We start from the raw sequence: 57,671 nt of genomic DNA, 5'->3' as shown, positions 1-57,671 counted from the left end.
GGCTATATTTATAAGGATGGAAATGGAGAGGGCAAAGGACCATACTCGTTTTTCGTCAAGCATTGGGATCACTCTTTTTCAGGAGGTCTGGTGGCTATGGCCATTTTTTGAGCGCCAGCTCTTTTGAGGATGTCCATAACCTGCACTACTCTACCGTGTAACACATTTTTATCCGCTTCAATAACTACAGTAGCACCTGGTTCCTTGCGTAACTCTACCACAAGGAGATTAGGAAAGTCTTCCCAGGTTACAAACGAACCATTAATGAAAAGACGATTATCTTCAGTAATGGTTACGGTGAGAGTTTTTGCCTCTCCGAGTTGTGAAAATTCAGCAGTGGGAAGATTGACCTGTGCCCCGGTTTCGATGCTTATAAAGGTAGTGGTTACCATGAAGAAAATTACCAGCTGGAGGATTACGTCCACCAGCGGTGTCATATTAACTTCTGGTTTCGATTTTTTCTTCATTCGTCGAAACTGAAACATTGTGATCCTCTTTTTGAAGTTTTTCTCTGGAAGAAACTGTTCCAGGGAGCAGTCCGGCTTCTTCCTCAATTATTTCTAAGATTTCACCGCTGACTCTTTCAATTTCGTTCATTAAGCTTTCCGCAGTGTTGGAAAGATAATGATGGGCTATGATGGTTGGTATAGCTACCGATAGACCAGCGGCAGTTGTAATTAAGGCTTCAGAGATACCACTGGCCATTTCAGCGGGTCTGCCCACGCCTACAGCTGAAATGATGTTGAAAGTTTTAATCATACCGGTTACTGTGCCGAGCAACCCCAGAAGAGGGGAAATGTTGGCAATAGTCACCAGGGTATTCAATCGTTTTTCCAGGTAAGGGAGTTCCTGTAAGGCTGCTGTTTCCATGGCTTCCCTCGCTTCTCGAGGATAGCCGGCAAAATATCTTTTGAGGCCTGAAAGGATAATTTTGGATGCAATACATGGATTTTTCTGACTCAAGTCCACCAGCGAGGATAGGTCACGCTGAATCAGGGATTTTCTTATTGATTTAAAAAATCTCCGGTGCTTTTCACGGGTACTGCGTAAAACGTACCATCGCTCTATGGTAACCGCAAGAAAAATTACCGAGCAGACAAGTATAGGATACATTATGTAGCCACCCTTGGTGACTATCGAGAAAATCTGCATATCTCAAACCTCCTGAAAATTTCGCTTATTTTTCTTCCAGAACGGCTATCCGCTGGTTTGCTTTTTCTCTCCATTGCTCACTTTGCGCTTTTTGAGCAAGCTCGTAGTATACTTCTCTTGCTCTTACAGGATCCCCCTTTAGCTCTAAAGCTACACCCAGGAGATATACTGTTTTTTCCCAGAGCTCTAAATTTGCAGATTCTTCCGGGCGAAGCTCGAGGACTGAATTTAAAAAATTGATTGCCTTTTCTGGATGGTCCATTTTAAGATATATACTGCCCAAACGGTAATAAATATAAAGCTTTTCCTCTGAAGAAACAGCTCTTTGCACCAATTCTTCGAGAATTGGTATTGCTTGCTGATAATTTTCCTGAAGTATGTAGATATCAGCAAGTAGTGAGTTAAGTTCCTGGTAATATTTTCCTTCAGGGAAAAGATCTCGATATTCTTTGATTAGCTCTTCGACCTGTTTTTCGTCGCCAAGGTAGTATGCAGACCATACGCTGAAGTAAAGTACTTTCTCGCGCTCAAGACTTTGTGGAAAGCGCTGAGTAAAAGAAAACGCTTCCTGCAAGAAACGGGCGTACTCTTTTTGCATGTAGAGCTCTTCAAGATGCATGAGGTAGGCTTTTTCAGCATACTCAGGTATGTTCTTGAGCTTTTGAAGCAATTCCTGATTTTTCTGGTAGTCCCCTTTTTGGTGGTAGAGATTGGCCAGGTTCCACTGATAAAGGGGGTCCTGACTGATTGAACAAAGCCTGTGATAGTTTTCGATAGCTTTCTCAAGCTTTCCTTGCTGGTGGTTGATTTCTCCCAAGAAGAGCAAGATTTCTTCCTGAAATTCCCGAGGGAGAAGTTCCAGAGCGGCTTCGAGAGCGAATCTTGCAGTTTCAAGATCTCCAGTGAAGTACGAGGCCTTGCCTTTTAAAAGGAAAAAAAAGCCTTTCCGGGAATTGGAAAGATTGTCAGGTGACACTTCGCTTAGGACTTCAAGTGCTTCCGAATATTTTTGCTGGTCGATCAAAACAGATGCTTTTTCCAGGGCTTCTTTCTCCGGGTCTTTCAGGATCTGTTCGGGGTCTTCTCCAGCGAGCGCAACGAGTTCTCTTGCTTTATCTTCAAGTCCAAGATGGTAATAGGCCCAAGCAATTATTAAAAGGTATTCTTTTTGGTTTTCGGGTTTCCTTTCTCGGTGTAAGAGTTTTTCTCCTGCTACAGTTACCTTTTCCCAGTTTTTCAGCTGAGCATACAGTTTTATCTGGGTTTTGTAGAACTCTTCGGGAAAAGTGTTTTCGAAGGTGGTAGCTTTTTCTTCGAGGAGCTTCCGGGCTTGGTCAAGTTCTCCCATTTCAAGTGAGGAAACAGCAATTTTGAACTGGGCTTCTACTGACAATTCGCTGTTTGGATAATGATTCAGGAATTCTTCGAAATATTCTATGGCCTTTTTCCAATCTTTTTGCTGATAGAAGGCATTGGCCTGATAAAAAGCACCTTTCTCGCCACCTATCTCTTTGAATATACTCAAAGCTTTTTCAGTGTTTTTATTTTCCTGATAGCACAGCCCCAGCATTTCCATTACTTGCAGACGAAAGGTGCTTTCAGGAAATTTCTGTAACAGATCTTCATATATCTGGATGCACTCGCTGTATTTTTTTTGCTTGAAGAATGCATAACCATACCAGAAAGCTGCCTGATCCAGGTATTTACTCTGTGGAAAGCGAAGCTGGAATTGACGATAATGCTCGGTAAGCTCCGACAGTTTCAAGGTCCTCGCTTCTGCTTCCAGTCTCAGCAGTTCTGCTTCCTCTATGAAGGTTGCGTAAGGGAATTTATTTATGAGTTCATTCAGTTCTTTAAGGCTTTCTTCCCACTGCTCGAGTTTGCTCAGGCAAAAGGCTCTGCCCCACAATGCCTCTTCCTGGAGCTTTACATCAGAGTCATCTTTGGCTTGAGTATAAAAATCTATTGCTCTTTTCCACTCTCCTTTTTGAGCCAAAAGGTTGCCTATCAAAAGGGATGCCTGATGAAGCTCTGGATTTTCTTGCAACGCTTTTTGGGCAATCATCAAAGCCTGGTCGACGTCACCCCACCCCAGGATTTCCATACTCAAGTCGTATAGTTGGCGAGATTTTTCTTTAGGGTCGCTTAACAGTTCTATGCTCTTTAGTCTTTTTTCAAGGTAACTTTTTTCTTCACCAAGGTAATAGTAGCAGCGGGCTGCATATTCGTGGGCTTTCTGGAAACTCGGATTTTTGGCAATTGCTTCTTCAAAAAAAGCAAGGGCCGCACGGTATTCTGCTTTCTGGTAGAGTTCTAAACCTCGATTGAAGCTCTGAAGTGTTTCGCGACCATAGGTTTTTTCCTGGATGGTTTTGTCCAAAAACCTCTGGGCTTGGGCATGAAAAGGGTCTAATGCCAAGAGTTTTCTCCAAACCTTTTCGGCTTCGTCTAATTCACCAAGGTCATAAAGAGTTCTCCCTAAAAAGTAATAGGCTTCTTTCATTTCGGGATTAATTTCTGTTGCTTTGCTAAGCAGGGTTCTGGCTTTAAATAGATCTCCTGCAGCATAACTTTTATAACCTTCTACATAAAGGGAATAAGCTTGCTTACCAAACTTTTCCGCTTTGGAGTAAAAATCCAGTAAATAGCGAGCTTCGTCATGTTGAGGGTTTTCGTTAAGAATTTTTCTGAGTGAAGCTATTGCTTCTTGAATCCTGTCTTCTTCATAAAGGATTTTGGCTTTTAGGAGTAAGATTTGCGAAGACTCAACTTTAAGCTCTTCTGTTTTTTTGAGAGTCTGCAAGGCAAGGTCGTGTTTTTTCTGAAAGAGATACAAATTCGCCAGTCGCAGATAGGTAGCAAGCAGGTTTTTGGTGACTGAAGTGCTGGCCTTCTCTTGCTCCAGTAAATGCAAATATGTTTCCCAGGCTTCGGCTTCTTTAGCAAACCATCCTGTCTGGTGATACATCAGAGCAAGATAGAGATAGCTTTCCCGGTATTCAGGCGCATTCTGGGTGGCTTGGGTAGCCAGTGCAAAGGCTTCCTGCCAGAGAGGTTTATCCGGAAATTGCGATTCTCGGTTGTAAGTTTTTAAGGCTTCTTTCATTTTTGTGATTGCTTTATAAAGTGGTAGGATTTGCTTTTCTTGGAAGCTGGGATATTCTATCTGGATTACTGCATTGGGAAATAGTGTTCGGATTAGTTCTTCCGTGAAGTGCTTGCCAAGTAGAGAAAGATTCTCCATCTGGAAGACCTGGCTGGCTAAGTTTATTGCTTCGCCATTTGCTTTTACAAACAGCCGGGGACTTACTATAAGATTCCGCTGGTTATTGACCTCTCTATAAAGAACTGAACCTGTGAGCAGATAGTCACACTGGAGCTTATTGCTGATTTGCTTCAGAAAGCTGGTGGTGAGAAAAGCGTTGGAAGAACTGTCTATTCCTTCAAGAAACGTTTCGATTTCAAAAGAATTTATTACCTCAAAATATCCACTTTGCTCCAGGCCCATTTTAAGCACATCCCTTACCAGATAACCGAGCGCGTATTCGTTGTTTTCTCTTTCTACGAAAGGTAGACAGGCAATTTTAGGGGGATTTTGGGAGAAAACGGGAAAAACAAACAAAAAAAGCAGGCTTAGCAGCAAAATTACGCCTGTAAACAACGCTTTTTTTCGTTGAATTTTTAGAAAGAAAAACAAAATCAAAGCTTTGCGCTCCTTATCCGAAACGTCCGGTCAGGTAATCTTCAGTTTCTTTTTTCTGAGGGTTGGTGAAAATTTGGTGAGTTGGCCCAAATTCAACCAGTTTACCCATAAGCAGGAATGCTGTATAGTCCGAAGTTCTCGCTGCTTCCTGCATGTTATGGGTTACCAGAACAATGGTATATTGGTCCTTCAACGTTTTTATGAGCTCTTCGATACGGGCAGTAGCAATTGGATCCAGAGCTGAAGCTGGTTCGTCCATAAGCAATACTTCCGGTTCCACAGCTATGGCTCTTGCAATGCAGAGTCTCTGCTGTTGACCTCCTGAAAGTAGGAGTGCCGATCCATGAAGGCGATCTTTTACTTCATCCCAGAGCGCTGCTGCTTTCAGGCTTTCTTCTACTCTTTGAGCGATAGCCTTTTTATCTCTCCATCCCTGGATTTTCAAGCCATACGCCACGTTTTCAAAAATGCTTTTTGGAAAAGGATTGGGTTTTTGGAAGACCATTCCTATTCTCTGCCGCAACTTTACGGGATCCACACCGTTTCCATATATGTTCTGGTTTTCAAAGATTATCTCGCCTTGGATCCTCATATTTTCAAAGAAATCGTTCATTCTGTTGATACTTCTCAGCAAAGTCGATTTACCACATCCAGAAGGTCCGATTATCGCTGTAACTTTGTTTTCAGGTATGTCCAGATTGATGTCAAACAACACCTGTTTTTCTCCAAAAAAAACGCTAAAATTTTTTATAGAAATTTTTCCAGCAGGCATCTGACCACCCTTAGTTTTATTTCTCTTGGACAGCTTAAATTTAAGCAGTTTTCGCTTCAGAAATCAACTTGTCTTTTCTTTTTCCAATAACTTCTTAATTTTGTTTTTTCCAATCTGAAAGGCCTCATGGACCAGGGTTACTATTTCCCGGTCGGACAACCCTTTACTTTGCAGTAAGGCAACCATCCGCCCAATGCTTTCAATGCTGGTTTCCAATTCCACTTTTTCTTTCCCTTTCAGGACCAGGGTTATTTCCCCTTTTATCTGTTCATTTGAACCAATAGACCTCAGGATTTCATCCGTTTTTCCATACAGAACTTCCTGATGGTATTTGGTTAATTCTCGACAAAGAGCCGTATCTCTGTTTTCGATTTGGAGTATTTCTTGGAGGGTGTTGATAAGCCGGTGAGGGGCTTCATAGATGATTACCGTGTAGGGCGAGTTAAGCGCGTTTTTCAGCAAGTTTGCTCTCTCTTTCCTGTTTCTGGGCAAAAACCCCAAAAACAAAAATTTCTGGTCGGAAAAACCAGAGTAAACCAGGGCAAGTATCAATGCCGAAGGCCCCGGGAGCACCTCAAAGGCTATTTCTTCCTGGATTAATAGCTTAATTAGTTCTGCACCGGGATCCTGAATGCCAGGAGTACCTGCATCTGATACTACGGCGATGCTTCTTCCCTCTTTTGTGAGGGCTATGATTTTTTGTGAAGCATTCTTGAAATTGTGTTTGTGATAACTGAATAAAGGTTTTTTTATCTGATAGTAGTTCAGTAGTTTCAGAGTAACTCTGGTGTCTTCGCAAGCTACAAAATCAACTGTTTGTAAAGTTTCTAAGGTTCTTAGGGTTATGTCTTTGAGATTGCCAAGCGGGGTGGGGCAAAAGTAAACTTTGCCCCACCCCGCTCTATCTTGCAGACGCTTCATCCCTGTTTTTGTACTCTTTTTTACCGGTTTTCCTCGGCTCGGACCGGTACAAAGTAGGTTCTTCCTCCCCGATCAATCAGAAGCAACGCAACGTCCTGGGGCTTGATAGTAGCAGTAGCCTGGTACCAGTCTTCAAGGGAGGTAATGCGCTGACGGTTAACCTCTAATATGACGTCACCAGGTCTGAGTCCAGCTTCATCAGCTGGTCCGTTGGGTTCTACTGACACGATTACCACTCCTTCATTCCTGCGCAGAGAAAAGCGCTGGATGAGTTCAGGGTTGATTTCACTGACTTCCATCCCAAAGTATGCTCTGGGTGATACAGTAGGTATGCCCTCTTCCTTGAGTTCGCCAAGTGTAACCTGAAGCTGGATAATTTCTTTGTTGCGCCAGATTTCCAGGGTTACTTTATCGCCTGGTTTATGGGAACGTATGGTTTGTTGTAGCTTAGCCACGTTATCGATTTCTTGGTCATCAACTTTGAGGATTATGTCTCCTCTTAAAATACCACTTTTTTCAGCTGGACTATCCGGTGATATGTCAGCTACAAGTGCTCCTTTAGCTTCACTTAGGCCAAAAGTTTGTGCTATTTCTTCAGTAACATCCTGAATGTAAATACCGAGCCAGGCCCTTACCACTCTACCTTTTTCAATGAGATCGTCCAGAATTTCTTTAGCCATGTTGATGGGTACTGCAAAGCCTATACCCTGAGCATAGGGTAAAATGGCTGTATTGATACCTATAACTTCTCCCTTCAGGTTGAGCAAAGGTCCTCCACTGTTTCCTGGATTAATGGCGGCGTCAGTCTGCAGGAAATTTTCGTATTCTCTTCCTGAGTCTCCAGACTGGATGGGTCGCCCTTTGGCACTGAGGACTCCCACAGTAACCGTGTGAGAAAGTCCGTAGGGATTGCCTATAGCAATAACCCATTCTCCTACTCGGGCCTTGTCTGAGTCTCCGAGGGGAATGACCGGGAGATCGCTGGCATTTATTTTTACCACAGCGAGGTCAGTGAGTGGGTCAGCACCAACAACTTTTCCAGTGAATTCTTTGCCATCGATGAAAGTGACTTTGATTTCGTCAGCTCCTTCAACCACGTGATTGTTGGTAAGGATATATCCGTCGGAACGGAATACAAAACCCGTTCCTAACCCCCGTACCGGCACTTTCCGTTCATACTGGGGTGTGTCTCCAAAGAAGTATCTAAAGAACGGATCTTCAAAGAAGGGAGCGAAAGGAGAACGGTAGGTAGCCACCTTCAGAGTGTTGATATTTACCACTGCAGGACTGACTTTTTCCACCACGTCAGCAACCACATTTCCTTCACGCAGGGGCTGGGTAACTTGCGAGAAGACAGGCTGCACAAAAGAAAGAATTAAAATTACCAACGCCAAGCTTGAGACAACGAGTTTTCTTCTCAATTTCAACAACCTCCTTATCGAGATTTTAAAGAAGAGAAAAGCTGTAACACGTTTTTAAGAAATTCTTCCTGAAAAGGACCACTGATCAGAAAGTAGTGTCCTTTCTCTTCTTTGACCAGGGTAGTGGTGCCTTTTTTGAGGTATCTGGATACCGAGTTCAAGAAAAATAGTCGCTTTTCAACCAGAAATGGAAAAGGATTGTAGAACACCGAAACAAAATAGAGTCCATCAGTGTATACCAGATAGTGCCATATGCGACCGTTTTCGACTATCTTGTAAACTTTTTTTAGTTTAAAACCTGGCGGGAAAAAAAGAGGATACTTTTCTTTACGGTCTTTTTCTCCTGGTTCTTCAGGATACGGGTTTTTTACAGACCAGGTGTTTAATTGAGCAAGCTGGTTTGTATCCGGACTAAAGTCAATATATACGAGCTGGGCGATGCTTAGTGCCTCTCCTTGAGGAGAAAAATTGAAGACTCCCTTAACATTGTGTTCTTTATCCAGGAGAAGGACTTTCTGCACTTTTTGAGTTTCGCGAGAAACAAAAGCAATTGAGCCAGATTGCATTTCTATCAGATAGTTATCCAGAAGGGCGTCCAGATTATCGGGGTCAAGGAATTCAAAGGGGCACACGGCGGGATACGTTGCTATTTCTCGGTTCTCTTTGAGATTTATGACATGACGCCAGCCTTCAGAATCTATAAAAAGAAGATTTTCTTCTCCCAGGTTTCTCCACAGAATCCCTTTTTCTTTTATAAAAGCCACTTCATAGAAGGAGGCTTCTTTAGTAACAAGATTTTCCACCTTCCAAAAGCTCCAGAAGCTCTGCATGTGTTGTTTTTGATGGATTTCTTCCAGAAAAAGCTTCGCTTCTTCTGGGCTAAGTATTTTTGCCCAGGAGCTTGCAGACGAGGCAAGTATGAACAAACCAACAAAGAATGCTATTGTAGTAAATTTTTTTAATCTGAAGGTTTGCATTGTAGTTTAGTATCCTTCAGAAACTAACTTGATTTCCTGAACAATCAAGCGCCCGGTTCCTTGTGTAGACTGGGGGACGCTGAACTCAGCCCTTTCGGTGCTTAGTCCAAAGTGGATTTCAGTGAGAGACTGGGCAAGCTGTGCGTTAAAGTTTTCTTGTTGGAAATAGCTAAATATGCTCAGAACGACCAAAGAGGTCACAATGATTGCTGCAATCCATACCAGATTTTGCAAGGTGTTTGTCTTGCGAGCTCGTTTGATAATCTCTTCCGCGACAAAATGAGCTCTTAAAGGGGGTATGGCATTTATTTCAAAAGCATCTCTGAGTGCTCTCTTCATCCTCTGCACTTTCAGCATTTCACTGGTACATAGCGAACACTGTTTAAGATGGGTTTTAATCGCCTGGTATTCGTCGATTGGCAGTTCTTGGTCTAAAAAGGCAGAAAGTTTATTCTGCACTTCTGGGCAGTTCACGGTTAATCACCCCAGAAGAGAAAAACATCTTCTCCGTAAGCATTCTCAATCGCTTTTTTAACTTTTTTACGCGCTCTATGTAGTCGGGAACGGATGGTTCCGATTGGGCATTTAACAATGTTACTGGCTTCCTCATAAGAGTATCCCATCAGGTCACAGAGTATAATCACTTCTTTCATTCCTGAGGGAAGTTTTGCTATGATTTTTTTGATTTCTCCAAGCACCAGCTTACGCATGGTTTCTTTTTCAGGATCTGCAATGTTTTCCCTTTGGGGACTTGCTATATCCCAGGTTTCTTGTTGCTGGTCTTCCAGGCCTTCGTTGGGTGTCAGGAATTTCAACAACTTTTCCTTTCGAAGCTGCTGGCGATAGACGTTTAAAAGAATGCTGTTTACCCAGGTTTCAAAAGGATAGTCGGCATTGTAGCTTTTACGATATTTGAAAGCTCTTAAAAAAGCTTCTTGAGCTAAATCCTGTGCTTTATCGAAGTTGCCAACCAGATAGTAAGCAAAACCCAGTACTTTTTGCTGGGATTCCTGGATCTTTTTTTCAAACCACAGCTTTTCCGCTGTAGCCAGCTCACAGCTTTTGGCCGTGCTATCAGTTGTTTTTGCAAGGGGAATCATAAAAAATCACCATTTAGTAATGTTATTCTGTAACTATAATATCTACTTTCTCGATAAAAGTTCCTATAGAAAAAAGCGATTATAATCCTCTTCCCGAATTTTGACTTTTTTGCCATCCTCAAGTTCAAGGTGAATGGCACTGTGGATTACATCTACTTCTATTACTTTGGCTTCACCAAGAGGAGTAATTATTTTGCTCCCCTTGCGGGGCAACTGGTGGAGCAGTTTTTTGTAGAGGTAATACTCGAAATTGAGGCAGCACATTAGCCGCCCACAAAGCCCCGATATTTTGGCCGAGTTGAGGACCAAATTTTGCTCTTTGGCCATCTTAATCGATACTGGCTCAAAGTTGGATAAGAAACGACTGCAACATACTTCTCTACCACAGATTCCGCACCCACCCACAATTCTCGCTTCATCTCTTACCCCAAGCTGTCTCATTTCGATACGAGTGTGGAAGATAGAGGCTAAGTCTTTTACAAGCTGTCTGAAGTCTATTCTTCCTTCAGCGCCGAAATAAAAAATCAATCTACTTCGGTCGAGCGTGTAGTGAGCTTTCAGAAGTTTCATTTGTAGTTTGTATTCTTGTATTTTTTGCTGAGCAATTACGAAAGCCTCTCTTTCTTTAACCGTGTTTAACTCATATTGTCTGAGGTCGGTTGGTGTTGCGACTCTTATAACGGGCTTCAGATTTTCTGCTTGGTCAGCAGGCATGAGATGAGTTACGGCTTCCCCGATTTCCATGCCCAGTATGGTTTCGACGACGCATTTTTCCCCAGGATTGATGGGTAAGTTTCTTGCGTCAAAATGATAGATTTTCGTATTTCCGTAGAACTTTATTCCTATTTTATATCGCACCCTGGATTACCTCCTTAAGCTCGAGCAAAAAGTGTATCAATGCTACATCCTGGTTGACGTTGCTGTTAATATCTCGGTTTAGCTGTTCGATGTTTTCTATGAGATTATAAACGGTTTTCTCGTCAAATTCTTTTCCTTCTATGGTTTTCAGGATTTTTTCCTCCAGTTCGGTAAAGTAAAGTAGCTCTTTTTCCCTGAATCTCGAGTACATGAGCAGGTCTCTCAAGTAAAGCTCGAGAAGAGATAAGGTCTCTTGTAAGTTGGTTTTGGAAGCAAGCAACTTGCTGCCCATAGATAGCAAGGAGCTGATACTGGAAAGCCCGTCGAAAAAGTTTTCGATGAGCCGATACGGCTCTTCCTCCTTTTCCAGGATTTGCAAGGCTTTTCCTATGCTTCCCTGGGCTTTTTGGGCAACAGAGAAAGCCTTTTGAGAAGCTATACTCCGATTTTTGACCAGGAAAGACTCGATTGTTCTTGCTGGCAAAGGTGCAAAATACAGCACGTTGCAACGAGAAAGCAAGGTACGGGGCAAGTTTCTCATATCAGAACTTGTAAGGAGGATGATGCTTTTCGGAGGCGGTTCTTCCAGAGTTTTCAGAATGCAGTTTGCAGCTTCTTCGGTCATGGAGGTAATGTTTTCGATTATCCCGGCACGGTATCTGGCTTCTAAGGGTTTATAGTGGATCCATTTGTTGAATTCCCGTATCTGGTCGATTTTCAGAGTTTCACCTTCAGGAGTTAGTTTTAGAAGATCAGGATGAACACCTTTGTCAATCGAGACGCAACTTTTGCACTGGTCGCAGGACCCATTTTCACCAGGAGAAAAACAATTTAGAAGCTTTGCAAACTCCAGAGCACAGAGTTTCTTTCCTATACCCTCTTTTCCCACAAATAAATAAGCATGGGATATTTTTCCCGAAGCGACGGTCTTTTGAAGATATTCTTTTTGGAATTTATGTCCTACGATGTTTTCCCAGCTCAATTTCCTTTAAAACCTTTCGTAGTATTGGATGGGTATTTCTAAAAGGATTCCCCCTCCTCTCTCCACCTTTACTTTTTGGGGCAGATACGGTCCAAGCGGTTCGTTGACGGGTAACGTGGACTCGATGGTTTCTTCCCGTCGGGCACAGGTAGTACGGACCAGCTGTTTGACCTTTTCTTTAGTTTTTTCGTCGGTAGCTATCAAAAAAGTGGTGTTTCCTTCTCGTAAGAAACCTCCGGTGGAAGCAAGCTTGGTGAAGGAAATGTTTTCTTCTCTAAGCACTTCCGCCAGCCTTAAGGCATCTTGGTCTCGGACTACGCATATGAAGAGCGAAGTTAGTTTCATCTCGAGTCACTCACTTTTTGCTTTAGGAGGCTTTCAACCTCTTTTCTTATGTCCTCGAAAACTTTCTCTTTCGGTCTGCAGGAATTTATAACTTTTATTCGATGAGGGTTTTTCCTGGCCAGCTCCAAAAAACCCTCTCTAATTTCGTGCAGGAGATTTTCTTTCTTTTCAAACTCTTTTTCAAAACGTATTTCCTCGCGAGGCGTATGCGCAAAAGCCCTGCGGAGACCAACCTCTGGTGTCACATCAAGGAGAAAGGTAAGGTCAGGTTGCAAGTTTTCTGTAACCAGTTTATTCAGGTAATTTATAGTATCCAGTGGAATTTTTCTGCCATACCCCTGGTATGCCAATGTAGAATCGCTAAAACGCACGCAAATCACTATTTCACCCTTTTTTAAGGCTGGGTGGATAATTTTAGTTATGTGTTCTCTTCTCGAAGCTTCGAAAAGCAGGACTTCGGTAAATGCATCTATATCTCCACTTTCCGGATTCAAGAGAATAGATCTTATTTTTTCTCCCAAAGGAGTGCCCCCTGGTTCCTGGGTAAAAATGCAAGGGTAGCCCCTACTCCTCAGGTGTTCAAAGAGTTTCCTGGCATGAGTAGATTTGCCACTTCCCTCGATACCTTCAAAAGTTATAAAAACCCCTTTATCTACTTTTTGCATTGGTTTCAGTTTGTGTTTTGCTCGTTCAGACTGCGTGGATATATAATTACTCTGCGAAAAGGTTCTTCTCCTATGCTTTGTGAAAATAAATTGTATTTTTCGGCGATGCGGTGCTGCAGTCTGCGAACATAAGCATTAGACGGAGGAAGCTCGGCTGGTTCTCCCTGTTTCAGGACTCGATGAACAGCTTTTTCAGCTTCTAAAACTCCAGCATTGTCGGACATGGGTTCTTCGTAACCGAAAAGTTCCCTCACAAACTTTTGTACCTGGACGTAAGTGTTGCTTCTTATGACGTGAATGGGTATACCACGTTTTTCCGCTTCTTTGATTTTGCTGGTGCCTTTTCGGTAACGGCTTTTTAAAGTCAAAAGGATGTCGGCTGAATTCAAGTCTTCCACTACTTCAAGAGGAATTTTTAACTGGTTGATGGCTCTCTGTACATAATTTTTACTAACCGCAAACAAGTAAACTCTCAGAAACTTTGTTTTTGTCAACTCTGGGGATAAAACCTCTTCCACTGCCTGTGCTGCGAATACTTCTTGCTCCGAAGTTTCTTCTTGCTTCAAGACCTCTATAGTGCCCTTTTCGGTTTTCACTCGTATTTCCGGTTTAGGATCATACCCTCGTAACAAAAGGTCTACGGCCTGGGCTGTGTTGTGATAGATTCCCAGCGTGTCACGGTCACGAAGCTCAATTACCACATCAAAAGTAGGGATAGCTTTGCGCTCCAGTATGGCTTTTTGGGTACCTCTTCTTTTGGCTTCTTCGTCGCTCAGAATGACAGATTGCACACCACCTACCAGGTCGCTCAGTGTGGGGTTCAGTAGAAGGTTTTTCAAAGTGTTACCATGGGCAGTGGCAATGAGTTGCACTCCCCGCTCGGCAATGGTTCTGCACGCTCTGGCTTCTTCCTCTCTGCCAATTTCATCCACGATGATAATCTCTGGCATATGGTTTTCTACTGCTTCAATCATGACATCGTGTTGTCTCTCTGGCGAAGAGACCTGCATTCGCCTTGCTCTTCCTATAGCGGGATGAGGAATATCTCCATCTCCAGCTATCTCGTTTGAAGTATCTACTATCACCACTCTTTTTTGAAATTCATCGCTCAACACCCGAGCTATTTCTCTTAGTTTGGTGGTTTTTCCAACACCTGGTGGGCCAAGAAGCAAAATGTTCTTGCCTGATACAACCACATCGCGAATAATATCTATAGTCCCATACACTGCTCTTCCAACTCGTAAAGTGAGGCCAATAATATCTCCCAAACGGTTTCTGATGCAGGATATCCGGTGCAATGTCCTTTCAATTCCTGCCCGATTATCTTTGGTAAAAGAGCCTACCCTCTGTACTACGTAGTCGAGGTCTTCTCGAGTGGTCACATAGTCTTGGAAAACAACGAACCCCTTACTGAACCTGGCCTCTAAGGGTCTACCCAGGTCCATAATTATTTCTATCAGGTCATCGCAATTTTCCTGTTCTTCAATTACCGAGCGGATATGACCCGGTAAAACTTCAAACAATTTGGAGAGATTATCAACTACTCCGTATTCTCCTTTCATAATTTCTGTTTTTCCTCCCATTTAACTAATGAAAATTTAGTCCAATTCGGAATCCTGGGATGCGATTTACAGGATTTGCCAAAAATAAAAACACGTAATGCGTGGATTTTATTTCTCTCCCACCATATGTTTTAGCCATCCGCGGACGATTATATGTCAATTTTCAAAAAATTGGAATTCCCGCTTATTTTTAATAAAATAAATCTCATGGATACTCGTGGTTCCTTAAGAGTGCTGGCTGTTAGTGATAGAGTGGATCCTCGCATTTATAGCGTTTCTCTTCGTGAGCGCTTCAGTGACATTGATTGTGTGATTTCTTGTGGGGATTTGCCAGAATATTATCTTGATTTTATAGTTTCCTCTTTGAATGTCCCGCTGTTTTTTGTACATGGTAATCACGACCCTTCTGGCGGCAAACGATCCCTGGCGGGAGGTGTTAATCTGGACGAGCAGACCGTAATCTATCGTGGTTGTATATTTGCTGGTTTGGAAGGGTCTCCCTGGTATAATGGTAACTTGCATCAATATTCGGAGAGAGACATGTATTTTAAGTATCTGCGCTTGCTGCCAAAATTGTTCTGGAACAGGGTACGTTTTGGTCGCTACCTTGACGTTTTGGTAACCCATGCACCCCCTCGGGGCATGCATGAAGGACAGGATGCTGTACACAAAGGTTTTTCGATTTTTACCCATATTATAAGGAAATATCGCCCTAAATACCATCTGCATGGTCATGTGCACCTTTACGATCGTAGGCAAAGCCTGCAAGACCTTTTTTATGAAACTTTGGTGATTAACTGCTACAATTATCGGGTTTTGGAAATAGAAATACCCTCTGCAACTGGTGGTTGAAATTTTTCGGTGCTAAGTCGCTTTTAGAATTACCTGAGTTGCTAATTTGTGCTCCTATTTCAGGCTCTTTTTCTTGTGTTACAATGAAAAAGTGAACTAATGAAGCAGTAGTTGTTTTTTTTGGTACGGTGAGGAAAGAAGATTTGCTGGCAGAAATCCGTGAAGAAGTCAAAAGATGTTTCCGGTGTCCACTGGCTGAGCAACGCACTCAAACCGTTTTTGGAGAAGGCAACCCGGACGCCTTGCTGATGTTTATTGGAGAAGCTCCTGGAGAGGAAGAAGACCGTACTGGTCGTCCTTTTGTGGGCAAGGCTGGCCAGTTGTTGACCAGGATAATTCAATCAGTGAATCTTACCAGAGAAGAAGTGTATATTGCTAATATGGTTAAGTGCAGGCCGCCTGGGAATCGCAATCCTACCCTTCAGGAGATAGAGGCTTGCTTTCCTTTTCTTGAAGCCCAGATTGCGATTATAAACCCCTCAATCATAGTTGCTCTGGGTAGTGTTGCTGCTTCTTATTTGCTTGATACGAAGTTGCCCATCAGTAAATTGCGTGGTCAGTGGTATGACTGGAGGGGTGGCAAGAAGGTTTTCCCTATGTTTCACCCCAGTTTCCTTCTGCGGTATAATTCACGAGCACCTGGTTCTCCAAGATACCTGACCTGGTTGGATATCAAAGAAGTGAAGAAGATGTACGATTTGTTACGCCAGGCTTCTTAACTTGACCACCCACGGGGGGTCTATGGTATAATAGCCTGGATATTTGCGGGAGGTGGTTTTATATATGAGTTATTTTGATTCTATTAAGGCTTTTACCACAGAACAGGTGGTAAAACTAATAGTCAACTCTTTGCGTAATGTTTCAGATGAGACCATAATTAAACTCACTTATCTTGCTGAAAAATTGACGCCCATTCCCTATTACCGGGATCAAATTGCAGGGCTTCGCCGCATGTTTGAGGAAAAAAGACCTCAAATAGTTCTTGCCAGAAGGGTGCTTCAAGAAACCCATCCCAATGTTCGGGAAAAGCTAATGGTTAACCTTATAGTTAAAAGCATCCTGCTTGGTGTGCCTAAACGTCAGAAACTGGAAAAAGAACTGGGTTGTCAGGTTCCGTTCTTTTTCGTGGTTAGCCCCACCATGCGTTGTAATTTGAACTGTTATGGTTGCTATGCAGGCGAGTACCGCAAGGAAAGCGATATGCCCGTAGAGCTTTTGGATCGTATTTTTACCGAAGCCAAAGAAATGGGCATGCATTTCCTGACTATCTCTGGTGGAGAGCCGTTTATAAGGAAAGAGCATCTGGATCTTTTTGAAAAACACAACGATATATCGTTCCAGATTTATACCAATGGAACTCTAATTGACCGTGCCATGGCTAAAAAGCTGGCTCAAATGGGGAATGTCTATCCAGCAATCAGTGTAGAGGGGTACGAGGAAGAAACCGATGCGCGTAGAGGAAAGGGAACTTTCAAAAAGATTATGCAAGCTATGGAAGCGCTCAGGGACGAAGGAGTTATTTTTGGTTTCTCCATTACTGCAACGCGTCACAACACCGAACTGGTTTCCAGCGATGAATTCATGGATTTCCTCATCGATAAGGGGTGTTCTTTTGGTTGGTATTTCACGTATGTGCCAGTTGGTAAGAAGCCGGATGTTTCTCTTATGCCTACTCCGGAGCAAAGACTTCACCTCAGAAAGCAGGTACATAAGTTGCGCTATGAGAAACCAATATTTATTGGGGATTTCTGGAATGATGGTCCCTATGTTGGTGGCTGCATAGCTGGAGGTAGAAGATACTTTCATATTAACAACTCTGGTGATGTGGAGCCTTGTGTCTTTTGCCATTTCACCGTTGACAACATTAAGGATAAATCTCTTAAGGAAGTCATATCTTCTCCATTTTTCCGGGCTATTCAGGAAAGACAACCTTATGATAATAATTTGATGCGTCCTTGCATGCTAATTGATGTTCCTGAAGTTTTACGTGAAGTGGTAGAAAAATACGGTGCGCGTCCCAGCCACGAAGGTGCGGAGAGCTTAATTACTACTCTGAAAGATGACGTAGATGCTTATGCTCAAGCCTTCAAGAAACTGGCTGACGAAATATGGGAGACTGAATACAAAGGAACCATTTATTACAAAGATTACAAGACTGAGCGGCAGGAATATTTGCGCAAGCTTCAAGAAGAAGCCATGAAAGAAAAAGAAAAGAAGGAAAAAGTAAGAGTCTGAGTTAATAGGTTAATTTTGCTGAGGCGGAGCTTCTCAATAAAAAAGCGGGGGTTAACCCCCGCTTTTTTATTGAGTTACGGTTTTCTTGAGTGCTCTCCACCCAATATCTTTTCGATAATACATATCTTCAAAATGGATTCTTTTGACTGCTTGATAGGCTTTGAGAGCAGCTTCTTCCATTGTTTTGCCTCGACCACAAACGTTAAGCACTCTCCCACCCGAGGTAAGGAAGAGACTGTCTTTTTTGGTGGTCCCAGCGTGGAAGACAAGCACATCGTCTTCAGGCAGATTTTGAAAGGCCTCGAGCCCACTGATGATTTTTCCAGTCTCGTAATTTCCAGGATAACCTTTGCTGGCCAGAACCACACAGAGTGCTGCTCTTTTATCTTCTTTGATTTTTAAATGGTGCAACTTTTGGTCGATAATTGCGGTTTGTATTTCTATCCAGTCATTGGCAATGCGGGGCAGAACTACCTGGGTTTCTGGGTCTCCCAGCCGTACATTAAACTCGAGCACAAAAGGCCTTTTTCTGGCGTCTATCAGCAAACCCGCATAGATGATTCCTCGGTAATCAAGTTTTTCTTTCTGGATGCCTTCTACCAGGGGCTGGAAAATTTCTCGCTCTATTTGTTGAAGCAGAGTTTCTTCCACGCTGGGTACAGGCGAGTAAGCACCCATGCCCCCAGTGTTAGGTCCCGTTTCCCCTTCTCCCACTTTTTTATGATCTTGAGAAATTGGAAGGCGGAGATATGTTTTGCCGTCGTAAACAGCCATTACCGTAACTTCTTCTCCTTCCAGAAAATCTTCAACAACTACCCTTGTCCCGGCGTCCCCAAATTTTTTCTGAATCATCAGTTCCCAGAGCGTGTTTTTAGCTTCACCAAAGTCATTGACGATGCTGACGCCCTTTCCCGAGGCAAGGCCGTCGGCCTTGATAACCGCGGGATAGTTATGAAGGTACTGAAAATATTCTATTGCCTGTTGGTAATTATCAAAAACTCGGAAAGGTGCAGTGGGTATGGAATATTTTTCCATAAAGTTTTTGGCAAAAACCTTACTGGATTCAAGCATTGCTGCTTTTTGGGTGGGACCAACAATTTTGATGCCGCTTCCACGAAAAAAGTCCACTATGCCCTGTGCCAGAGGTGCTTCTGGCCCCACTAAGACCAGGTCTATTTCCTGCTCTTTTGCAAAAGCAAGCATATCGTCAAACGAAGAAAGGGTCGCACATTCGCCTATTTCACTCATTCCACCATTGCCAGGTACGCAAAAAATTCTGTCAACATCTTTGTTTTGCTTTACTTTCCAGGCTATGCAGTGCTCTCTTCCTCCACTACCTATAATCATTACCTTCAAGGTCATTTTCACCTCTTTCGGAGAACTTTTCTGCCCTTGACCTCTAATCTTCCTTCCAGGAAAAGCTTTACTGCTTCTTTGTAAATGCGATGTTCATGCTGGAGAATTCTTTCTGCAAGGCTTTCTGGTGTATCGTAGTCTTCGACTGGACAGCATTCCTGAAGAATTATCGGTCCCGTGTCCATTCCTTCATCAACAAAGTGTACTGTGCAACCACTGACTTTGACTCCATATTCTACAGCCTGCTTCTGGGCTTCTAAGCCCGGGAAAGCCGGCAAGAGAGAAGGATGGATGTTCATGATTTTGTGCGGAAAGCTTTTAATTATTTCTTTGCCAAGAATCCTCATATAACCTGCAAGACAGATAAGGTCTGGGTTTTCTTCTTGCAAAACGGCAAGCAGCTTCTTTTCGTATTCTTTCTTGGATGGAAATGACGCATAGTCGAGAACCACGGTTGGAATACCGGCAAGCCGGGCTCTCTCCAGAGCGTAGGCTCTGGGATTATCGCTGATTACCAGAGAGATGTATCCGTTAAAATAGTTTTCTTTTGAAGCATCGATAAGAGCCTGTAGATTAGTGCCTCGACCCGAAGCGAGAACTACTATTTTTCCAAGGTTATCTGTCAACTAAAATCACCTTCCCGTTCCCAGGTATTATTTCTCCTATCAAATAAGCTTTTTCGCCTCGAGTAGAGAGAATTTCCAAAGCTTCATCTATCCGCGTTTTATCGAAGATCATAACCATGCCTATGCCCATATTAAAGACTCTCCACATTTCTTTTTCAGGGACGTTTCCCAGTTTTTGGAGGAAGGAGAAAATAGGCATCTCAGGGTATGCTGCTTTCTCGATTCGGGCGTCGCAGTCAGGAGGTAGGATGCGGGGTAAATTTTCTAAGATGCCTCCTCCTGTTATGTGGGCAATGCCTTTGGGGGGACAATTTTCAAGGAGTGGTAAAATCAGGGACACATAGATACGGGTAGGTTCCAAAAGGAGCGAACTCAAGGTTTTGCCTTCCCATTCCTGGTTGTAGTCTATGTGATTTTCTTTCAGAATTTTACGAACCAAGGAAAAACCGTTGCTATGCAAGCCTGAAGAAGCAAGGCCAATTACTATATCCCCTGGTTCAATTAGCTTCCCATTTATAATTTTTTTCTCTGCCACTTCCCCTATAGCGAAACCGGCCAGATCGTACTCTCCTTCCCGGTACATATCAGGCATTTCGGCTGTTTCTCCACCCAGAAGAGCACAGTGCGCGCTTTTGCAGCCTTCCACTATACCTTCGATGACTTCTTCCAGGACTTCTATTTCAAGCTTTCCGCAGGCAAGGTAGTCCATAAAAAAAAGAGGTTTTGCACCTACACAAAGAAGGTCGTTAACACACATTGCTACCAGGTCTATGCCTACCGTACTGTTTTTTCGAGTTTTCTGGGCTATTTCCAGTTTGGTACCTACCCCGTCACAAGTGGCGGCTATGCACATCTGGTTGGGGTGGTCGGGTATGCGGAAGACACCAGCAAATCCACCTATGCCTTCCACTACCTGTTCTGATTTTATCAAAATCTGGGCGCGATGAGCTATTTTTTTGACAAATTTGTCAGCAAGCTCAATGTCCACGCCTGCCTTTTTGTAGTTCCACTGGCTCATTTTTATTCCTCCAGACCTACTCTTTTGAATATATAATCCACATGTTTTATGAAGTGGTCATAGCTAAACATTTTTTTCAAATCTTCTTGCGAGAAGTGTTTTTGAATGACGGGTTCTTCCTGGAGCGCTTCCTGAAAACTCAAATTTTCGTTTTCCCAGGTTCGCATTGCTGCTTTCTGCACCACTTCGTAAGCCTGTTCCCGAGTTAATCCTCTTTTAACAAGTTCGAGCAATATTCTTTCTGAGAAGACCAGACCCCTGCTTTTTTCAAGGTTTTTTTTCATATTTTGAGGGTAAACTACCAGGTTATTAAGGAGCCTTGCAAAGGTGTTCAGCAGGTAATCAGCGAGTATGAAAGAGTCAGGGAGAATGATTCTTTCTGCTGAAGAGTGAGAAATATCTCTTTCGTGCCATAAGGGGATGTTTTCAAGGCTGGTTACCAAGTTACCTCGCAGTACTCTACTTAGCCCACATATCTGTTCTCCTGTAATAGGATTTTTTTTGTGAGGCATAGCTGAAGAGCCTTTTTGTCCTGCTCCAAAGCCTTCTTCCACTTCTCTTATTTCGGTTCTCTGGAGATTGCGTAATTCAGTAGCGAATTTTTCAAGGCTGGTGGCAACCATTGCTAAGGACCAGATTACTTCAGCGTATCGATCGCGTTGGATTATCTGGCTGGATACGGGAGCAGGAGTAAGTCCCAGTTTTTCACATACGTACTTTTCAACTCGAGGATCGATATGAGCATAATTACCGACAGCTCCGGATATTTTTCCTACACTTATGGTTTCTTTAGCTTGCTGTACTCTGGTTCGGTTTCTTTGCATTTCTGCATACCAAAGAGCCATTTTGAGACCAAAAGTGGTTGGTTCGGCATGAACCCCGTGGGTTCTTCCTATCATGAGAGTGTAGCGATAGGTAAGAGCTTTATCTTTAATGGCTTCCAATACAGTGTCTATGTCTTTGAGAATGAGTTCACAGGATTCTTTCATCAAGTAAGCGTTGGCGGTGTCCAACATATCGGAGGAGGTCATACCGAAGTGCAGGAAACGGGCTTCCGGGCCTATGCTTTCTGAAAGAGTGGTCAGGAAAGCGATAACATCATGTCGGGTCCTGGCTTCAATTTCTTCCATGCGAGAGGAAGAAAATGATATTTGGTTGCGCACTTTTTCAAGTATTTCTCTGGGGAAAAGACCCAGCTCGCACCACGCTTCAAGGGCAAGCATTTCGACCTTCATCCACACTTCAAAGCGGTGTTCATCGCTCCAGATTCGGCCCATCTGGGGAAGGGTATAGCGTTTGATCAAAGGCTGTTCCTCCTCTCGGGGTTCTCTTTTTGAGGAGTCCCACAATAGGGACAATAAGACATCTCCGGACTTATATTTTGCCCACATGATGTGCAAAAGATTTTTTCTCTTTTGAAGCTAAGCAACTTCTCCTTGATTTCTTCTATTTCTTCTTCCAGAGAAAGCACTTTTTGGTAGTATTCCTTGAACTTTTCTGTGTCAAGCTCATTTTTGCGGTAAAGTTCGTAAACCTTTGCTCCCAGCTCTTCAATGCTTTTACGACGTTCTCTGTATAAAGACCGTAACTTTAAAAACATACTCAGTATCTGCCACCATTTCCTGGGAGAGTCATTTTTAACCATTGGCTAATCAACTCCAAAATTTTAGCAGCTATCAGTCTACCATATTATTATAGCTTCTGCATCGTGATTTACCCTTCATTCAGAAACCTTTTGTAGGTTCTTTCTTTGTTTTAATGATTGTTTTAAGGCCCTCAAGAGAGAACGACGGTTGGTGGAAAAAATTTTTCCACCCTTTGACTTTTAGAGTGGTCGCTTGTATAATGAAATCGAGGCATTGAAGCCTTGAAAGATGTTTTGCCACATGGTGTGGCGTAGAAGCCCTCAGCGTGGGGACGTAGCAGTCCCGGCTGGGGGTTTTTTATTTACCTTCTCTCAATGGCGAGCTCTAACCAGCGGCGGGTTTCCTCTGAATCCTTAAAGAAAGGAGCTGGTTTCCCTTGTTCCGAGCTCGTTGGTTGTTTTCGATAGTTTTGGTTTCAGGTGTTCTTTTGGTTAGTGCTTTTAGCATGGCTTTTGCGGTGGATGCGACAGGACAGGTTACTCTTGAAAACGACCCTGCTCTTCCCGTTGACTATGTGTGGGTTTTAATCTGTGGATTCCTGGTATTCTTCATGCAGGCGGGCTTTGCCATGGTTGAATCAGGTTTCTGCAGGGCAAAAAATGCCACCAATCTTTTGAGTAAGAACTTGATTGATTTCGTAGTTGCTTCGCTCACCTTTTTTGCTATAGGATACGGTTTTCTTAAGGGCAACGATGTGGGTGGATTTATTGGTTCTGGTTTCTGGTTTCTTCGTGGAGGTGCTTACGATGTGGGTACTTACCTTGACTTTTTCTGGCAACTTGTTTTTTGCGGTACAGCGGCTACCATTGTCTCAGGAGCAGTTGCGGAACGTTTAAAGTTTTCGGCATACCTTGTTTATACTTTCTTTGTCAGCCTTTTCATATATCCGGTTTATGCGCACTGGGTATGGGGAGGAGGTTGGTTGTCCCAGTTGCCGTTAGGTTTGGGACACATTGACTTTGCCGGCTCAGGAGTAGTACACGCTTTGGGAGGCATGGTAGGTTTGGCTGGGGCCATAGTGCTTGGTCCACGTTTTGGTAAGTATGGAAAAGATGGCAAACCCCGGGCTATTCCTGGACACAGCATAACCCTGGCTGCACTGGGTACTTTTATCCTCTGGTTTGGCTGGTTTGGGTTCAATCCCGGAAGCACCTTTAGTGCCCACCATCTGAGGATTGCAGTGGTTGCAGTTAACACCAACCTTGCTGCTGCAGCAGGTGCTATGAGCACTCTGCTTATTATGTATTTAAAAACTCGCAGGTGGGATCTGGGTATGGCACTCAATGGAGCCTTAGGGGGTTTGGTTGCCGTTACTGCACCATGTGCCTGGATTGAAGGCTGGGCAGCAGTAGTGATTGGAGCGGTGGCCGGTCTTATCGTGGTTGGTGGCGTTTACTTTCTCGAGTCGCGAGGTGTGGATGATCCGGTTGGAGCAGTAAGCGTCCATGGATTTAACGGTCTGTGGGGTTTGCTCAGTATAGGATTGTTTGCAGACGGTACTTATGGTCTTTATTCGCTGGAGGCTCCATACGTTACCGGCCTTCTGTACGGTGGTGGAATAGGACAGTTCCTTGCCCAGCTTATAGGAGCAGTAGTTTTGGCTGCCTGGAGTTTTGGGTTAGGGTTTCTTCTTTTCAAATTAATGGATCTCGCCTTTGGCATTCGCGTTTCTCCCGAAGAAGAACTTCAGGGATTGGACATCAAGGAACATGGTACTCCTGCCTATCCCGAGTTTACGCATCGTCAGACCTTTATAATCAGGTGAGGGGGAATCTAAAATGATAAAACTGGAAATTCTGATACGGGAGGAAAAGGCCCAGGAAGTGGTTGGGGTCCTGGAGCAGATGGGTTATCCTGGTGTTACCATTTACCAAGTTGAAGGGCGAGGTTCTCAGAGAGGATTGGTGGAACAGTTTCGAGGACGGGCGTACGAGATACTATTTCTTCCTAAGGTAAAGATTGAAGCAATTGTGCGTGATGCTGATAAGGAAAAATTAATTGAAGCCATCACTAAGGTGGCGCGTACTGGAGAAATTGGCGATGGGAAGATCTTTGTTTCTCCAGTTATGGATATAGTACGTATCCGCACCGGGGAAAGTGGGGAACAGGCCCTTTAAGTAAGGAGAATTTGGAACCAGGACATAAGAGGGAAGCCCGGGTTTCCCTCTTATGTCCTGAAAGGCGTTAATTCCCTCTTCTGGAAGCTGGCTAAAACTTCTATCGGTCTCACTCATTAGTTATATTGACGCTTTACCACGCGGAAAAGATTGGTTTTTTACATTCTTTTACACACAGAAAATTGAAATCAGCTTTTACATATGCTATCCTTAAAACATCCTATCAAATAGTTTCAAGGGGGGAGGATTGTGAAAATTTCCTGCAAAGCTTTGCTCGCTGTGGTGTTGGTCCTGCTTGTTTTTTCGGTAGCCTGGGCTGCAGAAAAGACCTGGCAGTCTCAAGAAGGTGAATTTAAGGGCAAAACCATTACGGTCTTAATTACTGATCCTCATACAGCAGTAGTTGAGGCCTGGAAACCCGAATGGGAAGCTCTGACAGGAGCAAAAGTTGAAATAATCGTTGTACCCTACGCATCCTTGTTCGACAAAATGATGACCGATTTCATTACCGGTACCGGGGCTTATGACCTCATTTGCTGGCCTTCCACCTGGGCCGGGGATGTTATGGGCGGAGGATGGGTGATTCCGCTTGATGATTATATGAAGGAATATGGCTACCCAGGCTGGGACGATGTGATGCCGGCCATTAAAGTGGTAGTGTCCTGGGCTAACAAAGTTTATGCTTTTCCATACGATGGAGATTGTCATATGTTTTACTACCGCAAAGACGCACTGGAGAACCCCGATTATCAGGCGCAATTTGAGGAAAAATATGGGTACCGCTATAACGTTCCTCCCAAGACTTGGGAAGAAGTAATGGATATTGCCGAGTTTTTCAACGGATGGGACTGGGATAACGACGGTGAAACAGAGTATGGTTTTGCGTTTATCGCCAAACGTAAAACCCAGGCTATGTGGTCCTATCTCGACTTTGTGATGCAGTATGCAGCACAGCCGGGAGTTGCTCCTTTCTTTGACCCAGACACCATGGATCCTCTGGTTGCAAATCCTGGCTGGATTGAGGCTATGAAAATGATCCAGAAGGCTACTCAGTTTGCCCCTCCGGGCCTTTTGAGCTATGGGTATAGTGAGCTTCGACAAGCTTTTGTTTCAGGTAACTCTGCAATGGCTATTGATTGGGGAGATATTGGTATTATGGAACAGTCTCCCGAAGAGTATGGCAGCAAGGTAAAAGGATTGCTTGGTTATGGTCCACTTCCCGGAGCCAAGAAAACCTATGATTTCAAAGAAGGTAAATGGGTTGAAGGTTACAACCAGGTGAACTTCTTGAACTTTGGTGGTTGGGTGTTCTCCATTTCCAAATATTCTAAAAATCCTTTAGCTGCTTACAAGTTTGCTACCTACTTTACTGCTCCAGAACGAAGCATTCTCGATGTTTGCGGAATCCATGGTTATACTGGTGCTAATCCCTGGCGTCTCTCCCATTTCGAAGATTTGGATAAATGGGTTGAGGGAGGTTGGAGCAAAGAATCGGCAGAAAAGTATCTCAACACTATTCGTACCATCCTTTCTGATCCCAAAGCGGTTACTGATTTGAGGATTCCTGGAGCTGCGGAGTACTACGATTATCTGGATTTGCATCTTGCCGAGGTTCTTTCAGGACAAACTGAAGCGGAGGCAGCCTGTAAGGCAATATATGAAGACTGGGTAAAAATTACTGAAAACTATGGTAAAGAAGCGCAGCGCAAGCTTTATCGAGAATCGCTGGGCCTTGATTGAAATCAAAAAGGCCGGGCTTGAGCCCGGCCTTTTTGGTAAATAGCCCTTTTCAGGCCACACTGGAGGTGGTTCGGTTTGCGCTCTTTTTCCAGAAGTCCAGTTAAGTTTCTTTTCTTACTACCTGGCTTAGGTTACTTAGCAGCTATGGCTGTTTTTCCAATGATATGGTCTTTGACGTTGAGCTTTCAACGCTGGAAGGCAGCAACCGCTGCCCCCCGAGTCTTTATAGGTTTTCAAAACTTTTATAATATCCTTTTTCGAGATGCTCGTTTCTGGAACAGTCTACGCTTTACGGTTTTTTATGTAGCTCTGGTTGTGGTTTTGGAACTTTTTCTGGGTTTACTCCTTGCCTATATTCTTAACGAACGCATCCGTTTTCGTAATTTTTTCAGAGTGCTTTTTCTTTTGCCAATGGCCTCTCCACCTATCGCCGTGGCGTTCATATGGAGAATGCTCCTTAATCCTGATGCTGGCATTGTGAAGGTGATTCTGGGCGGTTTGGGAATAAACGTGGTGGACTGGCTTACCAATGCCCGACTTACCCCCTTCGTTTTGATTGCTGTGGATGTCTGGGAATGGACGCCTTTTATGTTCCTGGGTTTGTTGGCGGCGTTTCAATCCTTGCCTGTGGAACTATACGATGCAGTCTCTGTAGACGGTGCCTCCCGTTTTCAGGCTTTCAGGTATGTTACTTTCCCTCTGCTCTCCCCCATTATGGTTACCTTGGTTCTTTTGAGAGCGATTGATGCCTTTAAACTTTTTGAACTGGTTTTCGGTATCACTGGTGGAGGGCCTGGAAGTAGTACGGAATCTCTTTCCTACTATACCTATACGGTAGGTTTCCAATATTTTGATCTGGGTTATGCCTGTAGTCTTTCCTGGATCTTTTTGGTTATCGTTCTGGTGATTTCTTCTTTCCTCTTGCAGAGATTGCGTAAGGAGGTCTGACATGGGGAGGAAAAGGGTCTCCGGTTTTTATATTTTTGCCTGGATAGTACTGATTCTTTTCTCGGTGTGGACTGTTTTTCCATTTTTTTGGTCTGTGATCACTTCCTTCAAGTCTCCTGGGGAGCAATATTCTTCAGCTTTTCTCCCCTTTTTGCAATTTAAGCCCTCTACTTATGCCTGGAAAGTTGTGCTTGGTGAGGCAGAAGGAGAACGTACTTTAAGAGGATTAAAGAATAGTGTTTTGATTTCCTCAATAAGCTCACTCATTGTTCTTTTTCTGGGCGCGTTTGCTGGTTATTCTCTATCCAGGTTTCGTTTCAGACGCTGGAAAAACAAGGATATTGCAGTATGGATTCTTTCCAATCGTATGTTCCCACCTATCGCCGTAGCTATTCCCTTCTTTCTGATCATGCGTACTTTGCGATTACTGGACACTCTTCCAGCTATTATTATGGCCCACACGGTTTACAATTTACCTCTTGCAATATGGTTGATGATGGACTTTTTTAGAGAGTTGCCTGAGGAGGTTGAGGAAGCAGCTCTTATTGATGGTTGCTCAGCTCTTCAGGCGTTTTTAAGGGTTGCTCTTCCTTTAGCCCTACCTGGCATAGTTGCTGTGTATATACTGTGCTTTATATTTTCCTGGAATGAGTTCCTGTTTGTAGTGACTCTCTCTTATAGAAATACTATGACCATGCCAGTCGTCATTGCAGGAACTTTGACTGTTCGTGGGCTGGACTTCTGGAAAGTTTCTGCGCTTTCTTTGCTCTCTATAACCCCGCCGGTTATTCTGGCGGCACTGACTTCTCGTTACCTCATAAGAGGACTCACTCTTGGTGCGGTTAAGGAATGAGTTGGACTTTTCGAACGGAGCAAGGTCGAATTGGCTATGAAAAAGGTGCTTTCTCCTTGTAGTTTTGTTAAACTATTTAAAACTCCAATGGAATGGAGGGAAATGCGTTGGAACTCAAGCATCTTATGGTACCTACGGATTTTTCCAAGTTTTCAGACTTGGCAATTCGCTACGCTTCTTTTTTAGCAAAATCGTTTAATGCCAGATTGACTCTTCTTCACGTTTTGACTGTTAGTGAAGTTAACGCTTTGACTTCGCAACCGGGCAATCCCTGGGAAAACGTGGTGGAGGAATTTAATAATCGCATGTATGAAGAATTTCTGGATAACACTATTGATAAAGAAGCAATCACGGTTAATTTTGAAGTTGCGGTTGGAGACCCTGCAGAAGAGATAGCAAAATTTGCTGAAAACAACGATGTGGATATGCTGGTCATGGGAACTCACGGACGCACTGGATTAGCCAGTATATTTCTGGGTAGTGTTACAGTAGGCGTTATCAAGAGGACCTGCGTACCGGTTACGGTTGTCAAGTGTTTTGAGGCACTCAAAGAATAAATAGGGAGAGGGGCGTTTTACTGCCCCTCCCGTGTCGGATTGCCTGATTATTTTATGGCTTCCAGTTCTTGCTCAAGAATTTCTGCAGCGTTTTCTCTGGGTTTTCGATAAACAAGATTTTCCTTTTGAAACGGCAGTTTCTCCTGGAAAACAGGTTTCTGTTCTTTGTAAAAGATGCCAAGGGGTATCTTATCTCCCCATTCCAGGGCTTTGCTGAAGGCTTCCTTTTTGTTGCCACAATCAAAGTTTTTGGGTAAATAGTACACTCTCTTTTTATACCAGTCATAGGTATTGATTTTGTTGAAGGTTACACAGGGCTGCAAGACATCAACGATGGCGAGTCCCCTCCAAGTAATTGCTTCTTTCAGGATTTTGGCGAGCTTGTCTGGATCTCCAGCGAAGCCGCGCGCTACAAAACTTGCTCCCTGCGATATCGCCAGGCTTAGCGGATTAAGGGGCTGAGCAAGGCTTCCAAAGGGCTGGGTTTTGGAAGGAAAGCCTTCTGGAGATGTGGGTGATGCCTGCCCTTTGGTGAGTCCATAGACCTGGTTATTATGAATAATAACTGTAATATCCGGATTCCTTCGGATTGCATGGAGAAAATGGTTACCTCCTTCGCCATACATGCATCCGTCTCCAGATTCTGCAATGACCACCAAGCCGGGATTAACAGTTTTAATTGCCAGAGCTGCAGGAATACTCCTTCCATGAAGACCGTTAAAGACGTTAACTTTAAGGTAATGTGGTATCTTGGCGGCCTGGCCGATTCCTGAGGAAATAACCACCTGTTCGGGTTTGAGCCCAAGCTCGAGAAGTGCTTTCTTAAGGGACCGAAGGATGCCAAAATTTCCACATCCTGGACACCAAGCAATGGGCACTTGATTGTCAAATACATTTTCGTTCATGATAGTTCCTCCTTTATTTTCGCCAGGAGTTCCTCCACGAAAAAGGGTTTTCCGTTAAATTTGTTTATCCTCTTTCTGAAGGGGGTAAGTGTTTTTCGCTCTAAAAGATTTGCCAGTTGGCCACGATAATTGTTCTCTATCACCACGGGGTCAGGCAATTCAGAGAGCGTTTTAAAGGTGTCTTCCGAGAGAGGATGAAGTTCTGAAAAATGGAGGTGGCCTATGTCCAGACCTTCTTTTCGAAGTGCCTGGCAGGCTTCTTCAACTACTCCAAAAGTGGATCCAAAGCTAATAAGCGTTGCTTGCTTTCCCGGCAGGTAGTGGGGTTGAGACAACTCTTTGGCCATCAATGGTTCTTTTTTCATCCTTTTCCGGTGCATTTTAACTCGTATATCAAGGTCTTCAGTGAGGTGACCCTCCTCGTCGTGTTCATCGCTATCGGCTATCACGGTTTCTTCTCCAAAGCCAGGTATGGCTCTTTGCGATACGCCGCTTTCAGTCAGTAGGTAGCGTTTATAACCCCTTTTTGCTTCAACCCAGTAGGGTCCGGTGGGATGTTCTCTAAGTTCTATCTTGGAATACGTGAACTTGGAATCAGCAAGATACTGGTCAGTCAATATGATTGTTGGAACCTGGTATTTGTCAGCCAGCTCAAAAGCCTTGATGGTCAGGTTAATCGCTTCTTCAGGAGTAGAAGGAGCAAATACAAAGCGGGGAAACTCATCGTGTGAGGCATTTAATACAAAATCCAGGTCTCCTTGAGAAGTTCTGGTGGGTAGACCAGTGCTTGGTCCAGGACGCTGGGCATCAACTATAACGATTGGGGTTTCGGTCATTGCTGCGAGTCCCAAGCCTTCACACATCAAACAGAAACCACCTCCGGATGTACCTGTCATGGCTCTTGCTCCAGCAAAGGAAGCCCCCACTGCCATATTGATGGCACTGATTTCATCTTCAGCCTGTTCTACAACTATCCCGTATTTGGCGCTTTGTGCAGCCAGAAAGTTCATTATGCCTGTTGAAGGGGTCATTGGATATGCGGCGTAGAATGAACAACCAGCGATTATTGCTCCTAAAGCTATGGCTTGATTTCCGTTCAGGATAAATCTGGCTTTTTCTTCTGGGTCGATTGAACCGAGGTTTTTTCTAAAGTGGAAGCTTTGTCCTATTTTAGAGCCTTTTTGCAAAGCCTGTTGGTTTTTGATTATTACTTCTGGTCCTTTTTTTGCAAATCGTTTCTCGAGGTAGGGAAAAGCAATTTCTGGCTCGAATCCCAGCATAGAGAGCAATGTTCCCACTGCAATCATGTTGGCGAATACTTTGGAACCTATTTCCTGAGCTAACGCTTCAAAGTCGAGCTTGAAGAAATTAGTAGAGTTTAGGTGTGAATCCGGTATTTTGCCTATACCAATACCTTCTTCACCCAATTCCTGGTGGTGGAGAAAAAAGCTTTCTTCGTTTAAAGCAATCAGAATATCTACTTTCTGTGTCATCGCTTTTAACGGCTGGTTGGAGATTCGTATCTGTGTAAAGTTGTGTCCCCCTCGTATCCTCGACTGGTAATCCTCAGTGGAAAATATATACCAGCCTTTTTCTAACAGGGTTTTGCTCAGTACTTCACTGACCGTTTCGATGCCCTGTCCAGCTTCACCAGCTATTTTAATGTTGACTTCCAAAGCTACATGCCCCCTTTTAAGGTGTAAAAATAGCTTTTAGATGAAAACCCTTTATAGTGCTTTTTTCTTCCTGGAGTTTGTCAGGCTGGCACTAAGAGAGCGGTTCTCAACGCAGGTCTTTCATGAAAACAACGTGCTTCTGGTAAGGGATTTCTATCTTTTCTTCGTCAAAGGTTTTCTTGATAAGGTAAAGTAAGTCGCGCTCTACTCCCCAGTGTTCTTTAGGGGCTACTTTGAGTATCACTCTTAAAATAACTGCTGAAGAATCGAGGCGGGCGATGCGGTGTATGGTGGGTTCTTCGAGGATTTTTGAGGGATTCGCTTCCCGGTACTGGCTGGCAATGTTTTGCAAGACCTGTATAGCTCGATCGACGTCTTCTTCGTAAGCGATACCTACCTCAACTATAGCTCGGGTGAAACCACGGTTGAAATTGGCAATCCTGGTAATCTCTCCGTTGGGAATAATCACCAAAGCCCCAGAAAAGGGTCTTATTCGGGTTACCCTCAGGCCGATGTCTTCAACAGTGCCAGTAAGGTCACCAATTTGAACGATATCGCCTACTGAAATGCTGTCTTCAATCAGCAGGAATACTCCGGTGAGAATGTCTTTGACCAGAGTTTGAGCACCAAAACCTATAGCTATGCCCACTACACCTGCTCCAGCAAGTATAGCTGCTGCATCCACTCCAAGCTGACGCAATACCAGTATCACGGCAAAAAATCCTATGACATACTTTGCCAAACTCTGCAGTAGTGGAGCTACTGTTTTCAGTCGGCGGTTCAGGTCTTGTTTTTTTTCAAATCTGCTGGTAATAATTAGAGTTCTTCTTATGGCGAACGAAGCAAACAGAATGGCCAGATATGAGCCACCACAGATGGCAGCGATGTTTATTATTTTTCTAAGTATGAAGGACAGACTCAGGCTCATGGTCTTTAGGCTGAAGGTTGATTTTTAGCTGGTATTTTTTGAAAATTTCTTCCCTGTATTCCTGCAGGGTACAGACCTCGATTTCTCTTCTTTTCAGACGTTCAATGGCGTATACCATGGCTTCTGCCCCAAAGAGAGTTGTAACATAGGGGATGTTTCTTATTACGGCTTCTTTACGGATGATGCTGCTTTCCTGCTGTGAACGACCCCCGGAGGGAGTGTTGATAATTAATTGTATTTCACGGTTTTTAATAAGGTCAACTATGTTGGGGCGCCCTTCTCCGACTTTTTTGACAGCTTCTACTTCCAATCCGTTATTGATCAGGACTTTTCGTGTTCCGGTTGTGGCTACAATTTTGAAGCCCAGGTCAGCAAGCCGTTTAGCAAGATATACGATACTTCTTTTGTCACGATTTTTCACGCTTATAAACACCTTGCCTTCAAGTGGTAAGTTGGCTTGAGCGCTTAACTGGGCTTTAGCATAAGCCATGCCGAAATCCCGGTCTATGCCCATGACTTCCCCTGTTGAGCGCATCTCAGGACCCAGGACTGGGTCCACGTTGGGGAATCTATTGAAAGGAAATACTGCCTCTTTGACAGCGAAGTAATGGGGTATTATTTCACTGGTAAGACCGATTTCGTCAAGTGTTCTGCCTACCATTATTTGGGAAGCAATTCTTGCAAATGGTACACCAGTTGCTTTGCTGATGAAGGGTATGGTACGCGAAGCACGGGGGTTTACCTCAAGCACATATATGGTATCGTCTTTAACGGCGTATTGAACGTTCATGAGGCCTACTACCTTGAGTTCTCGAGCCAGTGCATAGGTGTGTTGAGAAATCCTTTCAATAATTTCATCGCTCAGCGAAAAAGGTGGCACCACACAAGCACTGTCTCCAGAGTGAACCCCTGCTTCCTCTATGTGCTCCATTATTCCTGCAATGATAACTCTTTTACCGTCACTGATAGCATCAACATCAATTTCTATGGCATCTTCAAGATATTTGTCGATAAGCACCGGATGCCCTGCAGAAATCTCAACAGCTTGCTCTATGAATTCGCTGAGTTCTTCCTCGTTATATATTATTCGCATGGCTCTTCCACCCAGGACATAGGAAGGACGAACCATTACTGGATAGCCAATTGACCAGGCTACCTGTTTTGCTTCTTGGAAAGACGTGGCTATGCCGTTTTTTGGTTGTTCCAGCTTTAATCGCTCTATAAGCTGCTTGAAGCGGTCTCTGTCTTCTGCTATATCAATACCCTCAGAACTGGTGCCCAAAATGGTAACTCCTGCTTTTTCCAGGTCCTTAGCAAGGTTCAGTGGGGTTTGTCCTCCAAGCTGGAGAATGACCCCCAGAGGCTTTTCCTTTTCTATTATGTTGAGCACATCCTCAAGATAGAGAGGTTCAAAGTAAAGCTTATCAGAAGTATCATAGTCAGTACTCACGGTTTCCGGGTTGCTGTTAACCATTATAGTTTCTATACCCAGGTCTCTAAGTCCCCAGGTAGCATGCACACAACAGTAATCAAATTCGATTCCCTGTCCTATTCTGTTGGGCCCTGCTCCCAGAATTATTACTTTTTGGTTGGAACTGGGATTGGCTTCACATTCTTCGAGGTAGGTTGAGTAGTAATATGGAGTTTTTGCCTCAAATTCTGCAGCACAGGTGTCAACCTGTTTATATACGGGAAGGATGCCAAGATTTTTGCGAAATTCCCTCACTTCCCACTCGTTTGTTCCCCAGAGTTCAGCGAGTTGACGGTCTGAGAAGCCAAATTGTTTGGCTCTTAGCAAGAGATCGGGGTCAATTTTTTTCCAATCCTTTATTTTGCGCAGGTTTTCCTCCATATCCACTATTTCTTCGATCTGCTTTATGAACCAGGGGTCAATTCCTGAGTACGCATTGATTTCTTGGATGGAAAAGCCTTCTTTCAAGGCCATTTTGATATGGAAAATTCTTTCAGGATTGGGTTTTTGCAATTTCTCTCGTATGATTTCTTTCCGTTTTTCTGGAGGCAAGGAACTGAGTTTTGGAACATCTTCAAGCCCACATTTGCCAATTTCTAAGGAACGCAAGCCCTTTTGTAGTGCTTCTTTAAAATTACTGCCGATGGCCATGGTTTCTCCTACGCTTTTCATGGAAACTCCAAGAACAGGTTCTGTTTCTGGAAATTTCTCAAAAGTAAAACGAGGTATTTTGACTACACAGTAGTCAAGAGCCGGTTCAAAGCAGGCTGGCGTTTTCTGGGTTATGTCATTGGGAATTTCATCCAGGGTATAGCCAACAGCAAGTTTTGCAGCTATTTTGGCAATAGGAAATCCAGTGGCTTTTGAAGCAAGGGCTGAGCTCCTTGATACTCGGGGGTTCATTTCGATAATAACCATGCGGCCGGTACGGGGGTGTACAGCGAACTGAATGTTGCAACCTCCAGTGTCTACTCCAATTTCGCGAATGGCCCTTATGGCCATATCTCTCATATGCTGGTATTCGTAGTCGCTCAGGGTTTGTATAGGAGCTACGGTAATGCTATCTCCGGTGTGAACCCCCATGGGGTCAAAGTTCTCTATGGAACATATAATGACCACGTTGTCTTTTTTGTCCCGCATTACTTCCAATTCGAACTCTTTCCAGCCTATCACTGATTCTTCAATCAGTATTTCACTGTTCAAACTGCTTTCCAGAGCTCTGCGGGCTAATTCTTCAAATTCTTCTATGTTATACGCTATAGCGCCTCCTGTTCCGCCAAGGGTGAAACTGGGACGAATGACTAAGGGGAAGCCAATTTTTTGGGCAACTTCCATAGCTTCTTTGAGCGAGTAGGCGCGGTCGCTCTTCAGAACTTCAATACCGCAGCTTTGCATAGCTTCTTTAAAGAGTTCGCGATCTTCAGCCTTTTTAATCGCTTCCGGAGACGCTCCCAGTGTTTCTACTCCGTATTTTTGGAGCACCCCCCGCTCGGCAAGCTGGACGGTTATATTGAGCGCTGTCTGCCCACCAAGTGTTGGTAACAAAGCGTCGGGTCTTTCTCTCTCGATGATTTTCTCAACTACCTGAGGAGTTAGCGGCTCTATGTAAGTCTTATCGGCCATTTCCGGATCGGTCATTATGGTGGCTGGGTTACTGTTAACCAGAATTATCTGATATCCTTCGCTTTTAAGCGCTTTACAGCCCTGAGTGCCCGAATAATCAAACTCGCAGGCTTGTCCTATAATAATTGGTCCAGAACCTATAATCAGTATTTTATGGATATCGGTGCGTTTAGGCATGGCTTTCCTCCATAAGGCTCACAAAGTTGTCGAAAAGGTATGTGGTGTCGTGAGGCCCAGGGCCGGCTTCAGGATGGAACTGAACACTGAACAGAGGAAGTTTTTTATGTCTTATGCCCTCCAGGGTGTGGTCGTTGAGGTTAAGGTGCGTGATTTCTACATCTTCGCGAGGTAGTGAAGTAGGGTCTACTGCGAAACCGTGGTTCTGAGCGGTAACGGTAACTCGTTCGGTGAACAGGTCTTTGACGGGGTGGTTTCCTCCATGATGTCCAAACTTTAATTTGAAAGTATTTCCGCCAAGGGCAAGAGAAAGTATTTGATGTCCCAAGCATATTCCGAAAATGGGTACCTTGCCAATTAACTGTTGCGCACATTCCACAAGGTATGGTAGAGCTGCTGGGTCACCGGGTCCATTTGAAAAAAGAATCCCATCAGGTTTTGTGGCCAGAATTTCTTTGGCTGTGCTGAAAGCAGGATATACTTCCACCCTGCAACCCCTTTTAGCAAGTTCTCTCAGGATGTTGAATTTGACCCCACAATCGATAACTGCTACTTTGAAAGTGCCCTTCTCCTGCCAAAGATAAGGCTTACTGGTAGTAACTACCTTTACGAGATCCTGACCACTCATTTCAGGTAGAGAGCGGGCTTTGGCAACCAGTGCTTCCACATCGAGGTTATCTCCCAGTGCGATAAATCCGCGCATAGCTCCCTTTTCTCGTATATGTTTGGTGAGCGCTCTGGTATCTATTCTTTCTATACCCAGTATTCCGTGTTCCTCGAGATAAACTTCAAGGCTTTTCTCGGCTCGCCAGTTGCTGAAAATCGAGCTTTTTTCTCTTACGATAAGACCTTCTACCTGGGGTCGGGCCGACTCCACATCGCTGGAATTTACTCCGTAGTTACCTATAAGTGGATAGGTGAGAGTTACAATTTGCCCCTTGTATGAAGGGTCAGTGAGTATTTCTTGGTAGCCAGTCATGCTGGTATTGAAGACTACCTCTCCGCCTGCCTCTTTCAGGGCGCCAAAAGCGTAACCCCGAAAGATTCTTCCGTCTTCGAGAGCCAATAAGGCTTTCACTTTTTAACACCCTTGCAGTAATATATCATGTCTGTCAAGTAGCTTCAGGTATCGAATTTGGAAGTTCTTTGGGATGCCTGGAAACCCAGTTGTAATAAAGTGTAGCGGGTATAAAATAGTGCAGATATTTCCAGTTGCGCAGTACCCTTTTCCAGGCTAAAGGCCAGGAGTAAAATTTTCTAAACACTTCGTTGTACCCTTTCTGAAGTTCTTCGGCCGTCATTCTGGCGGGCTGGTATACTACATGTGCGAAATCATACTTGGACCAGTCGTAGGTAAAAATGCGGTTCTCGTTTTTGAGCTGGTAGAAAATTTCAGTACCCGGTAAAGGAGTAAGAATTGAAAATTGAGCAAAGTCGATTTTCGCATCTTCAATGAATTCCAGAGTTTTCTGGAAAACAGAAGTGTCATCTTCGTCAAACCCAAAGACAAAGGAACCAATTATCATGATGCCGTGTTGGTGAAATTTCTCGATTAATCTTTTATAATTCTTAACTTTGTTGAAACTTTTATGAGCATTCTTCAGGATCTCTTCATTGACAGATTCGATACCTACAAAAAGAGCGATACATCCGCTTTTCTGGGCGAGACTGATGAGTTCGTCATCGTCGGCGATGTTGAGAGTCCCCTGGCTGACCCACTTTTTCTTAAGCGGAATAAGTGCTCTGAAAAGTTCTTTGGAATAACGAGGATTGCTTACAATATTGTCATCGAGGAAACCGATTATACGTGTTTTATCCTGATATAAGCTGACCTCTTCGATAACGTTATCTATGTCCCGGTGGCGATATTTTCTCCCCATGAAGCGAGATACCGAGCAAAAGCTGCAGCCATGAGGGCAGCCACGAGTAGTTTGGAAGACGTACTTGAGAAGATACCGACATTTCAAAAGGTCCAGTCGGGAAGGAGGAAGTCGATAGATAGCTGGAAAGTCCTCTCTGGTGTATGTCTTTTTAAGTTCTCCCTTTTCCAGGTCTTCAAGGAGCTGTTCCCATAAGCCCTCGGCTTCACCGATTACTACGGCATCTGCGTGCTGTAAGGCTTCTTCCGGACAGGCACTGGGGTGCATACCTCCAAGCACCACTTTCGTGCCCTTTTCCCTGAAGCGGTCAGCTATTTGATACGCCCTTTGTGAAGTGGCGGTCATGGCGGTAATACCTACAAGGTCAAACTGTTCTTCAAAAGGCACATATTCAGCTCGTTCATCAACAATTACCACTTCATGTTGGGGCGGAGTTAGAGCTGCTAGTAGGGGAAGACTTGCTTGAGGGAAGGGAACTAACTTAACTTTTTTATGTTCGTTAGGTCCTGGTGCAACAAGAAGTATTTTCATTAAAGTACCATCACCCTTTTCTTTTTCGAATCTCTTGATATTATATACCACCCCAGGGGATTATGCTAAAATGCTTTTAGTGGGGTTTAACTCAATATGTCTGTTAAGTTTTTTGTTCTGCTAATTTTGCTTGGGTTGATTTTATGTTACGGTGTTGCCTGGCCTCAGGGTAGTTTGGTTCTGGTCGGTGAAATATCAGGGGTTATCAACCCTGTCTTGGCTGATTATCTGGAGAAACTTTTACAAGACGCCCTGCAATCTGAAGCCAAACTGGTGGTCTTGCTTATTGACACACCAGGAGGGCTTGAGGAATCAATGCGGAAGATGGTTAAGAGTATTCTGAATTCCCCTGTTCCAGTTGCGGCCTATGTTTATCCTCGGGGAGCCAGAGCTGCTTCGGCGGGTACGTTTTTGGTTTTAGCTGCTCACTATGCTTTTATGAGTGAAAACACCACTCTGGGGGCGGCACATCCGGTTACCGTGGAGGGGGAAGCAGTAGGCGAAAAAATAGTGAATGACACAGCAGCTTTTATAAAAACGCTTGCAGAAACCCGAGGACGCAATCCTGAAGTTGCCGAGAAAATGGTGAGAGAAAGCCTCTCTCTTGGAGAGAAAGAGGCATTATCTTCTGGTCTTATAGATGGCATTGCTGTTTCTTTGGAAGAAGTCGTGGAAAAGGTACTTTCTACTTTGAAAGAGGTAAAAATTGTTAGAGTGCCCCTGAGTGGAAGAGAAAGAATTTTACACGCACTTTTGAATCCCAGTCTTGCTTACCTCCTTCTTGTCTTGGGAGCTCTGGGCTTAATTTTTGAGCTCTCTAATCCTGGGGCAATTGTTCCCGGAGTTTTTGGCAGCATATGCCTTTTGCTGGCTTTTTACGCTTTTTCCGTACTTCCGGTCAATGTTGCTGGTGTAATCTTTATTTTGCTGGGATTTGCCTTTCTGGCTCTGGACCTCTGGGTTACCCCGGGCATTGGAGCATTGACCGTTGGTGGAGCTATTTCTCTTTTTCTGGGTTCACTAACACTTTTCGACGTCAGGAAAGTAGGGATCAGGTTGCCTCTGGAGTTAATAATATTTACGGTTTTGGGGATTTTGGCTTTCTTCGTTTTTGCGCTTTCCATGGCCCTGGTTGCAATGCGCAGAAAAGTCAGGACGGGAGAAGAAGCACTGAAAGGTAAGGAGGGAGTTGCCAGACAGGTGTTGAATCCCGAAGGCTTTGTTATTGTTGATGGGGAATTGTGGTGGGCAGAGTCTCCAGAGCCTGTAGCTCCTGGAGAAAAGGTAATGGTAGTTGGCAAGAAAGGGAATAGACTTCTGGTAAATAAAAAAAGGGAGGATGAGGGAAAATGATTTTTCTGGCATTCATTGTGTTGATTGTGATTATTTTTCTTTCCGCTGCTATCAAGGTGGTTAGAGAATATGAGCGAGGAGTCATATTCAGGTTAGGACGCCTGGTGGGAGCAAAAGGTCCGGGAATCTTTTTCATCATCCCGTTAATTGACCAGCTGGTGAAAGTTGATTTGCGAGTGATGACCATGGATGTTCCCAAGCAGGAGCTGATTACTCGGGACAACGTCCCGGTTACCGTGGACGCAGTGGTCTATTTTCGAGTCATGAATGCTGAAGACGCGGTTACTCAGGTGGAAAATTATGTTATGGCGACCTCTCTGATTTCTCAAACTACTTTAAGAAGTATTGTGGGGCAGTCAGAGCTTGATGAGCTCCTTACTCACCGTGATAAGATTAATGAGGCGTTACAAAAAATAATTGATGAGAAAACTGACCCCTGGGGAATAAAGGTTTCAGCTGTTGAAATCAAGGAAGTGGTACTTCCTGAAGAGTTAAAAAGAGCTATGGCTCGCCAAGCGGAAACGGAACGAGAACGCAGAGCGAAAATTATCAATGCCGAGGGAGAATACCAAGCATCAACAAAGCTGGCTGAGGCAGCCAAGATTATCTCTCAGAATCCTATTGCTATTCAGTTGCGCTATCTTCAGACACTTAGTGACATTGCTGCCGAAAACGCGACCACAGTTGTATTTCCTCTGCCTATGGAGATAGTCAGAGCTTTTAGTGTCCTGGCAGGAGATAGCGAGAAAAAAGATTAAGTTTTGAGTTCAGCTTTGATGATTTCTCCAAAATAGATGTGGTGAAAATCGCCCTGAGGGTAGTATTCCTGGATTATGTGCTGGGGAAAGGTAGCAGGATCTACTTTTGTTTCCTGGATTACCTGGCAAAACAATGCCCCTACACATTCTTCAATAGAAGGTACTGGAAAATCTTGGTGATGACGAGTGCTGAGTCCTGCTTTTTGGAATTTGTTTCCCTCTCGACCAGAAACGCTGCCACAAAGTTGAATAGCGCTGTACATGTCTTCAGTGGGAAGTGCAATGACGAAGAAAGGGTGTTCTTTCAGCTTTTCAAAGGTGAATCGTGAAGGGCGCACCAGCACAGTAGCCATGGGTCTTCCCCACACTCTCCCAGTTTGTGCCCAACCTATAGTCATAATGTTACTCTGCCCTTCCTTCCCCGTAATTAGAAATATGCCCCCTACTTTCTCTATTAAAGCTGGAATACGACAAGCAACTTCGGTCCAGTTAGCCTTTTTCCACAACCGAACCATCCCCTTTTATTTCCAATTTTTATCTATAATTATATCAGTTTTAAGCGTGAAGGCCTGTAGCTGGAGATGTTTGCAGAAAGTGTTCTTTATAGGATACAGCCTCGCTGGTTGTTTTGAAATCCTGTAGGTAACCTCTTGGGAGGCGCTTGACTTGCTGCTAATAAGACCTTTTGACCCCTGGAAAGGAGAGCTCTGCACCTGCCCTACCAAGTTTACCCTTAACCCCTATACGGGCTGTGAACATGCCTGCCTTTACTGCTATATAACCTCTTTTATACCGCAAGCTTTCCGGGTTAGAGAAAAGAAAGACCTTCTCAGGCGGGTGTATCGGGATTTACAAAGTTTTCCGAGGGGGAGCTACCTTACGTTGAGCAATTCTTCTGATCCTTACCCTTCCCTGGAAAGAGACCTCAAACTTACCCGGCAGATACTAAGCTGGTGTTCAGAGTTAGGGGTTCCGGTGCTTATACTCACCAAATCTTCTTTGGTTTGTAGAGATGCTGATGTGTTGTCTGCTATGCGTTCGGCGGTAAGTATAACCATAACGACACCCTGTGAAGAGGTGGCTCGTAAACTCGAACCTGGTGCGCCCTCGCCCCGGGAACGCAAGGAAGCGATTGTTAAGCTTGCCAGGTATGGCATTCCGGTTGTCTTACGCTTAGACCCTGTCATACCCGGAATTAACGATAATCCCGAGCAATGGAAACAGCTTATTGAAGAAGTCTCACCTTTCGTCGTGCAAGTGGTTTCTTCTACTTACAAGCTACGTCCTGATTCCTGGAAAAGGATCGTGCAGGTTTTTGATTCGGCAAAGCGCTACAGGGACGATTACTGTGAAAAACATGGTAACAGTTTGTATCTCCGCAGAGAGATTCGTGAACATATAATGGGTGCTCTCCGAGAGCTGGTTAAAAGCTACGGTTTGCCATTTTCGAGTTGTCGTGAGGGATTTGTAACCTGGAATGACCTAATTTGCGATGGCAGTTGTTTTCTAAACGTCCGGAGTCAATCAAAAAAGTCTTCTTGTAAGTAAATTTCTTCTTCCATGTTCGAGGAAGGAGGTGGAGGCTCTTCAGGTCGATCCACAATCGAAACCGTGAGCTCACTCATCAGGTCCAGGTCTTTAGGTGTTTCCAGCTCTCTCCCCTCTCGATCTTTGATTACTCTCACCACTGGGCGAATGGGAAGGCCTTCATTCAGCTTGATTACCACAGCAATCTCTCCAGTGGAAAGCTTCACCGTTTCTCCCACCGGATAAGGAGCTATATGCCTTACCATGGTGGTGACTACCTGAAGGTCAAACAGCCTACCCGCGTTGCCCATTAGGTATTCCAGAGCCTCTGAATAGGAGAAACGTTTACGGTAAGGCCGGTCAACGGTGAGTGCATCGTACACGTCTGCACAGGCACAAATTCGGGAAAGGAGATGAATTTCTTCTCCCGCAAGTCCGTAAGGATAACCACTCCCGTTCATTCTCTCGTGATGCTGAAGAGCAATAACCGAGGCCAAAAAGTCATACTCTGCGTGCTTTTGAATAATTTCTCTGCTCCACACGGGGTGCATGCGAATAATCTTGCGTTCTTCTTCGCTTAAAGGACCCTCTTTATAGAAGATTTCGGGTGGGAAGCGGATTTTCCCCACATCATGTAGGAGGGTTCCCAGAGCGAGCTTTTTGAGTTGAAGGTGACTCAAATTCTGGAATTTTCCAATCATCAGGCTGATCACTGTCACGTTTACTGAGTGGACGAATAGCGCGTCACTTTTGCTTCCCAACTGCACCAGGTAGAAGATGACTCCTGGATAGTCAAGTACTTCTTCTATGAGTTCCTGGATTACACTTTGAATTTTCTGATAGCTGTTTAATTCTCCTCTCTGGAGCTTTTTCACAGATTCGTGAAGAATCCTTTGTACCTTTCTTTTGGTTTCCAGAGTAACAGGTTCCTCCACTTTAATGTCTTCAAAAAGTTCATGCTCAATAAACACGGACTCAAATCCCAGCTCAAAGAGTCTTCGAATGTAGTTTTCGGTAAGTACCACGCCTTTGTTAAGGAGAATGGAGCCGTCTTCACGAAATACTGGATAGGCTATTTTCATGCCGGGGCGCAAGTCTTCAACCCTGACTCGGATCATGAGTGATTGCTTCCTCCCAGAGTCTGGTTTCGTCGAGGGTGGCTTTTGAGCTCGCTTCTACAGATTCCACAATCGAAACCGTGAGCTCACTCATCAGGTCCAGGTCTTTAGGTGTTTCCAGCTCTCTCCCCTCTCGATCTTTGATTACTCTCACCACTGGGCGAATGGGAAGGCCTTCGTTCAGCTTGATTACCACAGCAATCTCTCCAGTGGAAAGCTTCACCGTTTCTCCCACCGGATAAGGAGCTATATGCCTTACCATGGTGGTGACTACCTGAAGGTCAAACAGCCTACCTGCGTTGCCCATTAGGTATTCCAGAGCCTCTGAATAGGAGAAACGTTTACGGTAAGGCCGGTCAACGGTGAGTGCATCGTACACGTCTGCACAGGCACAAATTCGGGAAAGGAGATGAATTTCTTCTCCCGCAAGTCCGTAAGGATAACCACTCCCGTTCATTCTCTCGTGATGCTGAAGGGCAATTTTTATAGCTGTGGCGTTTTCTGGGATTCTCTCCAGCATGAGTTCGGCTGCCCAACCTGGATGTTGCTTAATTATTTCCCAATCTTCGGCATCCAGTTTCCCCGGTTTGTTAAGGATTTCGAGAGGCACTTTGATTTTACCCAAGTCGTGCATCAGGCTACCCAGTGCCAAGGTATGCAGGGTTTCAGCGGGTAGCTTAAAAAATTTACCTATGAAGGCCGAAAGAGTGGCCACATTTACAGAGTGAGCAAAGACTGAATCATCGTGTTTGCGCAATTGCACCAGGCTGATGACTGATTTTCTGGAGCTGAGAACCTCTTCTATTATCGAATTGACAGCTTCCTTCAAGGGCTGGATGGATTTTTCTTTACCCTTAATAACTTTATAAAAGGTTTCGTGTACTGTTTGCAAAACTTTTCGCTTGGTTTCTTGAGATAGTATTTCCTCGGGATCTACATTTTTAAACCGTTCATCCTTTATATATATGTAATCAAAGTTCAGTTCTTTAAGTTTGTTGATTAACTTCTCAGTGAGTACGATATCCTCTTTGACCAGTATCACACCGTTTTCGTGGAGAATGGGGTAGGCGGTGACCATCCCGGGTCGAAGCCTGCTGACGTGTATTTTAAGCATCTTTTCCTCCTTGTACAGTCAGTAAATTTTCTGTGTTTTCCGTTCAATATGGTTGCTTTAGAAAGCCGTTTTTATTATACTCGCAAAAAAAGATGAAGGTAAAGCCTTGAGCGGAAAAAAGGGGACTTCTTTGAGAGAGTTAAGAATTCCAGTATATTGTGTTCCTACTCTCGGCTGGAACTGGTATCATGAAGGATCCTGGATGGCTCATACTGGTCTCCGGGTAACCGACCTGGGATTTAAAGCAAAAAAAATGAAGCCCCCGCTTTTTATTTCTTTTGAGCTCTACACGCCTCCGGTTTCACACCCTCTTTCTGAGGGAGAGATGGAAGAAATTGTAACCACCTTTGAAGAAACTGTTCACGGATATCTTATGCAACTCAAGTTTTATGAATCTCTGGCTCGTAATTATCGTTATATGTTTTCTCTTTGCTTGCTCGCCTACATTATAGGCCTTTTCAGTGTCAATACCTGGTGGTTTATATGGTTTCGGCAACCCTACCTGGCTCTGGCGGGTCTGGATAACTGGTTCAAGCGGCGCAGGGCGAAAGTACTGGAAAAGGGAGTCAGGTTTCGGGTTGTGATGGGAAAAGACCCGCGAAGAAAAAGATTGCTGGATGAAATCTACAATCAGTTTGGAAAGTTTAAACAGCTTTCCAAGAGTGATTTTGCAGAAATTGTGGCCTATTTGCGCAGGAAACAGAGAACAGAGCCTTTGTGCTGGGAATTAATCAGGGTTTTTGAGGATATTTTGGAGATGGAAAAGGAAGATAGTTTTGTGCTTCAGAGGGTGGCTTACACGTTCTCAAAGAAGCTTTCCCGGTTTTTTCTCGGAGATTTGCTATTGATTCCTCAATTGCTACCTCCGAGACTTCTTTGCAATATAAGAGACCTCAATTTTGATATCTCTTTTCTGATAGGTGAAGGCAGTGCCCAGGATCAATCTTTACAGAGTGTTCAATAAATCTGATTATACGCTTGTTTCTCCTCGTAATCCGTTTTTTATCGAGGAGCGATTGAGCCGTTACTGGAGAATATCCGAAGGTGAAAGGCTGGAAATTGTTCTTCAAGTAGGTGAAAAAAACGAGGTTAAAAACCTTTTTGCTACCCCTTCTTTGCTTGAGGTTGTTTCCCAGGAAGAGGGGGTGGAAGTCAGGCCTTCTCAGGAACAGAGAGAAGTTTTGGAATATCTTAAAAAGGGATTTTTTGATACCTTCCTCAAAGAGGATACTTTCATTCTTGAAGAGGAAAAAAATCGTAATATTTTCTACCATTTCAAGCGCTTTCGCCCTGGAGGTTTTTATGGAGTGCTCCATAGGTTGTTTCCCATTGTTTTCATCATGCATGGCATTCCTGGTTTTCAACCTATGACTTGGGATATGCTGGTGGGTGATCCTTATTTTGAAGAGAAGAATTTGGAGGAACTAAAGAAGCATTATGCTCGTTTGCAATGGGGTATAGATGAAGCCTTTTCTGAGGTTAAACTCAAGGTGGTCGAGAATTTAGCGCTGGCTGCATTGAACAGATTGGTTGCTGAGAACCCTGAAGACGGGTTTGTAAAGGCATATCACCTTTGTTCCAGACTGGGTCTGGGCTTCCTTCGAGACTTCTACTGGCCAGCTACTCAGGCAACGGAACAAAGCGAGTGGGTCAGATTTATGAAACCCCCGATGCCTCTTTTTCCCTGGAGAAAGGATGGCGACAAGTCTTGAACGGCAGGGTAATTGCTGATTGTCCTGACCAGGAGTTGATCAGTTACAGTTCCGCTCTGGAATATTTAAACTGGTTGGATTTTGAATATCCTCAGCTTCTTGAGAAAATTCAGCAAAGACTGAATGAGCTCGAGTGGCCTTCTAATTTGGTCGTTAGGATATCGTTTGTCGAAGAAGTTAATGGACCGTTTGTGACTCCTCTGGGTAACAGAATACCGGTTCTGGAAATTGGCAATCCTTCTCCTGGGAGCAAGCGCCTGGTATTCGAAGCAACCTGCCACGGTGGAGAGAGGCTCCACTCGGCCACTCTTTTGGCTGCCTTCTTTTCGCTGGTGCAAAATGCTTGGAGGCTGCAAGCGCTTTTAGAATCGAGTTTCATTGGTTTTTTACCAATTGTTGATCCTGATGGCTGGGTTAAAGAGACTCGTGCCTATGTCGACAGAAGTGGAGAGGAGATTCATAACCCGGTAGTTGTAAATTTGAGGCATATCAGAAACATGTTTGGGTGGGAAGATGCTAATGCGGCTTTTGGAAGAAAACTGGAATCCATTCGCAGTCGTCGAGCTAAGGCAGTTCAGCAATATGTTTTAAAAAGATTCAATCCTCTTCGGGTTTTTTCGAGCCTTCACGAAACGGTAATGCTGGGAAGTGAGTTGTTTTACAAGAATGCTGGAGTTATGATTTTGCTTCACGATTATTTTACTCAGGAAGAAAAGGATTTGCTTGCCCGATTGCGTTATCCTCTGGGTATGTTTCAGAGAAGCGAGCTCTTTCTGAGAAAGAGATTCAGCTTTCGTTTTCCAAAGTATCGGGAGGAGTTTTTGTCTCACCATCCATTTTTCGCAAAAGCTCTTTCCATCAGGAATTTTATTAAAAAGCAGGGGTTGACCATTTTCCAGGATAAATTTGAAGCAGCCTTGAAAGAATTACCCTTCTATGTGGAGAGGGATTTGCCTCTTGCTGAAGGCATTTATCTGCCTGGGCCCTTCTTCTGGAAAACTGGCATCACACTTGCCCCAGACTTTTTTCAAAAAATGACTGGATGTTGTGGAAGAACCATTGAGACTTTTACCCAGTCCCGTGAAACTCGATTAATGCAGGGATTGGCTTTTGTCGATGCTACTCTCAGGGTAGAAGTAAGAGGTGAGCACTTTTAATGCCCTACCGATTTTTATTTTTGGAGATACCCAACCCTCTTAGTCCTGATCAACGAATGCTGATTGGTTCCAGAGACAAATTCAGGAGTTATCTTGAACACTTAGCTTATCAGGCTTCCGGCAGGCGTTTTGATGTACCTTTATTACGAATTGATGTGCAGAGTGCTTTTAGCACTGAAGGTGATACAAAAGAGATTTTTGGGACTTTTATAAAAAACTGTTTTAACACCTGGCGAAAGCGACTTCTTAATCTTCTTTATCAGGATTATTTTTATTTAGTACTTTTTGCAGTTTTTGCTTATGTGATGTGGAATGTAGGTTTTATAGCGAAAGGGGTGGACTTTCTCTTTACTCTGGGTGGTGATTACCTCAATCCTTACGCTCACACTGTTTTGGTGCTTTCACCGATCATTTATGCGGTTTATCAAAAGTTGTTGTCAGGAAACACTGTTTTTAAGAAACGAAGAGGGATTGTCTGGTTGCAAAAAATGGAAGTCTTGTTTGAAGAACCTCTCTGGGAAAGGGTTAGAAGAAAGGCGAGCAATATGGTTGCCTTTACGGATAATAGTTTGTTGAAGAAAAGATTGAAAGAGCTTTGCTTACTGCTTAAGGCAAAAGACTGCCAGGCAGTAGCAAAGTGGTTAAGCGATTTTGAAAATACAGCGAGAAATACTACCTTGTCCTGGCCTGAAAAAGAGTTGTTGGAAGATTTTAGCAGTGAGTTGATTTTCCTCACCAGAAACAACTTTATGTCTTATGAAACCCGTTGGGAATCCTCTTCGCCACTACTTGAGTTTTATGTTTCGGAAGATTACAGGAAGTGGCAAGCACAGCTTGCAGTTCTGGGAAAACGCCTGGAAGAGGCCCCCAGTGCTTTCCTTTACCAGCAAATGGCGGATTTGTTTTGGGAGATGAAAGGTAAAATTCATCTCCAATTGGTTGAACATCTCCCGGAGGAGATTTTTGCAGCGTTGGTCGACTACTACCATCGTCTCTATCTTTTCTTCGCTCGTTTATCTCGTTACAAAGGAGAGCTGAAAAGATTTTCGGCAGGTCGCTGGAGAGAATTTTTGAGTAATCCAGATCAGGAACCCTTGCTGGGCAAAAATGTGGCTCTCAAGAGTTTTGCAGTCATTGCTTTTGTACTGTGCATATTCTGTTTACATCTGGTTGGCGAAAAGGATTTCCTTGTTGTGGAGCGACTTTCTCCAGGTTTCAAATCAACTCTGGGAAGAGAGGTAACAATTGTTGATGATGGAATAAAAGTAGGAAACTTGAAATTACTGTTGAGTCCGCCTCGTCCCTTTGCCTTTACCTACCGAAGGACTTCTGAGGTTCAAAAAGTTGGTGCCTTGCTCATTTTGAAAGAGGTAGAACCTGTCTTGGGCGAAGGATTTTGGGATAAGCTGAAGTACTGGTGGGAGAGAACGATGGCCTTTTTCAAGCAAGGATATGGTACTGATTTTGTAGTTCTCAAATTCAATTGCTCCGTGCAGATTTCGAAACCAGAACTCTGGAAAGGATATGATTTCGATGGCAAAGGCATGGATCGTCTCGCCAGGGATCTTGAGGTTAGCCTTTCGTCAGTATACGAGCGTGTCATGAGTGATTTGAGAATGAATTTGCTTAGTCAAAGCAGTACTGAAGAGATTGAAAAATATCTGCAGGTAATTTTTGAAAGACCTTCTTTCAAAGAATGGATTCGGAGGTTACTTTATCCTTCACCTCTTGATACCTATCGTGTGGGGTCCATTTATGATATGTATCTAACTGGTTTGGAGTGGTTGCGAAGACATCCTCGCATGGAACAGGAGACAGAATGGCGCGATTTTGTGGAACACGAGATGGAAGTAGTACGAGAGAATTTGCAAAGGGAACATACTCAGCTCATTGCTTCTCCCCAGAAAGTTCGAGGCTTAATCACCAGCCCCAGCCTGGAGAAGTTTATTGAATATCCTGGTCTTTATCAGACTCTGTTTTATCTTGCGGTTAATGAGATTGTGAACAACCGTGTTGTGGAAGAATTAAACCTTGAAAGAAGCGAATTGCGACAAAAGCTGGAAGAAGAAGCGTTAAACTATTTGCAAGACAAAGACGTTTTTTTGCATCAAATAGGTGTTCAGGTAAATTCAGTCAAGGTTAGTCTGGAAAGGGTTTCTTACCTGAGATACATGCGCCTGTTGCAGAGGCGGCAGAATCTTATTTAAGAGGGATTGGTCGATGCTTAGGTTTTTAAAAGCGGTTTTCAGAATTGCAGGTAACTGGCTGGTGGGATTGCTGGTAGTAACCGTAATATTCGGTTTCCTTTCTTTTTTCTTTCTTTCGCGCCACTCTCTCCCCCCTCAAAGCTTTGCTATCGTACGTGAAGTTTGGGTTAGGGAAAGTCCTCTTTTTGGGCCTTCTGCTCTCCCCTATCGGGTCAGGGTAGTGGAAAACAGTACTCCGCGGGCGGCAAGTTTTCTTGTTCAGCCACCACCGTTTGGGGTGGTTGAAGACGTCTTCCCACTTGACTCGGGCATTCCCATGGAAGTTAAAGTTCCGCTTTGGACTAAAGATCAGATTTCTGGAAATCCCAACGACCAGAACCTGGTTTATGTGGCAGATATTAAGACTACCATCTCCATTGTAGATCGTGAAAAATTTGCAAAAAGGGTTGACCCCCTTTTGGTTCGCTACCGGCTGGATCTTATAGGTGAGGAAGCGGAATTCCAGTTTATGAAAAGTGGCAGTGTGGTAGTACCCGAAAGCAGGATTGATTTGGCAAAGGAAATGTGTCGTGCTCGCTTTTATAGCGAACTTTTTGAACTTTTAAGCCAGATTGGGGGAAGCATTGAAAACAAGCTCTATTTTCTTTCCAGAACTGTTGCAAGAGAAGGAAAGAGTGATTCAGAGGTAAGAATAGAGATATGGAAAACGCTGGAGCGCTATCCCTGGTACAGACTTGAACCAGATGCTCTGGCCAACGTTTTGCAAACGGAACGGGAAGTTTTTGAAAAGATTGTGGAGCTCCTGCAGGCAGAAAATAGGGATGCTGAAAAAGCAGAAGTTCTTCGTAACGAAATTAAACAGTTTTTTGACAACTATGTTGACCAACACCCAGGAAGTTTCCTTCAGGATTTGTGGGATTATTCGGTTGAGGTATTCCTTACTCAGGGTAGCATCAGGACTCCCGAAGAGATTAGAGCCCTGACCTATCGTTTTGTACACCAAAACACACAGCTTTTGCAAGAAGCCTTACAAGGTGGCAAGGAGCAAAGCTGGAGTGAACAAAAATATGGCTTTGCCTTTCAGGATATCGAAATTGTTTTTGAAGAGGATTTGGCAACCAATTACCTTCAATTTTTGCCTTGAGGTGGTTTTTATGGAACTTGCTACAGTGCAAGCGTTTCTTCTGGATATGGACGGCACCTTTTATCTTGGGGACAGGTTGCTTCCCGGGGCTCTGGAGTTTATTGATTTTCTGATGAAAAATGGGAAGAAGTTTTATTTTTTAACCAACAACTCTTCGCATAACGTAAACTTTTATCTAAAGAAACTTGCCAGACTTGGTTTGAAAAATGTTTCTTCTCGTAATATTATTACTTCAGGACAGGTTTGCGCTTATTACATCCGTAAGCTTTCTCCCCGGGCGCGAGTTTTTCTCCTCGGTACCCAGGAGCTGGCCATAGACTTTATGCGCGAAGGCCTTCTTCTGGTGGAAGAGAATCCAGATTACGTGGTTTTGGGGTTTGATAAAACTTTGACTTACGATAAGCTGCGAAGAGCTGCTTCCTTTGTGAGGAGCGGAGTCCCTTTTCTGGTTACCCATCCAGACCTAAACTGTCCTACCCCTCAAGGCCCCATCATTGATGCTGGGTCTATAATGAAGGCAATAGAAGCTGCTACAGGTGTCCAGGCTCGGGTATTTGGCAAGCCTTATCCCGAAACTGTTTTTTATGTCCTGGAAAGGGTGGGCCTTTCCAGGCATGAACTGGCTATGGTTGGAGATCGTCTTTACACCGATATGAGAATGGCCAAAGAAGCGGGAATAATTTCTATCCTGGTTTTGACGGGTGAAACTTGCCTTTCAGACCTGAAAGATTCCCCATGGAAGCCAGATTTTGTGTTTTCCTCTTTGCAGGAGTTACTCGAAAACATGAAAAAGACTTTAACGGAGGACGAGTGTGCCAATGCTTGATATACCTTCCATTGTTAAAAATGGTGTTCGAGATTTTCAGTGCATCTGTGGTCGTAGGCATTTGGTCCCGGAGCAAAGGGTTTTGCTCGGTATGGGGGTGCTTTTCGATTTGCCCCAAGTTCTCTCAGAGCTCAATCTTGGGAAAAAGGCACTTCTTGTTTCTGATGAAAATATATTTCCTTTGTTTGGAGAACAAGTTGTGACCTTGCTGGAGAAGTCTGGGGTGGGTGTTGAGATCTGTGTGCTGGAGCAACCTTCAGGCTTTTTTTACTTAGAGCCGGATGAAGATGCAAGGAGCCAGATAGGGGTTCATCTTCAGGAAAACCCTGATTTCATAGTTGCCCTTGGTTCAGGAGTGATTAATGATTTATGTAAATTTATAGCACATCGAGTGCAAAAACCATATATTGTTATTGCTACTGCTCCTTCTATGGACGGTTATTCCTCCCCGGGGGCACCTATGCTGGTTGGTGGTTACAAGGTTACCTTTGAAGCTCGTCCGCCCCGAGTAATCGTTATGGATCTTGATATTCTTTCACAAGCGCCGCTTGAACTTATTCAGGCAGGTTTTTCTGATTTGATGGGTAAAACCACTGCTAACGCTGACTGGGTGCTCAGGCATTATCTTCTCAATGAATATCTATGTGAGTACAGTTTTGAGCTGGTCAAAGAGGGGTTGGAATACCTTAGCAGGGAAGCAGCCCTGCTTAAGGAAAGGTCTCCAGAGTTTGTGTCCAGCCTTTCAGTGGCTCTTTTCAATTCGGGCTTGAGCATGACACTGGTTGGAGACTCTCGCCCTGCTTCAGGTCTGGAGCATCTGGTTGCTCATTATCTTGAAATTTTCGCACTGCATCGACACCTGAACCCTTCTTTACACGGGTTAAGGGTAGGAGCGGCTACGGTTGTGGCACAGAAATTATATGTTCGTTTTCTGGACGAGGTACACCTTTTTTCTTCCTTTGTCAGTAAGAAAAAACCGGAAGTTTTGCTTGATGAGCTAAAGCTACACTTTGGGCCTCTTTTTCTTTTTGTAGAGAAGGAAGCTGCAGAGAAGCTCTCTCCTCCTCTTGCTTTCGGTGATTTTTTTGCAAATCCTGTTTTCGTGAGGAAAAAAGTGGAAGAAAAATTGCTTGTGGTTTCCCACGTTGAAGAGACGCTTAAAAGAGCTGGAATTCCTTCTTCATTGCAGGAACTAGGTTTTGGGGAAAGCATGGTTCGTGATGCGTTTCGTTATGCTCGTTTTTTGAGGAAGCGAATTACCCTACTCGACCTTTTAGATTGGTTTGGTGTTCTTGAGGAATATCTTGATTGGGCGCTTAGGTAACTACTGGGATTAGTTAACCAAGGAAGTAAGGATTGTTCCAGCCAGAAAGTGTTCTCTGGCTGGAACAATTTCAAGCTTTAGAAGATATACTGCCAGAGCAAGCTTTCCAGTTGCGATTGAGTTAGCTCTCCCAGGGCTCTTCCCCGAATTTCCCCGTTTTCATCTATGAAAAGATAGCGGGGGACTCCTGTTCCAGCAAACTGGCGCTGTACTTTTCCATAGTTGTCAATCAGAACCGGGAAAGACCATCCATACCTGTTGACAAACTGACTGCGAACCATTGCAGCATACTGTTCTTGGGAAGCAATAAGCATGCCTGAGGTGCCTTCTTCGTTAACTGCTATGGCGAGAATGACCAAATTTTGAGAATACCTGAACTTTTGGTACACTCTTTCCAGAGTGGGAGCTTCATTGACGCAGTGGGGACAAGTAGTTTTAAAAAATACTACCAGAACCGGTTGCCCTCGAAAGTCTCTCAATGAGACCGAGTTTCCATCCAGGTCAGGAAGGGTGAAATTGATGCCTCTGTCAATGGTTTCTTCCGGGTTCTGTCCTGAGGAGGGGGGAGCGCTCTCTTCTGGTGACCAGCTAAAATAAAGTGAGGAACATCCTGCCACCAAAAAAACAGTAGACACACAGACCAGCATTACCAGAACCAGGGTTTGTTGTTTTTTCCAGTTCACTCCAAATCACCTCTTTCGTTTTTTATATTCCCCCCTCCTCGGATTGTTTACCGTATTTTTTCAATTCTCTGGCAAGTTCTGCCAGATTATTACTGATTTTTATCTGAGGATACTTTTCTTTAAGCTGATACAGTTTGATAAGCACCTCTTCTGCTCTTTTATAATAATCCATTGTTTTCGTTTTTTCACCTCTTGCATAATAAAAATCACCTATGGATTTCAAAGCCGAAATAAGGCCTTCATAGGTGGCAGGGACTAAAGGAGCGTTCTGGACGGCTCTTTCAAGATACGAAATACCTGTCTCGAATTTACCCATTTCAACATATAGAAAACCGAGATACTGGATGTACTTGTGATTTTGAGGGGCCAGGCGATAGGCTTTCTGGGCTTCTTCAAAGCTTTTTGCTCTCAGGAAAGGTTGCTTTTCGTCCAAAAAGCGAGACCGCAGTGCGTTACTGTATATGAAATGGGTTTCTGCGTTCCAGGGGTTGAAATGGAGTGATTTTTCCGCCAGTAAAGCAGCTTCTTTCCAGTGTCCTTGATTCAGATAATACTCGGCTTGGATTGCATAGTTGGTGCTCTGGCTCATTATAAGACACAAAACCATAAGCACCGCAGAAACAATTACGGAAAATGTAGTAAGTATAACACGCATCTTGGATTGATGAGCATATTCCTTCCTTTTTGAGGTTTTTTCTATTGCAATTCCCCTTTCAGGAACTGCTAAGCCTGCGAAAGACCACACGGTGAGCTGAAACGCTCCCAGAGAAAAGTTGACATCTATAAGACTGTGCAAAAGCCCCATGAGCAGGATACCTAAAATGCCTTTTTGTAAAATCTGTTCCTTTCCAAATTCAGATTGCAGAGCTTTTTTAAAGATAAATACGAACAAGCTCAGAAAGAGCAGAATGCCCAGTATCCCAGATTCTACCAGGATTTGAACATAGAAATTGTGGGTGCTTTCCGTAAAGTAGGGAGCAGATTGGAACTTGAAGTAAAGGGTTTTCCAGGCTCCACCGCCCCATCCATTCAAGGGGCGGAGTGAAAATATTTTTAAGGCGTCTCGGTAAAAAAGAAACCTTTCCACAACACTGTGAGTCTGCAGGTTGATATCCTTAATGCGCTGCGCAAAGCGAGCAGGAAGAAAATCGCTCTTTGTAGCTGTTACGAATAAGAGAACGAACAGTACTACCGCTGTGGAAATCAATATGGCAAGTTTTTTCCGATTTATTGCGACGCTTCTTTTTTGGAAGAGCTGAGTTACAAGCTCGCCAAAGACGGCGAAGGCTATGCTGGCTGTTATAAGGTGGCCAAAAAAGAAAGGATTTTTTTGAAGAAGCAATGTTTCAGTTTTTGGGAGAAATGGCAAGAAGATAGCAGCACTTCCCAGGTTGTAGGTAAGCAGACGAGCAGCTTCCGGGGGTTGTAAAACGAATAACAAAAAAACCAAACTGAGTGGAAAGGTTAAGTATCCGCCACGTGAATAGGTGAAGAAAAAGGCTCCCAGGAGCACAAAAGATACCAGGAAACCTGGAATACGCCAGGAAAGTTTTTCTTCCAGAAGAATAAAAACTAAAACAGAGATATATCCCATAGCGAAGTAGGCACCGGCTGTGTTTGGGTATTGAAAAGAAGCATTGAGGCGTCCGCCAAGAAAGAGATCTCGAAAACTCATTTTCAAAAACATGCTCTGGGGGTCTATCCAGCCCATTTGATAAGAAAAACCCAGAAGGGCAAGGATCAAACCGTTTAGACCAAAAAGGAATAAAAAGAGCTTTTTCAAAGATAACGGTATTCGAAGCTTCCTCATGGCAAGGAATAAAAAAAAGCAGGTGGCATAAGTTATAAATTCCTGAAAGGCCAGGCCTTTATCGGCTGCAAGGGGAAGGTTAAGAAGGTAAAGCAGCGCAAAGCCCGCGTATAACCACTCTGTAATGTCGCCAAAGTGGAGCCACTCTTTGTTGTAACTGCGCCACAGAAGCCAGAGAAGAACGATAACGTTTAGTGCTGCCAGGAAAGGGTATTTTTCGTATTCAAAATATAGCCCTCGGTAATAGGGCGACAGGAAGACCAGGAAAAACAAAGCACCTGCTACACAGAGTTCTATATTCCTCGGGCTATCGGCACTTTTCGGGTAAGCGGTTTTGGACATTCTGGAATTAGAGGATATCCAGTATTTGTTCTTCCAGTTCTGCTTCGCTCATAAGGCCTACTTTGTCATCAACTATTTCGCCGTCTCTGTTTATGAAGAAGTTGTGAGGAATATAGTAAACATCATAGCTTTCGCTTACTTCTTCGTCTTCATCAATAAGGATGGGGTAGGTTATACCATAGTTTTCGACAAAATTTCTCAGTTCCTGAAGGGAATTAACATTAACTGCAACTCCGACTACAAGCAGCCCCGCGCTCTGGTAGGTATTGTACATTTTTACCAGGTTTGGTGTTTCTTCCTGACAGTAGTGGCAGGTGGTTGAAAAAAAGTAAAGCAAAATTGGCTGGCCAAAGTGCTCGCTCAAAGTGAAGTATCCTCCCTCAAGTGCAGGAAGTGTAAAGTCCTCTGCCAGCTTTGCCTGGTTGTTTGGTGGCTGGATTGGCAAACATCCGGAAAAAAGGATCAGTATCAGGAATAAGCCTGCGATTTTGACAAACTTTCTGGTGACAAACTTTTTAAATTTCATGGTTTTTTCTCCTTTTTTGTATTCTATACGAGAACGTTCCAAATAAAGTTTCAGGATTGAAGAGGTGTCCCTTTCATCCACTCTCCCTGCGACTTAACGAGTTTTACCTTAACGATTTTTCCAACCTGCTCTTCCCGAATATTTTCACACTGCACCGGTACGTAGTTTTCTGAATACCCCTTGCCTGTTTTCTGGTTTCGGTTTTCTATCAGCACATCCACTGTCTGGCCCACCAGGGATTGATAGAACTTTTCTCTTGAACGTTCGGCTATGGCACGCAAGGCCTTTTCTCTCTCGCGCTTTATTTTGGCAGGTATTCCCTGTTGTTCCTCAAGTTTCATGGCTTCGGTGTGAGGGCGGGGGGAAAAGGGGAAAATGTGCATTCTTGAAAAGGACACCTTTTCACAAAAGCTGAGGGTTTCCATAAATTGTTCTTCGGTTTCTCCCGGGAAACCAACTATAACATCAGTGGTTATTCCTACCAGCGGGTTGAGGGCCCTGGCACTGTATACCAGCTCCTCAAAGAATTCTTTACTGTAACCACGTTTCATTTTTTTGAGTATTTCGTTACTGCCACTCTGCAGTGGCAAATGAAGGTGAGGACATGCTCTTTCTTCAAGGGAGAAGTATTTCTTTAAGAACTCCTTATTTATCGTGAAAGGCTCAAGCGAGCTAAGTCTGATACGGACCGACTGGGTGTTTTGAAGTATAGCTTCGATAAGCTTTAGGAGGTTCTCCCCCCTTTCTTTTCCGTAGTACCCCAGGTTTATCCCGCTGAGCACGATTTCTCTTGCTCCCCGCTGTTCGAGGATTTTAACTTCGGATACGATTTCACAAATTTCCCTACTTTTTACTTTTCCTCGCAGATGAGGCACAATACAGTAAGAGCAAAAGTGTTCACAACCGTCTTCTACCTTTATCCACACCCGGGAACGATTAGTGCCTGGAACTTTGTTGCTTTTAACTTCAAGATTGAGTTTCGTCTTTAGGTAGTCAAAGACTTCTGTTTCTTTTTCTACCGAAGGCAACAGGATCACTTTTCCATTACGGCAGAAAGTGCAACCTTCAAGATGGACTTTACGGGAATAACAACCGGTTACCAGGACCAGAGCGTTGGGATTGGCGCGTAAAGCTCTGTTTACGAACTGTCTGGATTTTCTTTCCGCTTCTCTGGTTACTGCGCAGGTGTTGATAATGTATATGTCTGCTTTTTCCTCAAAGCCTACCTGGTGGAGTAAGCTTTCAGAAAGCGAACTCGCTATAACATCACTTTCAGATTGATTTACCTTACAACCCAAAGTTTTGATGGCAAATTTCATGTGCGTGCATATCTTCAAAGTGGGATTTGATAACTGCTAATCCAAAAATTGCAGCTGTTTCGCTTCGCAAGATTGTTCTGGAAAGCAAAACAGGGATACAACCCATTTTGGCAAAACTTTCTTTTTCAGATTTTGAAAAATCTCCTTCTGGACCTACTAAAAAAAGCAGGTTCTTTTGTTTGTCTTTCGTATTTGAGTGAGAATGTTTCAGATATTCGGATAATGTTTTTTGTGCTTGTGGGTCGGCAATAAGCTTTGTTCCCACAGTGGATTCCAATTTATGCGCTACTTTTTTTATATCTTTAAGAAAGCCTATTCTTGGCAGAAAAGGATAGCCCGATTGTTTACAGGCTGAAAGCGCAATTCTTTTCCATCTTTTGAGGTTGCTCTTGGAAATTGTTTTTTTCAAGGAATGCATGGTAGGGAAAAAGTAGATGCAGGAAACTCCTACTTCCGTTGCCTTTTCTACCAACCAGTCTGTTCGGGAAGTGCTTTTAAGCAGAGCCTGAAAAAGTTGAAAACCGTTTCGGTATACAGGGTTAATGTTTTTATCTGCCCAGTTTTCTTCTATTTTTGCTTTTGCCCTTTTTCCATGATACGCTTCAAGCCGAGCTTCCAAAAAGAGCCCCCGTCCATTCCATAGCGTAATTTTCTCACCAATTTTTATTCTGTTTGCCATAAGGTGCTTGGTTTCTTCCTCAGAAAGAAAAATCCAATCTTTAGCCTTGCTTAAGAAAGGATAGAAGAAAAATTTACTCATGTTCAGTTTTCGGGATTGACGAATGCCTCTTTCAATCGTTCAAAGAGCCCACCATTCTTTCGTTTTTGGTGACCGTTATTTTTGCTGGAATTTCTGGGTGGACTTTCTATATTCTTAAGCTGCTCAAGAATTGCTCGGTGTTCTGGTGATAGAACCTTGGGAATTTTCAATTTCAACTTGACAAACTGATCTCCTTTCACTCCAGAACGGGGGTCTACTATTCCCTTTCCTCGAAGTCTCAGTAGTGCTTCAGGGTCTGTGCCTGGTGGAACATGTAATTTTTCCGTACCGTAAAGAGTGGGTACCTCTATTTCATCACCCAGCACCAGTTGAGAGTAAGCAAGCTCAACGGTACAGTAAAGGTCATTACCCTTTCTTTCCAGGAACCGGTGTG

Annotated in this window: 54 protein-coding genes (2 of these 54 only partly in view); 19 read left to right on the top strand and 35 right to left on the bottom strand. The window is 43.9% G+C overall.

Translation table 11 applies throughout. The features are described from left to right. From QBE54_RS05490 to QBE54_RS05420, 15 genes are all read right to left on the bottom strand, one after another. Positions 1–63, bottom strand: the 5' end (the start) of a protein-coding gene (locus tag QBE54_RS05490) for a DUF3048 domain-containing protein (RefSeq protein WP_369019331.1). The gene continues 1,392 nt to the left of window position 1, outside the view; the window shows 63 of its 1,455 coding nt (coding positions 1–63); its start codon is at positions 61–63; its stop codon lies off the left edge, out of view. A 5-nt stretch (positions 64–68) separates the two neighbouring features. Beyond that, the gene (locus tag QBE54_RS05485) at positions 69–467 is read right to left on the bottom strand and encodes an ExbD/TolR family protein (protein WP_369019330.1); all 399 of its coding nucleotides are present in this window, start codon (positions 465–467) and stop codon (positions 69–71) included. Then, positions 439–1,152: a MotA/TolQ/ExbB proton channel family protein gene (locus QBE54_RS05480; protein WP_369019329.1), complete on the bottom strand. Its 714-nt coding sequence runs from the start codon at positions 1,150–1,152 to the stop codon at positions 439–441. Before QBE54_RS05480 ends, QBE54_RS05485 begins: the two co-directional genes overlap by 29 nt. Before the next feature lie 25 nt (positions 1,153–1,177). Next, entirely contained in the window at positions 1,178–4,795 is a 3,618-nt protein-coding gene (locus tag QBE54_RS05475) for a tetratricopeptide repeat protein (RefSeq protein WP_369019328.1), read from the bottom strand. Between the two features lie 73 nt (positions 4,796–4,868). Beyond that, positions 4,869–5,627 carry a phosphate ABC transporter ATP-binding protein PstB gene (pstB, locus tag QBE54_RS05470; RefSeq protein WP_369019327.1) on the bottom strand — a complete coding sequence of 253 codons (759 nt, stop codon included), beginning with the start codon at positions 5,625–5,627 and terminating at the stop codon, positions 4,869–4,871. A 63-nt stretch (positions 5,628–5,690) separates the two neighbouring features. Continuing rightward, a complete protein-coding gene (gene rsmI, locus QBE54_RS05465) occupies positions 5,691–6,548 on the bottom strand; it encodes a 16S rRNA (cytidine(1402)-2'-O)-methyltransferase (protein WP_369019326.1) in 858 nt (285 codons plus the stop codon). A 20-nt stretch (positions 6,549–6,568) separates the two neighbouring features. Next, the gene (locus QBE54_RS05460; protein ID WP_369019325.1) at positions 6,569–7,969 is read right to left on the bottom strand and encodes a DegQ family serine endoprotease; all 1,401 of its coding nucleotides are present in this window, start codon (positions 7,967–7,969) and stop codon (positions 6,569–6,571) included. Between the two features lie 14 nt (positions 7,970–7,983). Beyond that, positions 7,984–8,895, bottom strand: coding sequence for a hypothetical protein (locus QBE54_RS05455; protein WP_369019324.1), 912 nt, complete (start codon positions 8,893–8,895; stop codon positions 7,984–7,986). A gap of 57 nt (positions 8,896–8,952) precedes the next feature. After that, positions 8,953–9,420, bottom strand: a complete 468-nt coding sequence (locus QBE54_RS05450; RefSeq protein WP_369019323.1) for an anti-sigma factor — start codon at positions 9,418–9,420, stop codon at positions 8,953–8,955. A 2-nt stretch (positions 9,421–9,422) separates the two neighbouring features. Then, positions 9,423–10,046 carry an RNA polymerase sigma factor gene (locus tag QBE54_RS05445; RefSeq protein WP_369019322.1) on the bottom strand — a complete coding sequence of 208 codons (624 nt, stop codon included), beginning with the start codon at positions 10,044–10,046 and terminating at the stop codon, positions 9,423–9,425. 63 nt (positions 10,047–10,109) lie between these two features. Beyond that, on the bottom strand, positions 10,110–10,904 hold the full coding sequence (locus QBE54_RS05440) for a stage 0 sporulation family protein (RefSeq protein WP_369019321.1): 795 nt from the start codon (positions 10,902–10,904) through the stop codon (positions 10,110–10,112). Further along, complete coding sequence (holB, locus tag QBE54_RS05435; protein WP_369019320.1) at positions 10,894–11,886, bottom strand: DNA polymerase III subunit delta'; 993 nt, start codon at positions 11,884–11,886, stop codon at positions 10,894–10,896. Before holB ends, QBE54_RS05440 begins: the two co-directional genes overlap by 11 nt. Before the next feature lie 6 nt (positions 11,887–11,892). Further along, positions 11,893–12,231, bottom strand: a complete 339-nt coding sequence (locus QBE54_RS05430) for a cyclic-di-AMP receptor (protein ID WP_369019319.1) — start codon at positions 12,229–12,231, stop codon at positions 11,893–11,895. Beyond that, positions 12,228–12,896: a dTMP kinase gene (tmk, locus tag QBE54_RS05425; RefSeq protein WP_369019318.1), complete on the bottom strand. Its 669-nt coding sequence runs from the start codon at positions 12,894–12,896 to the stop codon at positions 12,228–12,230. The genes QBE54_RS05430 and tmk overlap by 4 nt, the downstream gene beginning before the upstream one ends. A 5-nt stretch (positions 12,897–12,901) precedes the next feature. Then, positions 12,902–14,458: a R3H domain-containing nucleic acid-binding protein gene (locus QBE54_RS05420; RefSeq protein WP_369019317.1), complete on the bottom strand. Its 1,557-nt coding sequence runs from the start codon at positions 14,456–14,458 to the stop codon at positions 12,902–12,904. Between the two features lie 207 nt (positions 14,459–14,665). On the opposite strand from QBE54_RS05420, the gene QBE54_RS05415 reads away from it, so the two are divergent. From QBE54_RS05415 to QBE54_RS05405, 3 genes are all read left to right on the top strand, one after another. After that, positions 14,666–15,310 carry a metallophosphoesterase gene (locus QBE54_RS05415; protein ID WP_369019316.1) on the top strand — a complete coding sequence of 215 codons (645 nt, stop codon included), beginning with the start codon at positions 14,666–14,668 and terminating at the stop codon, positions 15,308–15,310. A gap of 128 nt (positions 15,311–15,438) precedes the next feature. After that, positions 15,439–16,029, top strand: coding sequence for a uracil-DNA glycosylase family protein (locus QBE54_RS05410; RefSeq protein WP_369019315.1), 591 nt, complete (start codon positions 15,439–15,441; stop codon positions 16,027–16,029). Between the two features lie 64 nt (positions 16,030–16,093). Beyond that, entirely contained in the window at positions 16,094–17,545 is a 1,452-nt protein-coding gene (locus QBE54_RS05405; protein ID WP_369019314.1) for a radical SAM protein, read from the top strand. Between the two features lie 66 nt (positions 17,546–17,611). Here QBE54_RS05405 and purD read toward each other — a convergent pair whose 3' ends face one another. From purD to QBE54_RS05380, 5 genes are read right to left on the bottom strand one after another with little or no spacing between them, the layout of a single operon-like run. Then, the gene (gene purD / locus QBE54_RS05400; RefSeq protein WP_369019313.1) at positions 17,612–18,907 is read right to left on the bottom strand and encodes a phosphoribosylamine--glycine ligase; all 1,296 of its coding nucleotides are present in this window, start codon (positions 18,905–18,907) and stop codon (positions 17,612–17,614) included. A gap of 2 nt (positions 18,908–18,909) precedes the next feature. Beyond that, positions 18,910–19,527: a phosphoribosylglycinamide formyltransferase gene (purN, locus tag QBE54_RS05395; protein WP_369019312.1), complete on the bottom strand. Its 618-nt coding sequence runs from the start codon at positions 19,525–19,527 to the stop codon at positions 18,910–18,912. After that, a complete protein-coding gene (gene purM, locus QBE54_RS05390; RefSeq protein WP_369019311.1) occupies positions 19,517–20,545 on the bottom strand; it encodes a phosphoribosylformylglycinamidine cyclo-ligase in 1,029 nt (342 codons plus the stop codon). Before purM ends, purN begins: the two co-directional genes overlap by 11 nt. Before the next feature lie 2 nt (positions 20,546–20,547). Then, on the bottom strand, positions 20,548–21,849 hold the full coding sequence (gene purB, locus QBE54_RS05385) for an adenylosuccinate lyase (protein WP_369019310.1): 1,302 nt from the start codon (positions 21,847–21,849) through the stop codon (positions 20,548–20,550). Beyond that, on the bottom strand, positions 21,846–22,190 hold the full coding sequence (locus tag QBE54_RS05380) for a zinc ribbon domain-containing protein (protein WP_369019309.1): 345 nt from the start codon (positions 22,188–22,190) through the stop codon (positions 21,846–21,848). The genes purB and QBE54_RS05380 overlap by 4 nt, the downstream gene beginning before the upstream one ends. 446 nt (positions 22,191–22,636) lie before the next feature. On the opposite strand from QBE54_RS05380, the gene QBE54_RS05375 reads away from it, so the two are divergent. From QBE54_RS05375 to QBE54_RS05350, 6 genes are all read left to right on the top strand, one after another. Next, positions 22,637–23,956 (top strand): ammonium transporter, encoded by a 1,320-nt coding sequence (locus QBE54_RS05375; RefSeq protein ID WP_369019398.1) that lies wholly within the window; start codon positions 22,637–22,639, stop codon positions 23,954–23,956. A gap of 13 nt (positions 23,957–23,969) precedes the next feature. Continuing rightward, positions 23,970–24,308: a P-II family nitrogen regulator gene (locus QBE54_RS05370; protein ID WP_369019308.1), complete on the top strand. Its 339-nt coding sequence runs from the start codon at positions 23,970–23,972 to the stop codon at positions 24,306–24,308. Positions 24,309–24,557: 249 nt separating this feature from the next. After that, positions 24,558–26,048, top strand: a complete 1,491-nt coding sequence (locus QBE54_RS05365) for an ABC transporter substrate-binding protein (RefSeq protein WP_369019307.1) — start codon at positions 24,558–24,560, stop codon at positions 26,046–26,048. A 159-nt stretch (positions 26,049–26,207) separates the two neighbouring features. Beyond that, a complete protein-coding gene (locus QBE54_RS05360) occupies positions 26,208–26,996 on the top strand; it encodes a carbohydrate ABC transporter permease (RefSeq protein ID WP_369019306.1) in 789 nt (262 codons plus the stop codon). A 1-nt stretch (position 26,997) separates the two neighbouring features. Then, on the top strand, positions 26,998–27,849 hold the full coding sequence (locus QBE54_RS05355; RefSeq protein ID WP_369019305.1) for a carbohydrate ABC transporter permease: 852 nt from the start codon (positions 26,998–27,000) through the stop codon (positions 27,847–27,849). A gap of 107 nt (positions 27,850–27,956) precedes the next feature. Then, positions 27,957–28,406, top strand: coding sequence for a universal stress protein (locus tag QBE54_RS05350; protein WP_369019304.1), 450 nt, complete (start codon positions 27,957–27,959; stop codon positions 28,404–28,406). Positions 28,407–28,453: 47 nt separating this feature from the next. On the opposite strand, the gene QBE54_RS05345 is transcribed toward QBE54_RS05350, so the two are convergent. The 6 genes from QBE54_RS05345 to QBE54_RS05320 form a co-directional block, all read right to left on the bottom strand. Continuing rightward, positions 28,454–29,311 carry a thiamine pyrophosphate-dependent enzyme gene (locus tag QBE54_RS05345; RefSeq protein WP_369019303.1) on the bottom strand — a complete coding sequence of 286 codons (858 nt, stop codon included), beginning with the start codon at positions 29,309–29,311 and terminating at the stop codon, positions 28,454–28,456. Next, positions 29,308–30,987, bottom strand: coding sequence for a 2-oxoacid:acceptor oxidoreductase subunit alpha (locus tag QBE54_RS05340; RefSeq protein ID WP_369019302.1), 1,680 nt, complete (start codon positions 30,985–30,987; stop codon positions 29,308–29,310). Before QBE54_RS05340 ends, QBE54_RS05345 begins: the two co-directional genes overlap by 4 nt. A gap of 106 nt (positions 30,988–31,093) precedes the next feature. Continuing rightward, positions 31,094–31,915, bottom strand: coding sequence for a mechanosensitive ion channel family protein (locus QBE54_RS05335; protein ID WP_369019301.1), 822 nt, complete (start codon positions 31,913–31,915; stop codon positions 31,094–31,096). Continuing rightward, entirely contained in the window at positions 31,887–35,186 is a 3,300-nt protein-coding gene (gene carB, locus QBE54_RS05330) for a carbamoyl-phosphate synthase large subunit (protein WP_369019300.1), read from the bottom strand. The genes QBE54_RS05335 and carB overlap by 29 nt, the downstream gene beginning before the upstream one ends. After that, positions 35,179–36,264 (bottom strand): glutamine-hydrolyzing carbamoyl-phosphate synthase small subunit, encoded by a 1,086-nt coding sequence (carA, locus tag QBE54_RS05325; protein ID WP_369019299.1) that lies wholly within the window; start codon positions 36,262–36,264, stop codon positions 35,179–35,181. Before carA ends, carB begins: the two co-directional genes overlap by 8 nt. Before the next feature lie 34 nt (positions 36,265–36,298). Further along, entirely contained in the window at positions 36,299–37,597 is a 1,299-nt protein-coding gene (locus QBE54_RS05320; protein ID WP_369019298.1) for a radical SAM protein, read from the bottom strand. A 126-nt stretch (positions 37,598–37,723) separates the two neighbouring features. On the opposite strand from QBE54_RS05320, the gene QBE54_RS05315 reads away from it, so the two are divergent. Next, on the top strand, positions 37,724–38,950 hold the full coding sequence (locus QBE54_RS05315) for a nodulation protein NfeD (protein WP_369019297.1): 1,227 nt from the start codon (positions 37,724–37,726) through the stop codon (positions 38,948–38,950). Then, on the top strand, positions 38,947–39,708 hold the full coding sequence (locus QBE54_RS05310) for a slipin family protein (protein WP_369019296.1): 762 nt from the start codon (positions 38,947–38,949) through the stop codon (positions 39,706–39,708). The genes QBE54_RS05315 and QBE54_RS05310 overlap by 4 nt, the downstream gene beginning before the upstream one ends. Here the strand turns inward: QBE54_RS05310 and QBE54_RS05305 are convergent. Beyond that, positions 39,705–40,214, bottom strand: a complete 510-nt coding sequence (locus QBE54_RS05305; protein ID WP_369019295.1) for a flavin reductase family protein — start codon at positions 40,212–40,214, stop codon at positions 39,705–39,707. The genes QBE54_RS05310 and QBE54_RS05305 overlap by 4 nt on opposite strands. Positions 40,215–40,374: 160 nt before the next feature. Here QBE54_RS05305 and QBE54_RS05300 point away from each other — a divergent pair, with 160 nt between their 5' ends. Beyond that, positions 40,375–41,256, top strand: coding sequence for a radical SAM protein (locus QBE54_RS05300; protein ID WP_369019294.1), 882 nt, complete (start codon positions 40,375–40,377; stop codon positions 41,254–41,256). On the opposite strand, the gene QBE54_RS05295 is transcribed toward QBE54_RS05300, so the two are convergent. Together QBE54_RS05295 and QBE54_RS05290 are read right to left on the bottom strand one after the other, a co-directional pair. Then, on the bottom strand, positions 41,229–42,353 hold the full coding sequence (locus QBE54_RS05295) for an HD-GYP domain-containing protein (RefSeq protein WP_369019293.1): 1,125 nt from the start codon (positions 42,351–42,353) through the stop codon (positions 41,229–41,231). The genes QBE54_RS05300 and QBE54_RS05295 overlap by 28 nt on opposite strands. Continuing rightward, positions 42,334–43,467: an HD-GYP domain-containing protein gene (locus QBE54_RS05290; protein WP_369019292.1), complete on the bottom strand. Its 1,134-nt coding sequence runs from the start codon at positions 43,465–43,467 to the stop codon at positions 42,334–42,336. Before QBE54_RS05290 ends, QBE54_RS05295 begins: the two co-directional genes overlap by 20 nt. 106 nt (positions 43,468–43,573) lie before the next feature. On the opposite strand from QBE54_RS05290, the gene QBE54_RS05285 reads away from it, so the two are divergent. Genes QBE54_RS05285 through QBE54_RS05255 form a run of 7 tightly spaced genes read left to right on the top strand, consistent with a single transcriptional unit; the run spans position 43,574 to position 51,837 of the window. Continuing rightward, entirely contained in the window at positions 43,574–44,431 is an 858-nt protein-coding gene (locus QBE54_RS05285) for a hypothetical protein (RefSeq protein WP_369019291.1), read from the top strand. Then, a complete protein-coding gene (locus QBE54_RS05280) occupies positions 44,421–45,179 on the top strand; it encodes a hypothetical protein (protein WP_369019290.1) in 759 nt (252 codons plus the stop codon). Before QBE54_RS05285 ends, QBE54_RS05280 begins: the two co-directional genes overlap by 11 nt. Next, positions 45,176–46,336: a M14 family zinc carboxypeptidase gene (locus QBE54_RS05275; RefSeq protein WP_369019289.1), complete on the top strand. Its 1,161-nt coding sequence runs from the start codon at positions 45,176–45,178 to the stop codon at positions 46,334–46,336. Before QBE54_RS05280 ends, QBE54_RS05275 begins: the two co-directional genes overlap by 4 nt. Continuing rightward, entirely contained in the window at positions 46,336–48,543 is a 2,208-nt protein-coding gene (locus QBE54_RS05270) for a hypothetical protein (RefSeq protein WP_369019288.1), read from the top strand. The genes QBE54_RS05275 and QBE54_RS05270 overlap by 1 nt, the downstream gene beginning before the upstream one ends. 13 nt (positions 48,544–48,556) lie before the next feature. After that, the gene (locus QBE54_RS05265; protein WP_369019287.1) at positions 48,557–49,687 is read left to right on the top strand and encodes a hypothetical protein; all 1,131 of its coding nucleotides are present in this window, start codon (positions 48,557–48,559) and stop codon (positions 49,685–49,687) included. A gap of 10 nt (positions 49,688–49,697) precedes the next feature. Next, positions 49,698–50,513, top strand: a complete 816-nt coding sequence (locus QBE54_RS05260) for an HAD-IIA family hydrolase (RefSeq protein ID WP_369019286.1) — start codon at positions 49,698–49,700, stop codon at positions 50,511–50,513. After that, the gene (locus QBE54_RS05255) at positions 50,506–51,837 is read left to right on the top strand and encodes a sn-glycerol-1-phosphate dehydrogenase (RefSeq protein WP_369019285.1); all 1,332 of its coding nucleotides are present in this window, start codon (positions 50,506–50,508) and stop codon (positions 51,835–51,837) included. The genes QBE54_RS05260 and QBE54_RS05255 overlap by 8 nt, the downstream gene beginning before the upstream one ends. A gap of 77 nt (positions 51,838–51,914) precedes the next feature. Here QBE54_RS05255 and QBE54_RS05250 read toward each other — a convergent pair whose 3' ends face one another. The 6 genes in view from QBE54_RS05250 to dnaJ are tightly spaced (at most 50 nt apart) and all read right to left on the bottom strand, a layout consistent with a single transcriptional unit that may run on beyond the window. Next, entirely contained in the window at positions 51,915–52,520 is a 606-nt protein-coding gene (locus tag QBE54_RS05250) for a TlpA family protein disulfide reductase (RefSeq protein ID WP_369019284.1), read from the bottom strand. Between the two features lie 22 nt (positions 52,521–52,542). Then, on the bottom strand, positions 52,543–54,672 hold the full coding sequence (locus QBE54_RS05245) for an O-antigen ligase family protein (RefSeq protein WP_369019283.1): 2,130 nt from the start codon (positions 54,670–54,672) through the stop codon (positions 52,543–52,545). Positions 54,673–54,679: 7 nt separating this feature from the next. Then, positions 54,680–55,198, bottom strand: coding sequence for a TlpA disulfide reductase family protein (locus QBE54_RS05240; protein ID WP_369019282.1), 519 nt, complete (start codon positions 55,196–55,198; stop codon positions 54,680–54,682). Between the two features lie 50 nt (positions 55,199–55,248). Further along, on the bottom strand, positions 55,249–56,517 hold the full coding sequence (mtaB, locus tag QBE54_RS05235) for a tRNA (N(6)-L-threonylcarbamoyladenosine(37)-C(2))-methylthiotransferase MtaB (RefSeq protein WP_369019281.1): 1,269 nt from the start codon (positions 56,515–56,517) through the stop codon (positions 55,249–55,251). Beyond that, complete coding sequence (locus tag QBE54_RS05230) at positions 56,486–57,277, bottom strand: 16S rRNA (uracil(1498)-N(3))-methyltransferase (RefSeq protein WP_369019280.1); 792 nt, start codon at positions 57,275–57,277, stop codon at positions 56,486–56,488. Before QBE54_RS05230 ends, mtaB begins: the two co-directional genes overlap by 32 nt. A gap of 2 nt (positions 57,278–57,279) precedes the next feature. Next, positions 57,280–57,671 carry the final stretch of a molecular chaperone DnaJ gene (gene dnaJ / locus QBE54_RS05225; RefSeq protein WP_369019279.1) on the bottom strand. It continues 778 nt past the right edge of the window, so only the last 392 of its 1,170 coding nucleotides appear in the window; the start codon falls outside the window, past its right edge — the gene reads right to left on this strand; its stop codon occupies positions 57,280–57,282.

It is taken from the genome of Thermatribacter velox, from assembly GCF_038396615.1.
In the GTDB taxonomy this organism is placed as follows: domain Bacteria; phylum Atribacterota; class Atribacteria; order Atribacterales; family Thermatribacteraceae; genus Thermatribacter; species Thermatribacter velox.
The sequence above is the reverse complement of the archived record's forward strand: the minus strand, read 5'-3'. Positions and strand labels throughout refer to the sequence as shown.

Excerpts from the sequence above, each read along its gene's own strand:
- QBE54_RS05485 (WP_369019330.1), bottom strand. The coding sequence starts at position 467 with ATGAAGAAAAAATCGAAACCAGAAGTTAATATGACACCGCTGGTGGAC.
- QBE54_RS05480 (WP_369019329.1), bottom strand. The coding sequence starts at position 1,152 with ATGCAGATTTTCTCGATAGTCACCAAGGGTGGCTACATAATGTATCCT.
- pstB (WP_369019327.1), bottom strand. The coding sequence starts at position 5,627 with ATGCCTGCTGGAAAAATTTCTATAAAAAATTTTAGCGTTTTTTTTGGA.
- rsmI (WP_369019326.1), bottom strand. The coding sequence starts at position 6,548 with ATGAAGCGTCTGCAAGATAGAGCGGGGTGGGGCAAAGTTTACTTTTGC.
- QBE54_RS05445 (WP_369019322.1), bottom strand. The coding sequence starts at position 10,046 with ATGATTCCCCTTGCAAAAACAACTGATAGCACGGCCAAAAGCTGTGAG.
- QBE54_RS05430 (WP_369019319.1), bottom strand. The coding sequence starts at position 12,231 with ATGAAACTAACTTCGCTCTTCATATGCGTAGTCCGAGACCAAGATGCC.
- tmk (WP_369019318.1), bottom strand. The coding sequence starts at position 12,896 with ATGCAAAAAGTAGATAAAGGGGTTTTTATAACTTTTGAAGGTATCGAG.
- QBE54_RS05420 (WP_369019317.1), bottom strand. The coding sequence starts at position 14,458 with ATGAAAGGAGAATACGGAGTAGTTGATAATCTCTCCAAATTGTTTGAA.
- QBE54_RS05415 (WP_369019316.1), top strand. The coding sequence starts at position 14,666 with ATGGATACTCGTGGTTCCTTAAGAGTGCTGGCTGTTAGTGATAGAGTG.
- QBE54_RS05405 (WP_369019314.1), top strand. The coding sequence starts at position 16,094 with ATGAGTTATTTTGATTCTATTAAGGCTTTTACCACAGAACAGGTGGTA.
- purD (WP_369019313.1), bottom strand. The coding sequence starts at position 18,907 with ATGACCTTGAAGGTAATGATTATAGGTAGTGGAGGAAGAGAGCACTGC.
- purM (WP_369019311.1), bottom strand. The coding sequence starts at position 20,545 with ATGAGCCAGTGGAACTACAAAAAGGCAGGCGTGGACATTGAGCTTGCT.
- QBE54_RS05380 (WP_369019309.1), bottom strand. The coding sequence starts at position 22,190 with ATGGTTAAAAATGACTCTCCCAGGAAATGGTGGCAGATACTGAGTATG.
- QBE54_RS05375 (WP_369019398.1), top strand. The coding sequence starts at position 22,637 with ATGGCTTTTGCGGTGGATGCGACAGGACAGGTTACTCTTGAAAACGAC.
- QBE54_RS05370 (WP_369019308.1), top strand. The coding sequence starts at position 23,970 with ATGATAAAACTGGAAATTCTGATACGGGAGGAAAAGGCCCAGGAAGTG.
- QBE54_RS05360 (WP_369019306.1), top strand. The coding sequence starts at position 26,208 with ATGATATGGTCTTTGACGTTGAGCTTTCAACGCTGGAAGGCAGCAACC.
- QBE54_RS05355 (WP_369019305.1), top strand. The coding sequence starts at position 26,998 with ATGGGGAGGAAAAGGGTCTCCGGTTTTTATATTTTTGCCTGGATAGTA.
- QBE54_RS05345 (WP_369019303.1), bottom strand. The coding sequence starts at position 29,311 with ATGAACGAAAATGTATTTGACAATCAAGTGCCCATTGCTTGGTGTCCA.
- QBE54_RS05335 (WP_369019301.1), bottom strand. The coding sequence starts at position 31,915 with ATGAGCCTGAGTCTGTCCTTCATACTTAGAAAAATAATAAACATCGCT.
- carB (WP_369019300.1), bottom strand. The coding sequence starts at position 35,186 with ATGCCTAAACGCACCGATATCCATAAAATACTGATTATAGGTTCTGGA.
- QBE54_RS05320 (WP_369019298.1), bottom strand. The coding sequence starts at position 37,597 with ATGAAAATACTTCTTGTTGCACCAGGACCTAACGAACATAAAAAAGTT.
- QBE54_RS05310 (WP_369019296.1), top strand. The coding sequence starts at position 38,947 with ATGATTTTTCTGGCATTCATTGTGTTGATTGTGATTATTTTTCTTTCC.
- QBE54_RS05295 (WP_369019293.1), bottom strand. The coding sequence starts at position 42,353 with ATGATCCGAGTCAGGGTTGAAGACTTGCGCCCCGGCATGAAAATAGCC.
- QBE54_RS05290 (WP_369019292.1), bottom strand. The coding sequence starts at position 43,467 with ATGCTTAAAATACACGTCAGCAGGCTTCGACCCGGGATGGTCACCGCC.
- QBE54_RS05270 (WP_369019288.1), top strand. The coding sequence starts at position 46,336 with ATGCCCTACCGATTTTTATTTTTGGAGATACCCAACCCTCTTAGTCCT.
- QBE54_RS05265 (WP_369019287.1), top strand. The coding sequence starts at position 48,557 with ATGCTTAGGTTTTTAAAAGCGGTTTTCAGAATTGCAGGTAACTGGCTG.
- QBE54_RS05260 (WP_369019286.1), top strand. The coding sequence starts at position 49,698 with ATGGAACTTGCTACAGTGCAAGCGTTTCTTCTGGATATGGACGGCACC.
- QBE54_RS05255 (WP_369019285.1), top strand. The coding sequence starts at position 50,506 with ATGCTTGATATACCTTCCATTGTTAAAAATGGTGTTCGAGATTTTCAG.
- QBE54_RS05245 (WP_369019283.1), bottom strand. The coding sequence starts at position 54,672 with ATGTCCAAAACCGCTTACCCGAAAAGTGCCGATAGCCCGAGGAATATA.
- QBE54_RS05240 (WP_369019282.1), bottom strand. The coding sequence starts at position 55,198 with ATGAAATTTAAAAAGTTTGTCACCAGAAAGTTTGTCAAAATCGCAGGC.
- mtaB (WP_369019281.1), bottom strand. The coding sequence starts at position 56,517 with ATGAAATTTGCCATCAAAACTTTGGGTTGTAAGGTAAATCAATCTGAA.
- QBE54_RS05230 (WP_369019280.1), bottom strand. The coding sequence starts at position 57,277 with ATGAGTAAATTTTTCTTCTATCCTTTCTTAAGCAAGGCTAAAGATTGG.